Origin of the sequence: Streptomyces subrutilus, from assembly GCF_008704535.1 — a bacterium.
Lineage (GTDB): Bacteria > Actinomycetota > Actinomycetes > Streptomycetales > Streptomycetaceae > Streptomyces > Streptomyces subrutilus.
In genome coordinates, this window is sequence record NZ_CP023701.1 from 1,756,084 (window position 1) to 1,813,754 (window position 57,671).

The window sequence follows — 57,671 nt, forward strand, 5'->3', positions numbered from 1 at the left end:
GGGCCGAGCGCGCGGCCGACACCGCCGCGGACACCGCAGCCGGCGCCCCCGTCCCCGCGGGGGAGGCCGGCCGATGAGCGCCCCGGACCCGGCGGCCGCGGACCGCATCCCGGTGATGGTGCCGTGGCTGGGCGAGGCGGAGGCGCGGGCCGCCGCCGACGCGGTGCTGTCCGGCTGGGTCGCGCAGGGACCGCGCGTCGCCGCCTTCGAGCGGGCCTTCGCGGAGCGGGTCGGCGCCGAGCACGGCATCGCGGTCAGCTCGTGCACCACGGCCCTGCACCTGGCGCTGATCGCGCTGGACCTCGGTCCGGGCGACGAGGTCGTCGTGCCCTCCCTGTCGTTCATCGCCACGGCCAACGCGGTGCGCTACGTCGGCGCCCGGCCGGTCTTCGCGGACGTCGAGGAGGCCACCGGCAACCTGACCCCCGACACCGTGGACGCCGTCCGCACGCCCCGGACGAAGGCGGTGATCGCCGTCCACCAGGGCGGGGTGCCCGCGGACGTGCACGCGCTGCGGGCGGCCTGCGCCGACTGGGACGTCGCGCTCGTCGAGGACGCCGCCTGCGGCATCGGGGCCACGGTGGGCGGCAAGTCCGTGGGCCGGGGCGCGCTGCTGGCCGCCTGGTCCTTCCACCCGCGCAAGGTGATCACCACCGGCGAGGGCGGAATGCTCACCACGGACGACGCTCGGTGGGCGGAGCGGCTGCGGCGGCTGCGCGAGCACGGCATGAACGTGTCCGCCGCGCAGCGGCACGCGAGCTGCACACCGATCGTCGAGAGCTACCTGGAGGTCGGCTACAACTACCGGATGACCGACATCCAGGCCGCGGTCGGCCTGGTGCAGCTGGACCGGCTGGACGCCATCGTGGCCCGGCGGCGGCAGCTCGCCGCCCGGTACGCGGAGCTGCTGCGCACGGTGCCGGGCCTCTCACCGGTCCGGGACCCCGCCCACGGGCAGGGCAACTTCCAGTCGTACTGGGTGCTGCTGGCCGAGGACTTCCCGGTCGGTCGGGACGCGCTGCTCGCGCTGCTCGCCGAGGCCGGGATCTCGGCCCGGCGCGGCATCATGGCCTCGCACCTGGAGCCCGCGTACGCCGGGCACGGCGCGGCCGCGCTGCCGGTGACCGAGCGGATCAGCCGCGACTCGCTGATCCTGCCGCTCTTCCACACGATGACGGACGGGCAGCAGGACCGGGTGGTGGCGGCGCTGCGCGGGGCGGCCGGCGGATGAGCGGCCCGGGGGCCGAGGACCTGCTGATCGTCGGCGCGGGCGGCTTCGCCCGGGAGACCGCGCAGGCCGTGCGGGACGCGGCCGCCGTGGACCTGGCCGACGGGCGCGCCCCGCGGTGGCGGCTGGCCGGGCACCTCGACGACGACCCGGCCCTGCACGGCCGGGAGGTCGACGGGGTGCCGGTGCTGGGCGGCTGCGGCCTGGTGCGCGAGCGGCCGCGGGCCCGGGTGGTGGTGTGCGTGGGCAGTCCGCGCGACTACGCCGTACGGGCCCGCCTGGTGCGGCGGCTGGACCTGCCGGAGCAGCGGTACGCGACGGTGGTGCACCCCGCGGCGGCGGTGTCGGGGTCCTCGGTCCTCGGGGCGGGTTCGGTGCTGCTGGCGCACTGCGTGCTGACGGCGGCCGTGCGGGTCGGCGCCCACGTGGCGGTGATGCCGCAGGCGGTGCTGACCCACGACGACGTGGTGGAGGACTTCGCCACGCTCGCCTCCGGCGTCCGGCTGGGCGGCGGGGTGCGGGTGGAGCGGGGGGCGTACGTGGGCGCGGGCGCGCTGGTCCGCGAGCACACGACGGTCGGCGCCTGGTCGCTGACCGGGATGGGGAGCACGGTCCTGGGGGACGTGCCGGCCGGCGAGGTGTGGGCGGGGAGCCCGGCCCGCCGGCTGCGCGAGGCGGACGGTCCGGCGCTGGACGCGCTGCGGGCCGATGGCGAGAAGTCCGGCCGGGGGCCGGAGACACGGATGGGGAGCACAGTCAGATGAACCAGATACCGCTCGTGGACCTGAAGGCGGCGCACGCCGAGGTGGCCGACGCCCTGGGCGCCGGATTCGACCGGGTGCTGGCGAACACCGCCTTCATCGGCGGCGAGGAGGTCGCGGCGTTCGAGCGCGAGTACGCCGCGTTCGCAGGGGTCGCGCACTGCGTGGGCGTGGCCAACGGCACGGACGCCCTCGAACTGGCCCTGCGGGTGAGCGGGGTGGGCGTGGGCGACGAGGTGGTGCTGCCCGCCAACACCTTCATCGCCACCGCGGGCGCCGTCGCCCGGATCGGCGCCCGGCCGGTCCTGGTCGACTGCCTGCCCGACACCCTGCTGATGGACCCGCGGGCCGCGCTGGAGGCGGTCGGCCCGGCCACCCGCGCGGTGGTCCCGGTCCACCTGTACGGGCAGTGCGCCGACACCGCCGCGCTGGCGGCCGGGCTGCCGGCGCACGTCCGGGTGGTCGAGGACGCCGCGCAGAGCCAGGGCGCGACCCGCGACGGCCGCTCCCCCGGCTCCGGCGGCATCGCGTCGACCAGCTTCTATCCGGGCAAGAACCTGGGCGCGTACGGGGACGCGGGCGCGGTGGTGACCGACGACGCGCGGGCCGCCGACCTGGTGCGGGCGCTCGCCAACCACGGCGGCACCGCGAAGTACCGCCACGACGTGGCCGGGTTCAACAGCCGGCTGGACGGTCTGCAGGCCGTGGTGCTGCGCGCGAAGCTCGCCCTGCTGGCGGCCGGGAACGAGGCCCGCCGGGCCGCCGCCGCCCGGTACGACGCGCTGCTGGGCGGCCTGGCGGCCGCCGGGCGCGTCACCCTGCCGGTCACGGACGGGGGCAACGCGCACGTGTGGCACCTGTACGTGGTGCGGGTGGCCGGGGCGGACCGCGACGCCGTCGTCGGCAAGCTCAACGCGGAGGGCATCGGCGCGGGCGTGCACTATCCCGCCCCGGTGCACCTGACCCCCGCCTTCGCCCACCTCGGGCACGCCCGCGGCGACTTCCGGCACGCCGAGGAGGCCGCCGACCGGATGCTCTCCCTCCCGCTCTTCCCGCAGATCACCGCCGCCCAGCAGCAGCGGGTCGTGGACGCGCTCACCGACGCCCTGCGCTGACGCCCCGGGCCGACGCCAAAAAAGAGGTCCAGATGAACAAACGGACAAGGTTGCTCCGGTACGGTCTGTTCACCGTGGTCGCCGTACTGATGGCCACGGTCCTGCCGCCGGCCTCGGTGGCCGGCGCTGCGGCCGACCCGTGCGGTCCCGGCTCGAACCCGATCGTGTGCGAGAACTCCAAACCGGGCACGCCGATGTCCGACTGGTTCGCACCCAGTGCGTACGGCGACATCAAGGGCTTCAGTGCCCAGATGAGCGTGCAGGCCGGCGACACGGTGCAGTTCAAGGTCCAGTCGCCGACCCCCTACCGGGTGTCGGTCTACCGGCTGGGCCACTACGCGGGCGACGGCGCCCGCATGCTGTCGACCCCCGCCCAGGCGGCCCAGACGTACCCGGCGAACGTCGCGTCGGGCGGCAGTCCGCGCAGCTGCACCACCAAGCCGGCCACCGGCCTGGTCGACTGCGGCAACTGGCCGGTCACGGCCACGTGGAGCGTGCCCTCCGACGCCGTGTCCGGCCTGTACATCGCCAACTTCGACCAGGCGGACGGCAACGGGGTGATGCCCTACCCGTTCGTCGTCCGCAACGACTCCAGCCGCTCCGACATAATCGTCCAGACGAGCGACCAGACCTGGCAGGCGTACAACAACTACGGCGGCCAGGACCTCTACGACGGCGGCGGGCCCGCGCCGGACGGCCGCGCGTACGAGGTGAGCTACAACCGGCCGATGGACATCGGCGGGGAGAACGGGATCTACGGGTCCGAGTACCAGATGATCGCCTGGCTGGAGCGCAACGGCTACGACGTCAGCTACATGTCCGGCATCGACATGTCGACACGCGGCGCCCAACTGCTGGGCAACCACAAGGTGTTCATGTCCTCGGGCCACGACGAGTACTGGACCCAGGACCAGTTCACCAACGCGCTGGGCGCACGCCGCGCCGGGATGCACCAGACGTACTTCAGCGGCAACGAGGTCTTCTGGAAGACCCGGCTCGCCCCGAGCATCGACGGCGCCAACACCGCCAACCGGACCCTGGTCTGCTACAAGGAGACCAAGCTGTCCTTCCCGCAGCCCAACGGCGTGCCCGACCCGAGCGGCATCTGGACGGGCACGTTCATGGACCCGGCGAGCGCCACGAACGGGCGTCCGTTCCAGCCGCAGAACCAGCTGACCGGCTCGCTGTTCACGGTGAACGGCTACCGCAGCGACGCGATCACCGTGCCGGGCGCCTACGCCAAGATGCGCCTGTGGCGCGGTACCACGGTGGCGAACCTGACCCCCTCCCAGACCGCGACCTTCCCGGTGGGCACGCTCGGCTACGAATGGGACGCCGACGTGGAGGACGCCGGGCGGCCGCCGGGCCAGATCCGGATGTCGTCCACCACGGTCGACATCGACGACGGCAAGCTGCGGCTCGACTACGGCAACACGTACGGCAACGGCACCGCCACGCACAGCCTGGTCGCCTTCCGGGACCAGACCTCGCGCGCGCTGGTCTTCGGCGCCGGCACGGTGCAGTGGTCCTGGGGGCTGACCAACATGCCCACCAACAACCCGGACGACACCGTGGTCACCGCGGACAAGCGGATGCAGCAGGCCACGGTCAACGTCTTCGCGGACATGGGCGTGCAGCCCAGGACCCTCCAGTCCGACCTGGTCACGGCCGCCGCCTCCACCGACACCGTCGGCCCCGCCGTCACGGTGACGAGCCCGGCGGCGGGCGCCACCGTACCGGCGCTGCGTCCGGTGACCGTCACCGGCACCACGGCGGACACCGGCGGCGGGGTCGTCGCCCGCGTGGAGGTCTCCACCGACGGCGGGACCACCTGGAAGGCGACCACGGGCATCGGCTCGTGGAGCTACAAGTGGACCCCCACCGCCCCCGGCGCGGTGCAGATCAAGGTGCGCGCGGTGGACGACAGCGTCAACACGGGCGCCACCACCACCGTGCCGCTGACCGTCGGACCCCAGCAGTGCCCCTGCACCGTGTGGCCGGCCGCCGCCGTGCCGGGCACGGTCAACGCCGGTGACGGCAGCTCCGTCGAGCTCGGCGTCAAGATCCGTTCCTCGGCGCAGGGCTCCATCACCGGCGTCCGGTTCTACAAGTCGCCGGCCAACACCGGGACGCACACCGGCAGCCTGTGGAGCAGCAGCGGCCAGCGGCTGGCCACCGGTACTTTCACCAACGAGACGGCGTCCGGCTGGCAGCAGCTGAACTTCTCCTCGCCTGTCCCGGTCAAGGCCAACACCACCTACATCGCCTCCTACTTCGCACCCAACGGGGGCTACTCCCACGACACCACCTTCGCCTCGGCCGACGCCGGGCTGGCCCCGCTCACCGCGCTGCGCAGCGGCACCGACGGCGGCAACGGCGTCTACCGCTACGGCAGCGCCGGCGGCTTCCCGTCCACGGCCTCCTCGGGCAGCAACTACTGGGTGGACGCGGTCCTGGACACCTCGACCGCGAGCACCACGCCCCCCTCGGTGACCGCGACCACCCCGCAGTCGGCCGCGACCGGCACCTCGATCACCTCGACGGTGAAGGCCACCTTCAGCGAGGGCATCGACGCGGACACCCTGGTGTTCACGCTCAAGGACTCGGCCGGGGCCGCCGTCCCGGGTTCGAAGGTCCTCGGCGCCTCGAACAGCGCCACCTTCACCCCGGCCGGCGAGCTCGCCCTGAACGCGACCTACACGGCCTCGGTGCAGGCCGCCGACCTGTGGGGCAACACCATGGCGGCGCCCGTGACGTGGACCTTCACCACCAGCACCAGTCCCCCGGCCGTCACCTGCCCCTGCACCCTGTGGGGGGCGGGCACCGAGCCGAGCACCGCCAACGTGGGCGACGACACCAACTCCGTGGAGCTGGGCACGCGCTTCCAGTCGGCGGTGGGCGGCTACGTCACCGGCGTCACCTTCTACAAGGGCCCGGGCAACACCGGGGTGCACACCGGCAGCCTCTGGTCGGCCACCGGCACCCTGCTGGCCACCGGCACCTTCGGCAGCGAGACGCTCTCGGGCTGGCAGCAGCTCCACTTCGCCACCCCGGTGGCGGTCACCGCGGGCACCACGTACGTGGCCTCCTACCACGCGCCGAACGGCCGGTACTCGGTCGACGGCGGCTACTTCGGCGCCGCGCACCGCTCCTACCCGCTGGTCGCCCCGGCCGACGGCAGCGGAGGCGCGAACGGCCTCTACGCGTACGGGTCGGCGAGCGCGTTCCCGACGAACACCTTCGGCTCGGTGAACTACTGGGTCGGCCCGGTCTTCACGACCTCGCTGCCGGCCTCCAAGCAGTCGGACGACGCGGCGACGGAGGTGACCGGCCGGTGAGCACCGTCAGCGTGGTGATCCCCTGCTACAAGTACGGCCACTTCCTGGCCGACTGCGTCCGCAGCGTCCTCGACGAGCAGCCGGGCGTCGACGTCCGGGTCCTGATCATCGACGACGCCTCGCCCGACGACTCCGCGGACGTCGCGCGCGCCCTGGCCGCCGGCGACCCGCGCATCGAGGTGCGGGTCCACGAGCGCAACCGGGGCCACATCGCCACCTACAACGAGGGCCTGCTGGAGTGGGCCGACGGGGACTACGTCGCCCTCCTCTCGGCGGACGACCGGCTGGTCCCCGGGGCCCTGGCCCGCTCCGCCGCCGTGCTCGACGCCCACCCGGAGGCCGGTTTCTGCTACGGCCGGCCGCTGCGCTTCCGGCACGGCGGCCCGCTGCCCGCGGCCCGCACCCGGGCCACCGGGTCCGTGGTCTACCCCGGGCAGTGGTGGCTGGAGCGGCGCTTCCGCGAGGGCACCGGGTGCATCACCTCGCCGGAGGTGGTGGTGCGCACCGCCCTCCAGCGCAAGGTGGGGGGCTACGATCCGCAGCTGCCGCACGCGGGTGACATCGAGATGTGGATGCGGCTCGCGGCCCACGCCGACGTCGGCTATGTCCGGGGGGCCGACCAGGCCTTCTACCGGGTCCACGGGAACAACATGTCCACCACGGACTTCGGCGGGCAACTGGACGACCTGCGCCAGCGGCTGGTCGCCTTCGACTCGGTGCTCGACAAATGCGGGGACCTGCTCCCGCAGGCCGACGCGCTGTCGCTGGCGGCGCGCACCCGGCTCGCCCGGTACGCGCTGCGGCGCGCCTACCGGGCGTACGACCGGGGGCGCACGGACGTGGTGCCCGTGGACGAGCTCGTCGGGTTCGCCGCGCAGTGCCTGCCGGGCTACGCCGAGCTCGGCGAGTACCGGGCGCTGCTCCGGCGCCGGCGCGTCGGCGCGCGCGCCATGCCGTACCTCCAGCCGCTGGTGCTCTCGGCGGTCGCCGACCGCGGGCGCGAGTGGCTGTGGTGGAAGTCCTGGGAACGCCGAGGGATCTGATGAACGACCCGCACCACCGTCCTGTCCGTTCGGCCCGGCCGGCCCGGAGTCCCGCTGCGTCAGCGGGACGCCGCGCCGGCCGGTACCCGGTCCCCGGCGGCCGGGTGTCCGCCGCCGGCGCCGGCGCCCTCGCGCCGGCGCCGGCGGCGCGCCAGGAGCCGGTCGGTCCACAGGGCGCCGGCCACCGAGGCGACGGCCGCCAGCAGGGCCACCCCGGCCAGGGCGCGGCTCTTGGTCCCGGTCTGGGCGGCCGCCGCGGGCGGCACGAGGAGGTCCACGCTCATCCGCGCCCGGTCCGGGATGCCCTGCTGCGTCTGCAGGTCCGCCAGGTGCTTCGTGTAGACCTCGATGACCGTGCGGGCGGCCGCGTCGGCCGCGGCGGGGTCGGAGTGCTCGGCCTGCACCTGGAGGGAGGGGATCAGGTAGCGGGGGGTGACGCTGGTGCCGCTGTTGCGCGGGATCATCCGGTAGGTGCCGCCGACCCCGGCGGCCCTCAGTTCGGCCGCCCCCGCGGGCGACTCCAGCTGGCGCACGGCCGCGTAGGACACGGCCGCGAGCGGCGGCTGGAGGTTGGCGAGCTGGTTGGGCTGGCTGCCGGTCACCGGCGGTTTGAGCACGACGATCGCCGTGCTCACGTACGTCGGGTCGGGGCGCAGGACCTGGAGGGCTCCGGCGGCCGCCAGCAGCAGCGCCACGACCAGGACGTACCAGCGCCGGCGCAGCGCGCGGACCAACTCACCAGGCGTCAAGGGACTTCCTTCCGTCACCCCCGATCCTCCCAGCTCAATGGAGAGACCGCCATCAATTCCCTTACCTCGCGGGGGCGTTCGTGACCATCGGCGAGATAGGCGCGGTGCTGCGCCGCCGCTGGTACGTGATGGTGCCGCTGACGGTGCTCGGCCTCCTCGCGGGGCTGCACATGTACCGCTCGGTCCCGGTGTCCTACCAGTCGCAGAGCTCGGTGGCGCTGCTGGACTCCACGGCGGTGGCCGAGCTCGCCCCCGCCTTCGGCAACCCGATCTCCAACGCGGGCGGCGCACTGGTCGTGACGGCGGACGTGCTGATCCGGACCCTGTCGGGGACCGACGCGGCGCGGGACCTGCGGGGCCTGGGCGTCAGCGACCCCTACACGGTCGGCTTCGCCGCGAACACCTCGGGCCCGATGCTCACGCTGACCGTCACCGGGACCGACCGGGCGAAGGTGCTCAAGGAGACGAACACCCTGACCGTCTTCGCCGGGGAGCAGCTCGACGCGCTGCAGGCGGCGGCGGAGGTCCAGCCCGCGTACTTCGTGCAGACCGCGCCCGTGGTGCTGCCGCAGACGCCGGTGCCGCAGCTGAAGAGCCGCTACCAGCAGGTACTGGGCGTCGTCATCGTCGGCACAGCGTCCGGTTTCGCCCTGTCGTTCGTGACGGAGACCCTGGTGGTGGCCGTCCGGCGCCGGCGGGCCGCCGCGGCGGTCGTGGCGGCCGGCGCCGAGGGGCCCGCCGGCGTCCCGGACGGCTCGGCCGTCCCGGGCGCGGGTCCGGCGCCCCGGCGCCGCAGACGGCCGCGGGGCAGGCCGCTGGACGCGACCGCCGTGCTCACCGGCTATGTGGCGCTGGCCTTCTTCATCCCGTCGAACCTGACGCTGCCGGGTCTGGGCGGGGTGGGCACCCCGGCGAACGTGTTCGCGATCCTCGGCCTGCTCTGGTACCTGGCGACCTGGATCACGGGCCGCATCCGGCCGCCCGCGGGGACCCGGCTGCCCCGGGTGGTGCTCTGCCTGCTGGCCCTCGCGGTGCTGGGCTCGTACCTCGCCAACGCGACGCGCGGGGCCACGCACAAGGAGGTCCTGAGCGCGGACCGCGGGCTGATCGGGCTGCTGGTCTGGGTGTCCCTGGTGGTGCTCGTCTCCGCGGGCGTCCAGGACCGGGCCCGTCTCGACGCCCTGCTGCGCCGGGCCGTCGTGATGGGGGCGGTGGTCGCGGCCATCGGCTACTACGACTTCTTCACCGCGACGAACATCGCCGACCACATCTCCCTCCCCGGCCTGTCGTCGAGCGTCCCGCAGATCACCACCCTGGACCGCGGCTCGTTCACCCGGCCCCGGTCGACCACGGCTCAGCCGCTGGAGTTCGGCGGGATGCTGGCGCTGCTGCTGCCCTTCGCCGTGCAGCAGGCCTTCGATCCCGTCCGCCGGCACCTGAGCGGCTGGCGCCGCTGGGCGCCGGTCGCGCTGATGGGCGGCGCGCTGCCGCTGACGGTGTCGCGGACGTCCATCATCGGGGCGCTCATCGTGATCCTGGTGATGGTGCCGCGCTGGAAGCCGCAGCGGCGCTGGACGGCGATCGGGCTGCTGCTGGGTTCGGTGGCCTGCTTCAAGGTGGTCGTCCCGGGTCTGCTCGGCACGATCACCACGCTGTTCGCGTCCTTCCTGGCCAACTCCGACAGCAGCACGCAGGCGCGCACCGTGAAGTACAGCGCGATCCTCCCCTACCTGGGCGAACGCCCGCTGTTCGGACGGGGGTTCGGCACCTTCCTGCCCGAGCTCTACTTCTTCACCGACAACCAGTACATGCTGACCCTGGCCGAGATGGGCCTCGTGGGGATGCTGGCGCTCCTGCTGCTCTTCTTCACCGGCATCCACCAGGGCGGCGCCATCCGCAGGCTGGCGCGGACCGAGTCGGACCGGGAGCTGGGGCAGGCGTTCTTCGCTTCGGCCCTCGTCGCCCTGGTCAGCAGCGCCACCTTCGACGCCCTCAGCTTCCCGATGTTCGCCGGGATGTTCTTCCTGACGATCGCCGCCGGAGGCAGCTGCCTCGGCTTCGTCCGGCGCGCGGCGCCCAAGCCCCTCACCGTGGAGTCCCCATGCCCTCCCGCAAGTCCGCACCCGACCCCGCCCGCGGCGCCGTCCCCCACGCCGGGCCCGGCGCCCCTGCCGGTCCCCTAGCCGGCCGCCCGGACGGGCCCGTGGCCGTCCTCGTCGTCACCTGGAACAGCGCGGCGGTGCTGCCGGAGTTCCTGGCCTCCCTGCCCGGGGGCATGGCCGGGCTCGACTGGCACCTGGTCGTCGCCGACAACGCCTCCTCGGACGGCACCGAGGAGCTGGTCCGCTCCCTCGCACCGGAGGCCACCGTGGTGCAGACCGGCCGCAACGCCGGCTACGCGGCCGGCGTCAACGCCGCCCTGGCGGCCGCCTCCGCCCGGGAGGGCGGCCTGCGCACGGCCCTGGTCTGCAATCCGGACGTCCGGATGGGGCCCGGCTGCGCCAAGGTCCTCGTGGACGCCCTCGACGCACCGCTGCCGGGCGGCACCCGGGTCGGGATCAGCGTCCCGCTGCTGTACGAGGAGGGCGGGCGGACGCCGGTGCACTCGCTGCGCCGCGAGTCCCGGGTGACGCGGGCACTGGGCGAGGCCGTGCTCGGCAACCGGCGGGCCGGCCGGTTCCCGCGCTGGAGCGAGCTGGTCACCGACCCGGCCGCGTACGGGCGGGCGACGGTGGCGGACTGGGCGACGGGCGCCCTGATGGCCCTGTCCCGGGGGTGCCTGGACGCGTGCGGGCCCTGGGACGAGTCGTTCTTCCTGTACTCGGAGGAGACCGAGTACTGCCTCAGGGCCCGCGACCGCGGTTTCGCGACCCGCCTGGAGCCCGCCGCCTCGGCCACCCACCTGGGCGGGGACTCCCAGGTGTCCCCGCGCCTGTGGACACTGCTGACGCTCAACCGCGTACGGCTCTACGGGCGGCGGCACGGGCCGGTGGCGACCGGCGCCTTCCGGATGGCCGTCCTGCTGCGGGAGACCTCGCGGGCGGCGCTGGGCCGGCCCGCGAGCCGGGCCGCCGCGCGCGCCCTGGCCAGCCCCTCGGCGCTGCGGGCGGTCCCGGGGCCCTGACCGGGGCGGGCACGGGGTCACCCGGGGGGCGGCGGGCCGTCCCAGGCGGTGTAGAAGCTCTCCGGGTTGACCAGGTAGCGGACGGTGGGGCGGGGCAGGTGGCGCACCGCGTGGCGGCGGGCGTAGCGGCGGACGAGCTCCCAGTCCTCGCGGGGCAGCACCTCGGGGGTGCGCCGCAGCCGGCTGAAGTGGAGGGCCGGGGTGCGGCGGGCCACGAAGGCGTTGGTGTCGAGGAAGGCCTCGTGGGCGGCGCGGCGGCGGTCGAAGGGGACCGACAGGACGTCGTGTTCCCGGCCGTCGGGCAGCACCCGGCGCAGCGCCGTGTAGACGGCGTCGGGTCCGCCGGCCGGTTCGAGGACCGCCAGCGCCTGGGCGAGGTGGTCGGGCTCCCAGAGGTTGTCGTCGTCCAGGAAGGCCACGTACCGGGACCGGGTGAGCCGGATGCCCACGTTGCGCACGACGCCGGCGGTGGCCGTGTTGCGGGCCAGGGACACCGCGAACAGGCGGGGATCGGCGGCCAGTTCCGGCAGGCCCGCGCCGTCGTCGACGACGATCACCACGTGGTCGGCCACCGTCTGCGCCAGCGCCGAGCGGACGGCCTCGCGCAGCGCGTCGGGGCGCCGGTGGGTGGCGATCACGGTGGCGACGAGTGCGGCCGGCGGCCGGCCCAGGACCGCCGCGAGCCGTGCGGTCTCGGCGGCCTCGAAGCGGCGCAGCCGCACGGCGGACGGGGCCAGCAGCAGTTTGTTGCGGGCCTCGAAGAGCACCAGCCAGCCGAAGGTGCGCTTGAGCACCTCCCAGGGGGCGCGCGCGATGCGGCGCATCATGGACTCTCCGTCCTCGGTCGGGTTCCGCCGGTCGGGGCCGGCGGTCGGGGCGCCGGGCAACGGCGCGGGTCAGGGGGCGGGTTCGGGGATGACGGGCCGCCCGTCGGACATGCGGTTGCCGCGCCACACGTTCCCCGCGCCGCCCGCGTTCCAGGCGGCCACGGGACCGTAGGCCCCGCTGCCCGGGTGGTACTGGGTGGAGAAGACGTTGTCGGTGACCTGGATGCCGGTGGCGCCCGGGCCGCCGCCGTACAGGGCGTACGCGCCCCCGGCCAGCCAGTTGCCGTCGACGACGACGGAGGAGACGACGCCGGTGTCGGCGAACAGGCCGACGGCGGCGGTGGCCCCGCGGTCCACCGGGACGGGGTTGAGCAGCGTGTTGCGGCGGATGGTCAGCCGGCCCTTGTTGCCGCCGCCGCTGATCACGGCGTCGGTGTGCTGCCATTCGCCGCCCTGGTTGCGGAAGGCCACGATGTCGTGCACGTAGTTGTCGTGCAGGTCGCCCTGGCCCATGGACAGGGCGTTGCCGAAGACGGAGATGTCGCACCAGCCGACCTCGATGGAACTGCCGCCCATGTTCGACACCGCGTAGTTCACGCCGCCGTTGTCGGGGCCCTTGCCGGGCAGGGCGGTGATGGTGGTGTGCAGGACCCGCAGGCCGCTGAAGCCGGGACGCAGGTTGATCCCCCACCAGTTGGTGGAGGTGATCCTGCTGTCGATGACGGTGACGTCGTTGGCGTAGACGTCCAGGGAGCCGCGGATGTCCCAGCCCCTGATGACGGTGCCGTCGGTCTTGACGGACAGGTTGCCGGTGTCGTGCTTCTCCAGCGCGATCCGCGGGCCGGTGCTGCGCGCGTCCGGGAATCCGCAGGCACCGGGCGAATCGGTGCACACCGCGGCGGACGGAGCCGGCCCGGCGCTGCCGGCGGGGGCCGCCGGGGTGGCCGGGTCCGGGGCGGCCGGGCTCGCGGAGGCCGACGCGCTCGCGGAGGGCGGCGGGGCGGACGAGGGTACGGGCGCGGCCGGGCCGGGGCCGGGGACGCCGGGGCACCGCGGGGCGCTGTCCGGGCAGGGGGCCGCCCGGTGCTCGCCGACGCCGGTGTGGTCGGCCCGGTAGAGGACCAGGACGAAGGCCAGCAGGGCTCCGGCGAGCAGCCAGGCCACCAGCCGCCTGCGGTCGGGGATCACGGCGGCCTACCCGGCTGCCGGTTCGGCGGCGGCCTTGGGCCCGCTCCCGCGCAGGAAGGCGCGGCTGGGCAGGACGCACAGGGCGTAGCACAGGAGCCCGGCGGCGCCGGTGGCCAGCAGCGCCAGCACCCCGTCGCCCAGCAGCCGTTCCAGGCCGAGGACGACCAGGGTCATGGCCGCGCCGCCGAGCAGCGGCCAGGCGCAGGCCCGCCCGACGGTGCCCAGGCGGATGCCGGCGCGGTGCAGGGCGGTGAGGAACACCGGCACCACGATGCCGCAGGCCACCACCACGTGCCCTTGGGCCACGCCGACGATGCCGCCGCTGCGGGCGCCGATCAGCAGGGCGGGGACGAGGAGGACGAGCCAGAGCCCCTGGACGCCGATGAGCGAGCGGCGCCGGCCGACGGCCACCAGGCAGTCGTAGGCGAGTTCGCAGCCGATCCGGACCAGGCCGAGCGCCATCAGCCACGGCAGCGCCGCGGCCGCGGGCCCCCAGCGGTCTCCGTAGACGAGGTCCACGATCGGCCCGGCGAGGACGGCCAGCAGGACGCAGAGCGGGACGGTGCCGGTGACCACGACGCCCAGGGCCCGGCCGAAGCCGGAGGCCAGCGCGGCGGGCGAGGCGGCCAGCCGGGAGAAGCCGGCGAAGGAGACCCGGCGGGCGGCTTCGGAGATGATCCGGACGGGCCAGCCGGAGATGTTGAAGGCCAGCACGTAGAAGCCGAGGGCCAGTTGGTCGAGGCTGGCGCCCACCACCATGGTGTCGACGTTGACGACGCCCAGGGCGAGCATGCTGGCGCCGGCCAGCGGCAGCCCGAACCGGAGCAGTGCGCGGGCCTGTTCCCGGTCCCAGCCGAACTTCAGGGTGCCGGGCGCGGCGAGGCAGCAGCCGGCGAGGGCGGCGACGTTGCCGACGACGGATCCGACGGCGAAGCTCATCGCGCCCCAGCCCTCGACGGCCAGCAGCAGGGTCACCGCGGTGCTGAGGACGAAGTTGAGGCCGTCGATCGCCATCCGCCGGCCCTGCGCGAACTCCCGGGTGAGGAAGCCGGCGGGCACCTGGGAGAGGCCGTCGAGGACCACGCACAGGCACATCACGCGCAGCACGCCGGAGGCCTCGGGCGAACCGAGCACCTCGGCGACGGCGGGCGCGGACGCGAACAGCGCCGCGTACAGCAGGCCGCTGGAGACCGCGCTCAGGGTCAGGACGGTGGGGGCGAAGCGGCGCGGGTCGCCCTCCCAGCGCACGATCGCGAGGGAGACGCCGAGTTCGTTGGCGGAGAGGAGCACCAGCAGCACCGTCTGGGCGATCCCGTACACGCCCCAGGCTTCGGGGCCGAGGAAGAAGCGGGCCAGGACGATGCCGGTGGCGAAGTTGCCGAGCCGCATGACGACGGTGTTGACCAGGCTCCACCGCGCCGCCGAGCCGACCTTCCGGCCCAGCGACGGTTCGGGCGGCGGGGCGGGGGGCTCGGCCGCCGTGTCCGCCTCCCCCAGCGGGCCGGCCGTCGGGCCGGTCACCGCGCGCCCGCGATGCCGGCCGGGGCCGGCGACCCGTCCGCGGCCGGTGCGGCTCCCTCGGGGGCGGGCCGGTGGCGGCCGGGCCGACGCCGGCGGGCCTCCACGAAGAAGGTCGCCACCAGGCTGAGCACGAAGCCCAGGGCGCCCGCCATGATCAGGTACTGGAGCCGGGTCTTGGTCTGCGCCTCCGGCTTCTGCGGGGGCACGATCGTCGCCATGCGGATCATGGCCTCCGGGGTCACCGACTGCTTGGTCTGGAACTCCTGCAGCCGCTTCTCGGCGTAGGCGGTGAAGATCTCGTCCGACTTCAGCACGGCGGCCGGGTCGGTCCCGGTGACGCTCAGCCACATGAACGGGCCCTGCGCGTTGTCGGCGATCTTCGCTTCGTGCTGTCCGGTGACGCCCAGGGACTTCAGGTCGGCGACGGCGTCGTCGGAGTTGAGGTTGCGGGCCAGGCCGTCGGCCATGCCGGTGAGCGAGGCCTGGGTGCTGAGGAAGGGGTTGCCGTCGAAGGCCACCGTGGCCTTCTTCGAGTTGAGCAGCGTCACCGTGCTCTGCGACCGGTACTCCACCGGGACCAGCAGGTACAGGCCGGCCGTCAGCGCCGCCGTGAGCGCCAGGCCGGGCAGCAGCACGTACCAGCGCCGGCGCATGACCCGCCAGATCTCCGCGAGGTCCATGGTCGTCTTCCCCCTCGCGGCCGCGTCCTCGTCCTGCACGCGGCCGCACGTTCGTTCATTGCGGTGGTTGCGGTGGTGCGGTGGTTGCGGTGGTCCGCAGGGCTACGGGTGCCGCGGCCCGGTGTCCGCCACGTCCGGGACGAGGTCGGTGGGCCGGGGCCGGGTCCGCGCGGTGCCGCCGTCGAGCAGGACCTGCGCGATGCGCTCGCTCGCGCGGCCGTCCCAGAGTGCGGGGCAGCGGGGCGCGGGCGGGTCGTCGAGCACCCGGTGCACGGTGGCGACGATGCGGTCGGGATCGGTGCCGGCCAGCACGTTGGTGCCCTCCGTCACGGTGACGGGCCGCTCGGTGTTCTCCCGCAGCGTCACGCAGGGCACGCCCAGCGCGGTGGTCTCCTCCTGGACGCCCCCGGAGTCGGTGAGCACCAGGCGGGCGGAGTCCTGGAGGGCGATGAAGTCGAGGTAGCCGGCGGCCGGCACCACCCGGACGCCGCCCGGTACGCCCAGTTCACCGATCCGCTCCGCGGCCCGCGGGTGCACGGGCAGCAGCAGCGGACAGCGCCCCGCGACCTCGCCCAGGGCCTTGAGCAGGCCGCGCAGCGCCCCGGGGTCGTCCACGTTGGCCGGCCGGTGCAGGGTGACCAGGCCGTACCCGCCGCGGGTGAGCCCGTACCGGGCCAGGACGTCGGAGCGCCGGGCCCGGTCGAGGTTGGCGAGGAGGGTGTCGATCATGACGTTGCCGACGACGTGGATCTGGTCCTCGCGGTAGCCCTCGCTCCGCAGGTTCGCGGCGGCGTCGGCCGAGGGGGCCAGCAGGTAGTCGCTGACCCGGTCGGTGGCGACCCGGTTGACCTCCTCCGGCATGGTCCAGTCGCGGCTGCGCAGCCCGGCCTCCACGTGGGCGAGGAGCGGGCCGGCCTTCGCGGTGACCAGGGCGCAGGCCAGGGTGGAGTTGATGTCGCCGACCACCACCACCGCGTCCGGTGCCACCTCGTCGAGGAGCGGCTCGAAGGCGGCCATCACCCGCCCGGTCTGCTGGGCGTGGCTGCCGGAGCCGGCCCCCAGGTGGCGGTCGGGGCTGCGGATGCCGAGGTCCCGGAAGAACACGTCGTTCATGGACGCGTCGTAGTGCTGGCCGGTGTGGACGAGCAGCACCTCGGCGCCGCGGCGCTCCAGGGCGTCCATCACCGGTTTGATCTTCATGTAGTTGGGTCGCGCTCCGGCGACGCAGACGATCCTGGGCATGGCTTCAGAGCACCTCCACGTTGGGTCCGGCGACCCGGTTGCGGCAGTCCAGGACGAAGGAGGCGTGCTCGGTGACCATCGCGTAGTCGAAGGAGTCGTGGTCGGTGAGCAGGACGACCACGTCGGCGGCGGCGATCTCCTTGCGGGTGGGCTCGACGCGCACGAGGCGGGCGTCGACCTTGATGGACTCCACCACGTGGGGGTCGGCGGCGCGCACCTTGGCCCCCATGTCCAGGAGGAGCTGGGAGATGCGGACGGCGGGCGACTCGCGGGCGTCGCCGGTGTTCTTCTTGTACGCGAGTCCCAGCAGCAGGACGCGCGAGCCGTTGACGGAGCGGCGCTTGGAGTTGAGCGCGTCGATGACCCGGCGGGTCACGTACTCGGGCATGTGGCTGTTGATGTCGTTGGCGAGCTCGACGAAGCGGAAGCTCTGGCCGAGTTCCCGCTGGACCCGCCAGGACAGGTAGGACGGGTCGATGGGCAGGCAGTGCCCGCCGACGCCGGGGCCGGGGGTGAACTTCATGAAGCCGAAGGGCTTGCTGGACGCGGCTTCGATGGCCTGCCACACGTCGATGTCGAGGTGCCGGGCGAACATGGCGATCTCGTTGACCAAGGCGATGTTCACGTGCCGGAAGGTGTTCTCCAGCAGTTTGGCCAGCTCGGCCTCCTTGGGCGAGCTCACCGGCACGGTGGTGTCGACGAGGTCCCCGTAGAAGGCCTCGACGGCCTTGAGGGAGCGGGCGTCGACGCCGGAGACGACCTTGGGGGTCTGCTGGAAGCCCCAGACGGTGTTGCCGGGGTCGATGCGCTCGGGGCTGTAGCCGAGGTGGAAGTCGGCTCCCGCGGTGAGGCCCGACCCGTCCTCCAGGAGCGGTGCGAACAGTTCCTCGGTGGTGCCCGGGTAGGTGGTGGACTCCAGGATGACGGTCGCACCGGGCCGCAGGTAGCGGGCGAGCGTACGGGCCGACTCCTCGATGTAGCGGAGGTCGGGGGCCCCCTCCTGTAACGGGGTGGGCACGGTGACGACGGCGACGTCGAAGCCGCCGCAGTCCCGGGCGTGCTCGCTGGGCCGGTAGCTGCCGCGCTCCAGTGCGCGCACCAGCCGTTCGGAGGCGACGTCCTCCACGTACGACTCCCCGGCGGCGAGGCTCTTGACCCGCCGGGTGTCCACGTCGTAGCCGATCACCTGGTGTCCGACCTCGGCGGCCCGGACGGCCAGCGGCAGTCCGACGTATCCCTGTCCCACGACGACGACGCGCATCAGTGACTCCTGTTCGCGGAACCGGCAGACGGTGTGCGGTGGATGAGTTCCCTGGCCGTCATCAGCAGGAAGGCGGCGTTGGTGGTGAGGTAGCGCTTGCCGAGGCGGCGCGGTTCCTGGAGGGTCCGGTAGAACCATTCGAGTCCCATCCGCTGCCAGACCAGGGGGGCTCGTCTGGTGATGCCGGCGAGGATGTCGAAGGAGCCGCCGACCCCGTGCACCACGTGGGCGCCGGTGCGCTTGCCGTAGCCGGCGGTGAAGATCTCCTTCTTGGGGGAGGTCATGCCGAGGAACAGCAGCTTCGCGCCGCTGTCGGCGACGGCGTCGGCGATCGGCCCCTGGTCGGAGTCGTCGAAGTACCCGTCGCGGCTGCCGGCCACCCGCAGCGCGGGGAAGCGCTCGGCGATCCGGGCGAGCATCAGGTCGAGGACGCTCTGCCGGGCGCCGAGCAGGTAGACGGGGATGTCCGCGGCCTCGGCGGCGGCGAGCAGCCGCATGAAGAGGTCGATGCCCGCGACGCGTTCGGGGAGGCGTACGCCCAGGACGCGGCCGGCCCAGACCACGGCCTGGCCGTCGGCCAGGACGAGGTCGCAGCCGGCGACGGCCGCGGCGAGGCGCGGGTCGCGCCGCATGTTGACCAGCTTGGCCGCGTTGACCATGCCGATCTCGATCTGCTCGCCGCGCCGGACGGCCTCCAGGCAGCGCTGGACGGTCTCCTCCATGGTCAGCGCGTCGAGCCGGACGCCGAAGAGGGAGTGTCTCTGGCTCATCCCCGCGGCCCCCCGAGCCAGGCGAACAGCATCCAGCCGAACTCGTAGGGCCGGCATTCGCGGTCCACGGAGAGCGGGCGGAAGAGCCGGTCGAGCGGGGCGAGCCGGGCCTGCGGGACCACCTTGGTGGTGAGGCCGCGGGCGGCCCGCACGGCCTTCTTCGGGTCGCCGCGGTAGACCTTGCGCCAGGTGACGCCCAGGTCGTCGAGGACCATCGGCTCGCGCGGGGTGCCGGCGGGTCCGGCGATCTCGGGCACCCGCGCCATCCAGCCCAGGCCCCGGCGGATCTCGGCGCCGAAGTCGGTGCCGCCCGCGTCGGCGAGGTCGAACAGCGCGGTGGGCGCCATCGCGTGCTGGTGCACGCTGTAGACCGGGTAGCCCTCGATCACGGTGCCCCGGCGGGCGTCGTAGTGCCACCACCACTGGCCGCCGTCCCCCTGGAGGGCGCAGATCCGGGCGGCGCAGGCGTCGGCGGCCGCGAGGGCCCGCGGGTCGGCGCCGCTCGCGTGCAGCCGGGCCAGCGCCTGGAGCGGATAGGTCTGGTCGGCGAAGCAGGCCACGTGGGAGCGGTAGCCGGGAACCAGCCCGGGCGCGGTGGCGTGCCCGAAGAGCGGTCCGTCGCCCTCCCGGGCCGCCAGCAGCCGGTCGCGGGCGGCCGGGATGCGGTCCTCCACGTCGGCCGAGGTGCGGGCGGCGGCGAGGGCGGAGAGCACCCAGGCCGCCTCGACGGTGTACTGCGGGCGCCCGGGTACGTCCAGTACGGCCACCCGGGCGAGGGCGTCGGACAGCTTGGGGTGCCCGGTCTCGGCGGCGGCCCAGGCGATGAGCGCCGCGTCCCCGAGGTTCTCCACGGCGGGCAGCCGCTCGACGAGCAGCCCCGTGAACTCCTCGGCGGTGCGCCCGCCGAACAGGGCGCGCTGGCGGTCCTCGGGCAGGAACCGGGCTCCGAGCGCGGTGATGGCCGCGTAGCGGGTACTGGTCCCGCGCTGCTCCAGGCTGCGGACGCCCTCCGGTGAGATCCGCCCGACGCGGGTGAACACGAAGGTCTCGTCGCCGGGCAGGTACATCGCGGGAAGCCCCGCCTCGGCCAGTCCGAGCAGCCGTCCGGCGAGGGCGTGCAGCGACGGGTCCGCCGCGGCGAGTGCTGCTAATCGTGTCGTGGTCACCGGATTCCCACCCCGGCCCCCCGGGTGCTGCGCGCACCCCGTATGTCCGAGCTGTACGGCTCCAACACACCTACCCCCTCTGAAATCGCTCCTCGGACGGACCTGGCGGTCGTCCCTCCGCGGAGGGGATTGCGCGCGACGGCGCCCGCGCCGCGCGGTGTCCTCCCACCGACGGCACGAGCCGTCCGGTGTCCGCGTGGATCCCCCCAGCGGCGCCCCGGACCGGAGCACGCGCGTCCCACCACCGGCCCCGGGCGCGCGTGGGCGCCGGTGACCGCTGGGTCCGCTGTGCTCTCGTCGTGTACAACCCCCCACTGAGCCACGCCCGTTGGCTGCTCAGATCCCGTGTACAGGGACAAGGTATGCCCCTGGATGTTCGTTGATTGTGGTTTTGAGGAAATGCCGATGCCCTGATTTGCCGACGTCCCGTCAGCTGCGCTCGACGAGCGTTCCGTCCTTCTCCTCGTGCAGGGCGCCGGTCCGCGGGCACTCCCACACGCCCGGCTCCCCCGCCCGCTCGGCCAACCGGACCCCGGCCCTCCCCACCCAGCCGATCCGCCGGGCCGGCACCCCGGCCACGAGGGCGAAGTCGGGCACGTCCCGGGAGACCACCGCGCCGGCCGCGACCAGCGCCCACCGGCCGATCCGCACCCCGGCCACGCACACCGAGCGGGCCCCGAGCGAGGCGCCCTCGGCGACGACCACCCCGGACGCCTCCCAGTCGCCGCCGCGCTTCTGCCGGCCGTCGGGATCGACCGCGCGCGGGTAGAAGTCGTTGGTGAGCACCACGGCCGGGCCGATGAACACCCCGTCGCCGAGGACGGCCGGCTCGTAGACGAGGGCGTAGTTCTGCAGCTTCACGTTGTCCCCGATGCGCACACCGGGCCCCACGTAGGCCCCGCGCCCCACGATGCACCCGCGCCCGAGGCGGGCCTCCTCGCGTATCTGGGCCAGTTCCCAGACCGTGGTCCCCTCCCCGAGCTCGGCCGTCTCGTCGACCTGGGAGGTGGGCTGAATGCGGACACTCACGGGGCGTTCCCCTTCACCGCTCGCGGGGCGTGCGGACGAACGGGCCCACAGACCCCCGGTCCCGCACGAGTACGAACGGAGCATATGCGCCCCGACCCGCCCGCACGGGCCCATCAACCGACTGTTCACGCAACGGACTTGGCGGGGCGGGGCGGGCGGGGTGTGTGGCGGGCGGGGGGCCCGTCGGGCGCACCGGCGACGACCCACCGATGGGCCTCCACCACGACGTCGCCTTCAGCTGCCTGCTGCGGGACGGCACGCCCGACCGGTCATGGACGCTCCGCGCCGGCGCCTCGGGCTGACCCGAGCGGTCGGCCGGGCTCGCCGAGGAGGAGCCGAGACCACCGGTCCGGACGCCAATGCCGATCACCTCTTTGCGGACCGGCGATCCGCCGGCATTGCCGTCGGCCACTGCCGTCGAGCACGTAGAAGCCCCCGACACGGTCTACGCCCATGCGAGACTCCGCCTGCTGCACTTCTGCGGCGTACTCACCCTCGCACTGAACACCGCCGAACCGCTGCTCACCGGCCACTACGACCGGGCATGCCTGGACACCATCGCTCCCCTCCTGCTGCTCGGCTGGGGCCGCGTCGGCCCGGCCTTCCTCGCCCAGTTCCACACCGCCACCGACCCCACCCCGCATCTGGAGGCCACCACCACGTCCATCCCCGCCCCTTCCCCCGTCACCGAGTCGGAGCCCGACCCTGCACCCGCTCCCGAACCCGCCACTCCGGCCCCCGAGCCGCTCACCGTCGCCACGCCCGTGTCCGCCCCGGCCGTCGTGCCCTCCGTGATCGAGGCGCCCGCGCCCGCCCGGCCTCTGCCCCCAAGACGGCCGCAACCGGCTCCCGTCCGTCCGTCCCTGCCTGCCTGCCTGCCTGCCTGCCTGCCGCACTGCTGGACCCCACGACCTACGACTACGCGGGCGCGGTCCTGTTCAACGCTCACGCCTCAGCACCGTGGGCCCGCTTCACGATCTACCTGCGCCGCGAGATCACCGCCCGGCTCGGCCTCACCCAGAAGGCCGCCCGCGCCGTCCTACGGGTCTCCTTCGCCAAGGTCGCCGAGTACCAGAAGCGCGGCCTGGTCCACTTCCACTCCGTCATCCGGCTCGACGGACCGGACGGCAGCACCCAGCCCCCACCGCCGTCCGCCACGGTCACCCTGCTCGCCGATGCCATCCGGGCTGCTGCCACCCGCGTCCGTGTAACCGTCGTGTCGGACGCGATTGGGGAACGCGAACTCGCCTGGGGAGAAAAGCTCGACGTACGCGAGATCGCCGCCTTCGGCACCGACGACGAACTGACCGACCAGGCCGTCGCCGCCTACGTCGCCAAGTACGCCACCAAGTCCGCAGACGCCGCCGGCACCCTCGACCGCGCCTTGTACTGCCGCCCCTGCCACGGCCGCGGCGCCACCCTCATGTCCCGTGGAACCCCGCTCCCGTGCACCGCTTGCAAGGGCACCGGACAGGCCCGGCCCCTGCTCCGGCTCGCGGTCGCCCGCCACGTACGGCAGATGATCCGCACCTGCTGGGAGCTGGGCAAGCTGCCGGAGTTCGCTGGCCTCAAGCTCTGGAAGTGGGCGCACATGCTCGGCTTCCGGGGCCACTTCTCCACCAAGTCCCGCTGCTACTCCGTCACCCTCGGCGCACTGCGCGACGCCCGCCGCGCCTGGCGCACCGACCAGGCCCGCACCCAAGCCGGCCTGCCCGAGCCCGACCCGACGACAACCCTCGTCATCGGCCACTGGGCCTACCACGGTTCGGGTTACAACCCCGGCGCCGGACTCCTCGCCGCTGGCGTATGGCACCGCAGAGAGCTGGAACGGCAGTTCGCAGTGGAAGGGGGCTGCTACCAGCGCAAGGACGGACGCTGGGAAGCCGCCGGCTACGTCCTCGCCCCGGGTAACACCCGCAAGCGCATCCGCGTCTACGGCACCACGCGCACGGAAGCCCTGGCCAAGCTCACCGAGAAGATCGCAACCAGCAACCGCGGCGTCCCCGTGCCGTCCGCGCAGGGAAGCGTTAGCGCATACCTGACGTACTGGCTGGAAGCCGTCGCCGTCCACCAGCTCCGCGAGAACACCCACACCCGCTACACCACCTGCGTCAACCAGCACCTCATTCCCGGCCTGGGCAAGAAACGGCTCGCCAAGCTCACCGCCAAAGACGTCCGCACCTGGCTCAACCAGGTACGCACCACCTGCCAGTGCTGCGCCCGCGGCATCGACGCCTGCCGCGATCAGCCCCATTGCTGCGCCGCCGGAACGTGCTGCTCCAAGCAGCTCTCCCCGCTCACGCTGGCGTACATCCACTCCGTACTCAAGTCCGCCTTGGAGCACGCCGTCCGCGAGGAGGAGATCCCACGCAATGTCGCCCGCAACGTCCGAACTGGTACACCACGCCCCCGCCGCTTCGAACCACTCACGGCCGACGAAGCCCGCCAGTTCCTCGCTGCCGCCCGTAACGAACGTCTGTTCGTGCTGTACGAACTCGCCCTCCGCACCGGACTCCGCAAGGGCGAACTCCTCGGACTCCAGTGGGAAGACCTCGACCTCGACAAGGGCACTGCCAGCATCCGCCGCACACTCCAGCGCACCCAGACCGGTGGGCTCACCGCCCTACCCACCAAGACCCGGGCATCCGAACGCCGTATCGCTCTCCCCGGCGAGTGCATCCACTCGCTGAAGGAACACCGTGAAGCACAGGAACGAGAACATGAGGCGGCAGCGGAGGGGTGGAAGGACAACGGCCTCGTCTTCAGCACGCCGACAGGAGGGCCGATCGATCCTGCGAACCTCAATCGCAGCTTCCGTAGCCTCCTTACTCAGGCAGGGCTCCGACGTATCCGCTTCCACGACCTACGACACTCCACCGCCACCCTGCTCCTGGAGCAAGGCGTCGAACTCGTCGTGATCAAAGAACTCCTCGGCCACGCCCACATCGGCGTCACCGCCACCGTCTACGCCCACGTCCGACTCCGCCTCCAGCGCGACGCCATCGACCTCCTCAGCCACACACTCCACAACCCCGCCGTGCACCAACCGGCCCGATGACCGTGACGACCCGGCGCCTTTCGCAACGCCTGTCCGCTGACGTTGCCGTCAACTACTGCCGTCAAACACGCAGGAGCCCCGCCGAGAATGCACCTCGGCGGGGCTCCTGAATTACCGTCCAGCTGAGTGGATGAATCGACTCTGAATGGCCAGCAGGCGCTCGCGACTAACGATTCGGTCGCCCTGCCTCAGTTGCTGGAGCAAGTCAGATCTCAAAGCATCCAAAGGGGGCGCGGAAGTTGCGCGCTGCTGAAATTCTGCCTCCTGGGCGAAGAAAGCAGCACCTGAAAGGTTCTGGTCCAATTGCCCCATCGCCGTCAGGCATGAATGTGCACACTTGAGCGCATCTTCAACGTCGCCGCTGGATCGATAGAGGGCCGCGTACCGCATCGCCAGCACCGAGTAGAAGGAATAGATACCTGCTACGTCGATGATCTCCTCGTCAGACGGTTCGAGCTCTCGGAAACCCTCCAGAGACTCCACCGAAGCGCGGAACGAATCTGCCGGGATTTCAGGATCCCAAAGATTCTCCAGAAGCTGGACAACGACATCGGAGTCACTATTCCGCGCGGGATCGACTCCGCACAGCCCCGTAAACACCTGCGCCATCCGCTCCGCGCAGCCAGCCACGAAGGTTGCAACCTGAGTCTGCGACTGCCCCCGAAGGGTCGCCGCAACAGCCTCATCGACTACCACTCAAAGCTCCTCTGGCGAGTTGTAGTTTTACCACTTCCCGGGAACACCTCACCCATCATCTTACCGCCAGTGCCCCGGATGAGCGGCGCACACCTACCCAGGCAGACATTGCGGGAAGTCCCTCCCGAAATGGGAGTCCATCCCATGTCATTAATGAAGAGCAGGGCATTCTGTTCTGCGTGAGTGCCTGGGATGTTGTCGGCGACGATCTCACCCTTACCGATGGCAGACATCTGTGCGGGGGTCAAGCCATCACCAGATCCGGCAACGACATTGATCGGACCATGCGGGGTGTCCGCCCTAATTACAGCCACCGTGCTCACGTTCTTGCGAACGAATTCGTCCGGCTCGGCGGCATGAATTTCACTCGCCCGTGCCGAGAGACCGCAATTGTGGACGAGGACCGGTGTGGCGCCTGCCAGCACATAGTACGTGTGGACGTCGGCCACGGTCAGGTTGTGCGTCGTGACGGCGTGCGGGTAGTTGCGGACGGCCTGGACGGCGAGGGGTGTGCCGTCCGGCTGGCGGAGTTGTTCGCCCGGGGTGAGGGTGCCGGCGTCGGTCCACTGACGGCGGGTGTCACTCCAGTAGGGGTGGTGGTATGTCGATGTGAGGGTGACGGCCGGCCCGTCGGGGTTCGCCCCATTGGTGAGGGTGAGGTCGGTGAAGTCCTTGTCGTCCGGCGTGGTGATGGTGTCGGTGACCTTCTTCGGGCTGGTTTCGCCCGTCTGCGGGTCGGTTGCCAACACGGTGTCGCCGACCTGGATGTCTTCGATGGCCTTGGTCGTCCCGTCGGCCATCTGGACGCGCGTTCCTGCGGGGAAGCTGTTCGTCTCGCAGGATTCGGGCTTCGACCTGGCATCGGAGCCGCTGCCTGAGGATTCGGCGTCGGCTTCGCCCTTGCTCGCCTTGTTATTGGTTCCAGCGCTGTCGCTGGCTGACTCCTTCGAGGCCTTTATGTCGCCTGATTTCGCCGCCTTGGCCGCGGCAACGGCTGCCTCGTTCTCGGCCTTCTTGGCCTTGGTAAAGGCCTCCATGGCGCGAGAGGCCCTGCGTTCGGCGGCATTGATGGCGTCGTAGGTCTTGTTGATCTCCTTGTAGATCTTGACGGCCTTGATGCCCACCTTGATCGCCTTGAATAGCTTGCCCCAGGGGACGGCATTCAAGGCGGTGTTGACGCAGGCCATGACGTCGCCCTTGGTGAAGCAGTCGCGGGCGTCGTTGTAGCCGATCAGGTCACCGATCAGGTCGATGACAGCGGACTTCAGTTCCTCGCGCCGGTGCTTCGATTTGACAACCTCGGCATTGGCGCTGGCCAGTTCCTTCGATGCTTGGCTGGTCTGGCCGTCACCGTCGTCACCGTCGCCGCCGCCGCCTGAAGAGGGCGGCGTAGGCGCCCCGCCCGTAGGCGTGTTGTTGCTACACCCCAGTTCACCCCGCTCGCACTTCCAGGCCAGTCCACTGGGGTCGGACTTGTTGATCGGGTCGTTGTTGGAGTAGGCGTAGGCGTTCCACTGCTGGGGGTCGCTCGCGTCGATGAGGGGGTCGGGGCTGATGAAACGGCCTGTGGTGGCGTCGTATTCACGGGCGCCGAGGAGGGTGAACCCGGTGGATTTCTCCTTGGTGCCGCCTACGAAGCCCTTGTCCCCGGCCCACGTGCCGGGTGCGGGCTGGGTACCGCGTTCGTTGCCGAAGGGATCGGCGGGGCGGCGGACCTGGGCGAGGTCCGTGGCGTTGAACTGGACACCGTTGGTGCCGTGGTGATCCGAGGACTGATAGGCGAGCGTGGAGGTGCCGGCGGTGGTGGTACGGGTGATGGACAGGCCGCCGGGGGCACTGTAGGTACGGACGTTCGAGACCTTGCCGGTGGCGGTGTCCAGGGCGATCTGGTCGGTGCCCAGATTGAGGGTGGTCTTGCCCGGCTCACGGCGGATCAGCTGGTTGCCGCCCGTGTCGTAGAGGTAGCTGGTGCCGGCGCTCTCGCCGGTTCCGATGATCTTGTCGATCTTGCCCTGGTCGTTCCAGGTCAGGGTCTTGGTGCCGGGCGTGCTGGTGACGGCTGCGGTGTTGCCGGCGGCGTCGTAGGTGTACGAGGTGACCTTGGTGCCGGCGGGGCCGGTCTCGGTGGAGGTCATCAGCGCGTGCGGCCCGCCGGTGCCGCCGCCGGTCTTGGGATCGGTGGACGGCGTATTCGGCTGGGCACCGAAGGTCTGGGTGACCGTGGTGTCCTTGGTGGCGTTGCCGGTGACGTCCTTCTTCACCAGCTTGGTCCGGTTGCCGATCTTGTCGTACTCGTACTGCTGCCAGTACGGAGCGGGACCGCCGACGCTGGGCTTGCCGCCGACGTCGGACTTGGGTCCGGTGGCGTTGGCGCAGTTGCCGATGCCTCGGACGCTGGGCTGCGGTGCGGTGCTGGTGGTACCGGTGTCGGTCCAGGCCTGGGTGAGGCGGCCGAGGTAGTCGGTGGCGAAGCACTGCAGGTCGCGGGTGGCACCGTCCTGGGTGTTGCTGAGAGAGGTCAGCTGGCCGACCCGGTTGTAGGTGAAGTCGACGACGTCGACGCTTGCGGTGGTCGCGGTCTGCTTGTCCAGGGTGGAGCGGACCGGCCGGCCGGTCGCCAGGTCGAAATCGGTGGTGGAGACGACCTGGCGGCCGGAGACACCGACGGTGGTGCGGATGGCGCGGCCGTAGGGGTCGCGGCGCAGGTCGACGACGTACGGGGTCCGGATCTCCAGCGGTCCGGTGGTGCCGTCCATCGCGGTCAGGTTTCCGGCGATGTCGGTGCCGAAGTGCAGCGTTTCGACGTCGAGCCCCGCACCGCTGATGGCTGGCAGTTCCGTCGTCTTGAGCTGACCGTACTTGTCGTAGGTGTTCGTGCTCTCGTAGGTGCCGGCCAACTGCTTCTCGGTGGCGGGAATGGTGGTCTTGGTGCCCAGCGGGCGGTATCCGCCGTCGTAGCCGGTGACTTCGGTGGTGTAGGCGCTGCCCGCGGAGCCGCCGACGAAGCGGGTCGTGGTCGAGGGCTTGCCGAGCTTCTTGGTGTCGTAGGTGACCGACCCGACCTGCTTGGCCGGATCGACCGCCTTGCCCGAGTACGTGGCGAGGGGACGGCCCAGGATGTCGCTGACGGTGGTAGCGCTCTTCTTGCGGGCGTCGGTGACGGTGACGAGGTTCTTGCTGTCGTCGTAGACCGTGGTCGCGGTGCCCGCGTCCGGGTCGGTGGTCTTGACCGTACGACCCAGGAGGTCGTAGGTGAAGGTCCACTCGTTGCCGGCGGAGTCCTTGCGGCGCAGCTCCTGGCCCTGCGTGTTGGACTCGTACGTGGTCTCGTCGTAGGCGCCCGTCGGCGTGTTGGACTTGTACTGGCGCAGGAGCGAGGTGGTGCCGTTGGTGATGCTCGCCGTGGCGAACCCACCGGTGGGCGGAATGCTGCGGACCTCATCGGCGCCGGCGTACTCGGTCTTGGAGCGCCACTGCTCGACACCGAAGGACTGGAAGACGGAGGCCGTGGGACGGCCGAGGCCGTCGAACACGGAGACGGACTGAGAGGGGATCTTGCTGTCGGGGTTGACTCCGCCGTTGGGGAGGAACAGGGCGCCGCCGGGAGCCTTCTCGTCGTTGAAGTACGGGGCGCTCGTCTTCACCTGCCAGCCGTGCGAGTCGAAGAGGGCATCGGTGACCATGCGGCCTGCGACACCGGAGGGTGTGTGCGCCTGGGTCTGGCGGACGCGGCCGAGGCCGTCGTAGAGGGTGTAGCTGGAGATGTAGGAGTCGTCGTTCATGAGCGTCTGGCTCAGAACGGTCGTCGGCGCCTTGGTGCCGTTCATCGCGTAGGAGAACTTGCGGACCGGCGGGTCGTCCTTGCGGACCTGGCCGGGCTGCCATACGGCTACGACGCGGCCGAGGGCGTCGTAGTCGCGTTCGGCCACATGGTTGTTCTCGTCCGTGCTCTTCAGCGGGAGCGCGCGGCCGACATCGAGGGTCGTCACCGTCTTCCAACCCAGGGGGTTGGTGTGGGTGACCGAGGTCGGCAGGGCGCCGGTGGCGGGCTGGTACTCGGTCCGGCTGACCGCACCATCGGGGTGGGCGGCGTCCTTGCGGACCTTGTTGGTGCTCGTGGTGATGCGGCCGTAGGCGTCGTAGGCGGAGACGATGTTGAGCCGGTAGACGGGGCTGCCCGCCGCGTCGTACTTCTCGAGGACCTCGGTGCCGGTCTGCTCGCCGGTCGCGTCGACCTGTCCCAGCGGCAGACCGTCGAAGTAGGCGCGGGTGTCGCCGACGGTGTTGACCGCGGTCGGGGTCTGACCGCAGGCACCGGAGAGGACCAGGGTGCGGGATGCGAGCTGGGTCAGGGCCGCGCCCGTACCCTGCGCGTACTCGAAGGTGGTGCACAGGCGCTGGTCGGGGCGTGAGATGTCGCTCCAGTCGTCGACGTTGACCGGGCGCGCGAAGAGGGTGTCGTCGTAGGTGGAACTGCGCTCACTGGTGCGCCAGGTGCCGTTGGCGAGTTTGGCGCGGGTGGTGACCTTGCCGGTGTTCAGGATGCGGGCGGTGACGGGGGGCATGTTCCCGGACTGGGCGCGGGTCGCCGTGACCTTCTCGCGGAGCCAGGGGGTGGTGACCTCGTCGGCGACGACCGTGCCGCCGTCACGGTCGAAGGTCTCCGTCTGGCGGACGAAGCCGGACAGGGCCTCCTCGTCCTTGATGGTGCCGCCCTGCACGTCCGCGACGGTGACGTTGCGCTTGCTTCCGTTGGCAAGGACGTCGCCGTCCATGCCCCGCAGGAAGGTGGAGACGGACTTGGTACGCGGGGCTTCCGCACTGTTGCCGCTACCGGTTCTGGTGGTGACGGTGGCATAGCCCCGGAACTGGTCATAGGTGCGGGTCTTGGGGTCGGCGAACTCGGAGTCGTTGCGGTGCCAGGCGACGCCGCCGCCGTACTCGTAGTCGGTCACGGTCGTGACCTGGCCGGCCACCATGTCCTGCTGCGTGACGGACTGCACGACGATCTTGTTGAACCAGTCGTTGACCGGATCGGGGAAGGACTGCTGGGGCAGGTACCACTTGACCGGCATGCAGGCCATGGTGTTGCCGTCCTCGGAGGACGGCATGGTGCCCTTGACCCGTGAGCACTCGGGAGCCTTGTAGACGACGTTGATCTGGCCGCCGGTCTCGGTGGTGATCGTCTGGATCCGCGGCCGGTTGAACCGGAGGGTGGTGGCTTCGGTGCCGTCGGGACGTTTGACGATGCCGTCGACGCGGTTGGGGATCTGCAGCGGCTGGAAGGAGACGGGCGGCACGGGGAGCGTGGCCTTGCCGTTCGTACCGCTGCGCTGGACGGACTCGAGCCACAGGGTGGGCGAGCTGCCGTCGCCCGACGGCTCGAAGCGCTGCTTGAGGGCGTACGAGTCCACGCTGCGGTAGGCCGTGCCGGCGAGGACCTCGGTGTCGATCTTCGTCAGGCGCTTGGTGGAGAAGTACGTGGGCGACAGGTTCAGGCACTGTCCGGTGGAAGCGCATTCCTGGTCGACGGGAGTGTCGGGCCAGAACGCGGCGTTCGCCTTGGTGCGTTGCGCCGGGGCGCAGGTGATGGCGCCGCTGGTGAAGCAGCGCTCCTCGGTGCGCAGCCAGACCTGGGCGGCGGGCTTGGCCGCCCCCTTGGCGGCGATCTGGTCGGGGAGGCGCTGGCCGTAGCCGATCCAGGTGGGGTAAGAGCCGCGCTGGTAGGCGGTGGCGGTGCCGTTGCCGTTGTTCTGGCCGCCGCCGCGCCCGTAGTGGTTGCCCTCCTGCTCGTAGCGGTAGGAGATGAGGTTCTGGTGCGGGTCGACGACGTAGTCGAGGTTCCACTGCCAGCCCAGCTGCGCGAAGGTGCCGTTCGCCGGGGTGAGGCCCTTCAGGCACTTGTCCTGGCCGCTGTTGAAGTAGACCGGGACGGTGGAGACTGACTTCGCCTCGGGGTCGGTGCCGTCACCGCCGGGCAGGCGGTTGGCGCCGAAGTAGTACTGGGTGCCGTCCGTGGTGGTGACCCGGTAGGCCTCGCCCTTCCAGGCGGGGTTCTTCTGCCCGGTCAGTCGCTCGATCCTGGTGCCGTCATCGCCCTGGAGGCGGTACACACAAGTGGCGTCGTCACGGACGATCTGCCCCGAGTGGCCCGCGAGGTTCAGGGAGAGGATGTCCCCCGCCCAGCACTCGTCACCGGAATCCTTGATACCGGCGTCCTTGCAGGTCCGGTAGGAGCGGGAGATGGAGCCGGGGCTCCAGTCCCAGCCTTCGCCGATCGGTCCGGACTGGGCGTTGGTGGACGCGGTGCGGCCGTCGATCGAGGAGGAGTCGTAACCGAGCACGACGCTCGGGGCCGGGCCGGCTATGGCGGCGGGGAGCTCGGCCGTGTAGCCGTAGGTGAAGTTCGCGGCGTTCGTACCGGCCTGCCAGGAGGCCGAGGGCAGAAGCGGTGTGGCGGAATAGTCGCCGCCCGCGCCGGAAGGGCCGGCCTCGACGGCCAGGGCGACGCCTTCGGCGGCGAGCACCTGTGGAGCGGCCGCCGGGGCGGATTGCGCGTTCGGTCGGGTCTTCAGTACAGACGCCGGGGACGCAGGCACACGGGGGGCCGCGATCTCGGCGACCAGGCGTCCGGTGGCGTCCCGGTGGGCGGCGACAGGGGTCCGGCTGGTGCAACCGGCCGCGCCCGGAGTGGTGAGGGCACAGGCGGGCAGTTGGACCACGCGTGCGCGGTCGGCCCAGTTGGCGCCGGCCGCGTCGGCCCAGGCGGTCACGTCGAGGCTGACCTGGACCTTGGCCGCCGGAGCGGTACCGGCCGGCTCGGTCAGGGCGACGAGTGCGCCGTTGACGCCGGCGGCCCGGGTCGCCGCGGCGTCCTTCACCTCGACCCTGAGGGTTCCCTTGTCGATGGTGTCGGGTGAGCCGGCACCACCGACCGAGGAGAGAGACGCCTTCGCGTCGTTTACAGCTGCGATCCAGACAGGCAGCGTGTCGGCCTTGACGGACCGCGCGCCGGCCGTGGGGACGGGAAGCGGCTCGGGCGTGAGGGCAACGGTCGCGGAGCCGGCCGGGACGGCCGCCTTCAGCGACGGCTTCCACTTCTGAACCGGGGCCTCGACCGGCACCTCGGGCTTGGCGTCGACTCCCTTGACCGGCTCCACGTCGGGCAGCGGAGTCTGCGGCGGTACCCACACCTTCGGTGGTGTCTCGGCAGCCTCGACCACGGGAAGGCCCAGGCCAGACACGAGAACAGTGAGTGCGGCAGCTACCGCGACCCTTGCTCGACCACGTTTCGAGCGCACGGCGAACACACGCCGACCAGACAAGTGGATCCCCCCACTGACAACCGGAACACGAGTATGTCCGGACCGATCAGGTCCAGATCAAGCGCACTCTATGGAGCATGCGTTCGACATGTAAGTGATTTATGAAAATCTCCTTAAGTGGCTACCGTCACGTGATGGACAACCCGGCACTTCACGCCCCAATGAGGCATCTCGCCTTGAAATTTTGTTGACAAGTTTGCAGACCGGAAGGGACGGTGCGCCTGACGTCTGCTCAATATCCGCACACAGCGAGGACTTCCGGCATGAGACCGTCACGTCGTTCACGCAGTACGAGTCCGGGGGGGCTCCGTCTACGCCGGACCTCCCGTTCCCTGACCCTTCCCCTGGCCGGGGCCGCCGCCCTCGCCCTCGGCGCCGGCCTCCTCGTGGGGCCGCCCGCCGCTGCCGACGACGCCCGGGGCCACGGCCCCGCCAACAGCGCCTGGCCCACTCCCGCACCACTGCCGCCCAGCCCGGAATCCCGCGCCATCGACGCGGCGAAGACCGAGGCCGGGAACAGCGGCAAGTCCGTCGTCATCGACCATCTGACGACGGCGAGTTCGCAGACCTTCGCCAACCCCGGTGGCACCCTCACCACGGACACCACACCCGTTCCGCAGCGCGTCAAGGCTCCCTCCGGGACGTGGCAGACCCTCGACGCCACCCTGCGGACCAACCCCGACGGCAGCGTGACGCCCACGGCCGTCGCCTCCCCGCTGAGCTTCTCGGGTGGCGGCACGGGCCCCATGGCCACCATGACCACGGGCGACGGCAAGAGGTTGGCCCTCAAGGCGCCCTTCCCCCTGCCCAAGCCCGCTCTCCACGGCGACAGCGCCCTGTACACCACGGTACTGCCCGACGTCGACCTGGAGTTGACCGCGACACCTGTCGGCGGCTGGCGCCAAGTCCTGATCGTCCGCTCCCCCGAGGCCGCGGCGAGCCCCGCCGTCAGGAGCCTCCGTCTCGGCATCGAAGCCGATGGACTGTCGGTCACCGCAGACGGCGCCGGTAACCTCACCGCCACCGACGACCGGGGCAGGACCCGCTTCTCCGCTCCCACCCCCCTGATGTGGGATTCCGCTGCGCCCCCGGCCACCGCGGCAGCCGTCCCGTCCCGGCAGGCGCGCTCCCTGGCCACCCAGTCCGCCCCGGCCGACGGCGAAGAGCCCGTGCGTTCCAGCACCGACGGTCCCGGCCAAGGCGCGGTGGTGAAGCAGATCCGCACGACCGTCGACGCCCAGGCCATCCACCTCGTGCCCGATGCGGCCCTCCTGGGGCAGGGCACCGGGCCCTGGTACATCGACCCGGGCATCAACCCGACCATCGACAACGCCAACCAGGCCTGGGCCCAGGTTCAAGAGGCCTACCCCGACACCAACGAGTTCAACGGCACCCAGTACGGGCAGGACAAGCCCGCCACCGGCTACTGCGGCTACAACGTCGGCAACCCGCCGTGCGAGGGCATCGGCCGGACCCGTGCCTACTTCCAGATCGGGGTCGACTCCAGGCTGTACTACAGCGAGATCATCAACGCGACCTTCCACGCGACCGTGATCTCCTCGTCCAGCCCGAGCACACCCACCCCGATGGGCTTGTACTCCACGACCGCGATCGGCAATCCGACCAAGTGGAACCAGCAGCCGTGTGACAAGAATTCACGGATGGGCGGCTGCACCAAGATCGGCCACGCGAACATCTCCGGGACCGGCGGCATAGCCTTCGACGTGAAGGACCTGTTCAAGACCGCCGTCCGGTACCAGTGGCCCACCCTCACCGTCGGCCTCGCACCCGATGACGAAAACAACAAGTACTACCGCCAGCGGTTCAACAACACCCCGCACATCGTGGTGGAGTACGGCATCACCCCCACCGTCTGGTGGCCGCGTGCCAGCCCGACCCCCGGCTTCGCCGGCACCGGCGCCTACGCCGACTGCCGCACCCCCGGCACCGCGAACCCCTGGGACAACCCAGGCTGGATCGGAGCCAACAACAACATCACCCTGAGCACGAACACCTACTCGGCCACCGGGCTCCAGCTCTGGACGGCCTTCCAGTACTGGGACGACGACAACGGCGGCCAGAGCGCTTACGCCGAGACCGGGTGGAACAGCAGCCACGGCACCGTCAGCGTCGACATCGGGCCGCTGACAGACGGACACCAGTACGGCTGGATGGCCCGCAACACCGACGGCACGCTCACCAGCGCCAACACCGACATGTGTTTCTTCCGGGTCGACCGCACTCCACCGACCGCCGTCGTCACGTCCACCGACTTCCCCGCCTCCGACACCATCGGCGCCCGCCCCAAGCTCGCCGGCCAGGAGGGCACCTTCACTCTCAGCGGCACCGACCCCACCCCCCTCGGTGGCGGCCGCACCTCGGGCCTGGCCTGCGCACGGTGGACCACCGACCCCGTCAAGGCGGCGGCCACGGGCTGGAAGTGCACCGACACCGAGCCCGGCATCACCCGTCTGACCGACGGCAAGGGCACCGTCAAGATCACTCCCCGGACCTGGGGCACCAACTTCGTCTACCTGCAGACCCAGGACAATGCGGGCAACATGTCCCAGCCCGCCGTCTACAGCTATTACGCGCCCTCCAACCCGGATGCCGGCAAGCCCGTCTTCGGTGACGTGGACGGCGACCACACGCCCGACATCCTGCTCCCCGACAGCGCCGGCAACCTCCGCAAGATCTCGGCCGGCTCGGATCCTTACGCCGCGCCCGCGGCCAAGGCCCAGGCCGCACCCGGTTACAGCGCCGACTGGAACGCCGTCCAGACCACGCACCGGGGCAGCCCGGGCGACAAGCTCGTCGACGACCTCTACGCACACCAGGCGGACCACCCGAAGCTCTACCTGTACGCCAACGACAACCGAGGCGCGTTCGACACGAAGGCCCCCGAGCCGATCACCAAGCCGGGAACCTGCCTCAACGCGACCTTCGCCGTGATCAACTGCACCGATCACGGCTACACGACCGATTGGTCCAAGGTCACCCGGATCGCCGCCTACGGTTCGGTCACGGGGGACGGCAACGGACCCAACGCGGACGCGCTGCCCAGAACCTCCCTGCTGTTCGTCGAGAACGGCCGCCTGTGGCTCAGCCTCGCCGGCACCGCCGGCCAGCTGTCGAAGAACGCGATTCTGCTCTCGGGCAACGACACCGCGTGGGGCGGCTACGAGCTGATCACGCCCGGACGCGCCCAGGGCACCGACTTCCCCACCCTGCTGGCCCGGTCCAAGACCGACGGCTCGGTGCGCGCCTTCTCCGTCCAGGGCGCCGCGCAGGCACCGGTCCTCACCGGATTCGCCAACCCCGCGTCCGGACCGGTCATCGGCACGGTGGACCCCAAGGTCTACCCCCTCGCCGGTTCGGACGGCGACCTCGACGGCGACCGCATCCCCGATCTGTGGGCACTGGACACCAAGCAGCAGCTCGTCGCCTTCAACGGAACCGGTGTCGCCCCCAAGGACAATGTCCTCTACCCCACCCTCAGCGGCATCGGCACGACTCCCCTCACCCTGGGCAATCTGAACACTCCCAAGGCCCAATGGATCCTCGCCGGTCAAAGCGGTGGAAAGACACCGGACGCCGTAGGCGCCGGCGCTGCCAAGCCGTTGGGCACCACTCCGGGCACCGTCACCGGCGTCACGTTCCCCGAGGAGGTCATCGGCGGCCGACCTGCCCGCCACGCCGCCTTCACCCGGGGATCCGCGATCGCCATGCCCGCTCCGGTGATCGACACCCGCAAGAGCTTCACCATCAGCACCATGGCCAAGGCCACCAAGGCGGGCGGAGTCGTTCTCAGCCAGGACCTGAGCCGCAACAGTTCTCTGCTCCTGTACCCCGACCACAACAGGAACACCTGGCACTTCGCCCTGGCCAACGGTGACACGGGCTCGTGGCCGTACGACGACACCAACGAGTCGAACAGCACCGCGAACCTCGCCCTTGGCACCTGGACCCAGCTCACCGCCGTCTACGACCACACCACCGGCCTGATGCGCCTGTACGTCAACGGCGTCCTCGCTTCCACCGGACACCACGACGCGGCCACCAGCCCGGCCCCCGTCGGACCCTTCGCTCTGGGCCGCTTCAAATCGGACGGCGCCTACGCCGACTCGCCCTTCGAGGGCGGGATCAGCAACCTGGCGGTGTACCCCTACGCCGCCTCTGTCGCGGCCCCCGGCGCCACCGGGCCCCTCGCTCTGACCGCCGCGGCCACCCACTGCGTCGACAACGACTACGGGCGCTCCGACGACGGCAACAAGATCCAGATCACCGGTTGCAACGGCAGTGCGGCCCAGCAGTTCCAGATCCGCAACGACGGCACCGTCCAGATCCAGGGCAAGTGCATCGGCGCAGCGGGGGCCGGTACCGCGAACGGCACGCTGATAGAACTCCGGACCTGCGCCGACGTCCCCAGCCAGAAGTTCCTGCCGCGCGCCAACGGCGCGCTCTTCAACCCCGTCTCGGGCCGCTGTCTCGACCTCGGTGGCTTCAACACCACGCCCGGCACTCAGCTCGGACTCTACGACTGCAACCCGAGCAACGCCCAGCGCTGGACCATCCCCACACTCGGGACGGCCCGGCTCCCCCTCCCCAGCCCCGTCCCCATCATCTGACCCCACCGCATCACCGCACGCGGGCCGCTTCCCGGTATCGGGAGGCGGCCCGTCGCGTTGCGGGGCGCGCCCGCCGGGGCCGGCCGCTCCGGCCTGTCCGGCGGCCGGGGGGCCGGCCCGGATATCCTGCCTCGTCCCGAACAGGCCAGGGAGGCCCCGCAGCATGAGCAGCAGCACGACGTCCTTTCCCGACCGGATCGAGCTCGCCGGGGAGGGACTCGTCCTGCGCGACTGGACGGAGGCGGACCTCGGCGCGATGCCGGAGCTGTTCGACCACCCGGACATCGCGTACTGGACGCCGATCGCCTCGCCCTTCGACGCGGCGGCCGCCCGTGCCCGGCTGGAGCGGGCCCGGCGGTTGCGGGCGGAGGGGACGGCCGTCCTGCTGGCCATCACCGTCGACGGCGGAGCCCCGCTGGGCGAGGTGATGCTGCGCCGCGCCCCCGAGGGCACCGAGCTCGGCTACGCGGTGGGACCGGCCCACCGCGGGCAGGGGCTGGCGGCCCGCGCGGTGCGGGTGATGGCCGCGTACGCCCGCGACCGGCTCGGCGCGGAGCGGGTGATCCTGGAGCTGGAGGCGGAGAACGCGTCCAGCGTCGCGGTGGCGGTCGCGGCGGGCTTCGCCCTGCTCGACGTGCCCTTGATCACCGGCGAGGAGAAGGGGCGGGCCTACGCCCTGCAGACCTGGGGCCGCGAGCTGTCCTGACCCCGCCGCTCCCCTGTCCCGCGGTTCCCCGGCCCCGCGCCCCCGTCGCCCCCGTCACCCCGTCGCCTCCGTACCCCGTCGCCCCGGCCCGCCCCGCGCGCCGGGGCGTGCGCGTGCGCGGCCGGGCGCGTGCGCGTGCGCGGGCCCGGGGTGAAACCGGATCGGCCGTGCTGCGTTAGAAGGTCGGACCGCGCGCCCTCCGGGCGCCGACCAGCGGTGTCGACGAGTACGAGGAGCGAGATGGCACATCCGATGCCGGCCGGGCACGGCCGGGCGAAGCTGGCGGCCCGTTGCCGGGCGGCCGCGGAGGCGCCGGCCTTCGGCATGGCCGTCTTCTGCGTGATCCTGCTGAACGCGGTGCTGATGGGGGCGGAGACCTACAGCGGGCTCGCCGAAGAGTACCGGCAGGTGCTGCAGGCGGCGGAGGACGGCTGCCTCGTCCTGTTCACGCTGGAGATGCTGGTGCGCCTGGGCGCCTGCGCGGACCAGCCGAAAGCATTCTTCCGCGACCCGTGGAACGTCTTCGACCTCGTCGTCGTCGCCTCCGCCTTCGTCCCGCTGGTGCGCGAGAACACCACCCTGCTGCGGCTGCTGCGGCTGGCCCGCGTCCTGCGCACCGCGCGCTTCCTGCCCCATCTGCGCATCCTGCTGGTAGCGGTGGGCCGCAGCCTGCCCGGTACCGCCAGCTTCCTGTTCGTCGGGGCGCTCGTGCTGTACGTGTACGCCATGGTCGGCTGGGTGTGCTTCGCCGACGCCGACCCGCAGCACTACGGGTCGGTGGGCCGCGCCGCACTCACCCTGTTCCTGCTGACCACCCTGGACGGGCTGACCGATGCCGTCCGCGCGGGGCTGCAGATCTCCCGCCTCAGCATCATCTACTACGCCTCGTACGCGCTGCTCGCCTCGTTCGTCCTGGTCAACGTCCTCATCGGGGTGGTGCTCAACTCCCTCGACGAGGCCCGCGAGATGGAGAAGGAGGCCTCCCGGGCGCAGCCGGACCCGGGGCGGGACGGGCCGGACGCGGCCGACGGCGATCTGCGCGACCGGATCGCCACGGCCCGGCGCGCGCTGGACGAGATCGAGGCGGGTCTCGGCGCCGCGCCGCAGGCGGCCCGTCCCCCGGCCCGGCAGCTGGAGGCCTCGCACACCGGCGGCTGAGCCGGCGGCCGACCCGGGAGGCCGAGCCCGGGGCCGGCCCGGGGCGGGCGGTCAGCCGGCCCGGGCCGCGACCGGGGTGAGCGCGGCGTACTCCAGGGGGGCGGAGGGGTCGATGGTCATCTCGGGCGGGCCCGGTTCGGCGCCCGCGCGCACCAGCAGGTCCCCGACGGCGGCGATCATCGCGCCGTTGTCGGTGCACAGGGTCATCGGGGGCACCCGCAGTTCGATGCCGGCAGAGGCGCAGCGGCGCTCGGCGAGGGCCCGTACCCGGGAGTTGGCCGCGACGCCGCCGACGACCACCAGGGTCCGCACCCCGTGCGCCGTGCAGGCCGCGACCGCCTTGCGGGTCAGCACGTCGGCCACCGCCTCCTGGAGGGAGGCCGCGCCGTCGGCGACCGGCGGCTCCCCGCCGCGCAGCCGGTGCCCCTCGGCCCAGCGGGCGGCCGCGGTCTTGAGCCCGGAGAAGGAGAAGGAGTACGCGTACGGGTCGTCCGCGCGCGGTCCGCCGGTGAGCGGGCGGGGGAAGGCGACGGCCTCGGGGTTGCCGCCCCGCGCGGCGCGGTCGATGGCCGGACCGCCCGGGTAGGGCAGGCCCAGGACGCGGGCCACCTTGTCGAAGCACTCCCCGGCCGCGTCGTCCAGGGTGTCCCCGAGGTGCAGGATCGGCTCGCGCACGAGGTCGCGGACGAGCAGCAGCGAGGTGTGTCCGCCGGAGACGACGAGCACCATGCAGGGCTCGGGTAGCGGGCCGTGCTCCAGGGTGTCGGCGGCGACGTGGCCGGCCAGGTGGTGGACTCCGTAGAGCGGCAGGCCGAGGGCGTAGGCGAGGGTCTTGGCTCCGGCCAGTCCGACCTGGAGCGCGCCGGAGAGGCCGGGGCCGGTAGTGACGGCGACGGCGTCGAGTTGGGAGGCCTTCAGCCCGGCCTGGTCGAGCGCCTGGCGGACGACCGGGTTGAAGGCGTGCAGGTGGGCGCGGGCGGCGATCTCCGGGACGACCCCGCCGAAGCGGGCGTGCTCGTCCATGCTGGAGGCGACGACGTGCGCGAGGAGCTTCCCGTCGCGGACGATGCCCGCGCCGGTCTCGTCGCAGGACGACTCGATCCCGAGCACCACCGGAGATCCCGACACGACTACCCCGACTCTTGTTGCGAATGGTTCGCAACAAGGCTACTCGCCGCGGGGCACCACCGTTCCCAGCACCTGGGGCAGCGGGTACCGGTCGGCCGAGACGATGGTGGCGTGGCGCCGGGCGAGCAGGGCCGGGCGCTCGCGCGCCCTGCGCCTCGGTCGGCCGGACGGCGTCGATGGCGGGGGCCACGTTGTGGGCGTCGGTGGCGATCAGCAGGTAGTGGTTGCGGTCGTACCAGCCGGTGTCGATCGAGCCGCCCGCGTACGCGCTCGCGTCCCCGTCGAAGACGACGAACCAGGGGCGCAGGGAGGCGTCGGCGTACCGGGCGCGCGGGTCGCCGGCCTCGGCGCGGTGCACGGCGGGGAAGGCGGCGGCCAGGTCGAGCCGGCGTAGGCGAGTCGGGTGACGCGGGGAAGGACGGCGGAGTGACGCGGGGAAGGACGGCGGGTGACCGGCCGGAGGCTGTGAGAACGGACACGTGCCGCGCACGGAACCGGGGCGACCGCTCCCCCATCGAACGGAAAGTCGGACAGAGTGTCGGACACGATGTCGGACGACACGTCGGACCCCCTGCCGAGCGGGCGGTCCGCGGGGCGGGCGGGAGTGCACATGTCGAAGAAGGTCCCGGGGAGGGTCGTGGGAGCCACCCTGCTCACCGCCACCCTCGGCGCGCTGGTCCTCACCGGGGGCTGGTACGCCTGGGAGCTGCGCGGCATCGCCGCCCACCGCGCGGACGGGGACCCGGCGCTGGGCACCTACCGGCAGGACCCGGAGCGCGCCGACCGGACGGCCTTCGCCGTCCTGGACGACGTCACCCAGGGCGCCCCGGACCCGTCGCAGGACCGCGGCTCCGCCACGGGCACGGGCGCGGGTGCGGGCTCGGGCTCGGGAGCGGCCCCGGACTCCGGCGCGGGCGCGGCGGTCGGCGCCACCGCCCTCCGCGACACGGCCGGCCGGCCCTCCGACCCCCTGGTGGCCCGGCCCGCGCCCGCCGAGCCGTCCGTCGGCGCCCTCTTCTCCCCCGGCGACGACGGCGATCCCGACCACCACTGCTCGGCGGTGGTGGTCCACTCCCCCGGCGGCGACCTGATCGCCACGGCCGCGCACTGCGTGTACGGCGGAGGCTTCCGGACGAACCTCGCCTTCGCCCCCGGCTACCGCGACGGCGTGGCGCCGTACGGGGTGTGGGTGCCCACCCGGATCGACGTCGACCCCCGCTGGGCCGAGGACCAGGACCCGGCCCACGACGTCGCCTTCGTCCGGCTGCGCCGGCCCGGCTACCCGGGGCAGCGGCTGGAGGACCTCACGGGCGCCACGACCATCGGCTTCCGGCCCCGGCTGCCCGCCCCGGCGCGGCTCGTGGGCTACCCCAACACCTCCGAACAGCCCCTGGAGTGCAGCAACACCGCCGTCGCGGCCGGCCCGACGCAGCTGCGCCTGGACTGCGCGGACGTACCGAACGGCACCAGCGGCGGCCCGGTGCTGACCGGCGGGGACACCCTGATCGGGGTGATCGGGGGCCGCGACGGGGGCGGCGACGAACGGACCTCGTACAGCAGCTACTTCGGCGACGGAGTCGAGGCGCTGTACGAACGGGCCGTCACCCCGTAGCCCCGACCCGGCAGGATCCGTTCACCCCGGGGCGGCCCGACGGGCGAGGTCCGACGGACACCGGCCGGTCGGACCCGGGAGCCGGTCGCGCCGCGGTCGCGCAGATCACCCGGCGCGGCCTAGGCCGTCTCTTTCGGATCTTGCCGGGCCCCCGGCGGCGCGTGGTGGGACGGGTACGGGGTGGTGTGCGGGGAGGCCGGCCGGCGCCAGCGGGACAGGACGCGGAGCATCGTGGCCGGGCCCAGCAGGGTGTCCGGCGTCGCGGACAGGGACAGCACCCCGAAGAAGCGGGCGGCCACGGCCGGGTCGGCGTTGGCGCCGACGATCACGCGGGACATGTAGCGCTGCATGATCCGGGTGGTGCGGTCCGGTGGCGGGCCGTCTGTCTGCGGGTAGCGCAGGTCCTCGCTCGTGGCGATCTGCCAGGCCGTCTCGGCCGCGGCCGCGGTGCTGCGCTGGATCCGCCGCACCGCCCCCGGGACCTCCCGCGGGGACAGGGTGCGCAGTTCCTCGCGCAGGGCGTCCGCGGCCAGGGCGGCCACGGTCATCCCGTGCCCGTACACGGGGTTGAAGCGGCAGGCCGCGTCGCCGAGGACCAGGAAGCCGTCGGGTGCGTGCTCCAGGCGCTCGTAGTGGCGGCGTTCGTTCGCGGTGTTGCGGAAGCCGACCGGCGAGGACAGGGGCTGCGCGTCGCGGAGGGCGTCGTGCAGGGCGGGGCTGCGCAGGCTGCGGGCGAAGCCGAGGAACTCCTCCTCCGCGGTGGGCGGGGCGTGGTCGCCGTTGCCGATGAGCGTCGCCAGCCACCGGTCGCCCTCCAGCGGGACCAGCACGCCGCCGCGCGGGCTGTCGGGACGGCCCTGCACGTACATCCCCCGCCAGCGGCGCGCGGGGTCGGGCGGGACGGCGTAGGAGCGGCTGGAGTAGCCGAGCCGGGAGTCGTAGCGGGTGGTCGCGGGGACGGGGTGGCCGAGGGCGGCGAGCCAGTCGGGGGCCCTGGAGGTGCGTCCGGTCGCGTCGACCACGAGCCGGGCCGGCAGCCGTTCGCCGCTCCGCAGTTCCACGCCGGCCACCGAGCGGCCGTCCGCAGCGGCCACCAGCCCGGTGGCCGTGCACCGCGCCCGTACGCGGATCCGGGCGTCGCGCAGCACCTGGCCGCGCAGGGTCCGGTCGAGCAGTTCCCGGCTGCCGAGCAGGGCCCGGGCGCCGTGCACCGGGAGGAACCAGTCGGCGGGGCTGAGCCACAGGAAGTCGCGGGGCAGGTCCAGCAGGACCGCCCCGCCCGCGAGCAGGCGCGCCGTGGTGCCGGGCAGCAGGTCCTCGATCAGGTCCACGCCCTTGGACCACAGCACGTGCGCGTGCCGCGACTGCGGGACACCGGGCCGGAAGGCCGGTCCGGAGTCGGGGAGTTCGTCCCGTTCGACCACGGTGACGCGGTCGAAACGCTCGGCCAGGACCCGCGCCGCCAGCAGCCCGGCCACGCCCGCTCCGAGGACCACGGCGCCGTCGCGGGGTTCCGGGTGGTCGTCCATGTCGTCGTCCATGCGGCCGAGTCTCCGGCGCGGCGGGGCGCTGCGGTCAGGTCCCGGCCGGGGCGCACGGACTCACACCGGGGCGCCCGGGGAAGCCCTGCCGGGGCGGCCGGGTCCGCGGGGCCGGGGCGTCAGCGCGGCAGGGAGGCGTACGAGACGCCCGTGAGCCGCTCGGAGGCGGCCCAGAGGCGCTCGCCGGAGGCGTCGTCCAGGGTCCACTTCGCCCGCCGGGAGCGCGCGGGCGCGCCGCGCCAGCCGAACCGCGGCCCGATGAACTCGTCCGGGCGGACCCCGGGCGCGGTGGCGGCGTAGAGCGTGGGCAGGGCGCCCGAGGCGGCGGGCTGGGCGAGGAGCGCGTTGCCGGCCGCCGTCATCCGCGAGGTGAGGGTGGGACCCTCCAGCCGCGCGGCGCCGGCGTGCAGGTTGCTGGAGGCGTAGCCGGGGTGGGCGGCGGCCGGGACGATCGTCTCGCGGGCTTCGGTGAAGCGGCGGGCCAGCTCGTGGGTGAACAGCAGGTTGGCGGTCTTGGATCGGCCGTAGGCGGTCCAGCGGCGGTAGTCGCGCTCACTGCCGAGGTCGTCGTGATCGATGTCGCCGAGGGCGTGGAAGGCGCTGGAGACGTTGACGATCCGGGCGCCGGGGGCGGCGGCGCGCAGCCGCGGCAGCAGCAGTCCGGTCAGGGCGAAGTGTCCGAGGTGGTTGACGCCGAACTGGGTCTCGAAGCCGTCGGCGGTGCGGCCGTAGGGCAGTGCCATCACCCCGGCGTTGTTCACCAGCAGGTCCAGGGAGGCGTGGCGGCGGCCGTACCCCTGCGCGAACTCCCGTACGGACGAGAGGTCGGCGAGGTCCAGCTCGGTGAACTCCACCTCGGCGGCCGGGACTTCGGTACGCAGCCGGATCACGGCGGCGCGGCCCCGGGCGGCGCTGCGGCAGGCCAGCACCACGACCGCGCCGCGCCGGGCGAGCTCGCGGGCGGTGACGTAGCCGATCCCGCTGTTGGCGCCGGTCACGACCGCGGTGCGGCCGCTCTGGTCCGGGATGTGCGTGGCGTTCCAGCCGGGCATGGCGTCTCCCTCTCGCGACACGGATGGTTACCTGGGGTAATTGACCCCGCCCACCCTACTCGGGCCCCCCGGAGCCCCCGCGCGGCCCCACAGCCCCTCCAGGCCGTCGCGTCGGCCCGGTCGGCCCGGTCGGCGCGGTCGTGGCCGCCACCGGCACGCCCCCGGCCGGGAGCCGGCCGTGGAGCACGGTACGGCCCGTGCGCCGCCGCAGGATCAGCCGGGCCCCGAGCGGCACCTTCAGCTGTCGGCCACCGCACCCGGGCCGAGCCCGGTGAGCGCGGCCGGCTGCGGCGTGGCCTCCGTCCGGCCTCCGTCCGGTACGCGGCCGGGCTGCTGGTGCGGGAGCGCCCGGGGGTCCTGCACGCGGACGGCACCCAGGGCCGGGCGCTCGGGCTCCGCTCGGCCGGGATGCCGGCCGCGCGGGGCGGGTGCGCGGCCCCCGCCGGAACGGTCCCCCGGTACACCTCCCCGTCGACCGCGATCACCGCCCCGGCCTCGGCTTCGGTCCTGGTCACCCTGGTCCTCGAACCGCGGCCGCGCCCCAGTAGGCTGCGGGTCCGCCCCCCGCGTCCCCGCGTCCCCCTACTCCCGTTCCCCTACTCCCGTTCCCCGAGGTACCGCGCCGTGAGCTCCGCACCGCCCCCCTTGCCCGTGACGGTCGTCGGCCTCGGCGCCGACGGCTGGGCCGGGCTCGCCGCCACCGCGCGCTCGGCGCTCGGCTCCGCCGAGGTGCTGATCGGCGGGCCGCGGCAGCTGGCCCTGCTGCCCGCCGCCGAGTGCGCCGGGGAGCGGGTGGCATGGCCGAGCCCGCTGCGCCCGGCCGTGCCCCGGCTGATGGCGGAGCACGCGGGCCGCCGGATCGCGGTACTGGCCAGCGGCGACCCGCTCTTCTACGGGATCGGCCGCGCCCTCGCGCAGGAGCTCGGCCCGGACGCGCTGCGGATCCTGCCGCACCCCTCGTCGGTGTCGTACGCCTGCGCCCGCCTGGGCTGGCCGGTGGAGGAGACCGAGGTCGTCACGGTGGTCGGCCGTCCCGTGGCCAGGGTCGCGGCGGCCCTGCACGACGGGCGGCGCGTCCTGGTGCTCAGCGCGGGTGCCGGTTCCCCGGGGGAGATCGCCGCGCTGCTGCGCGAGCGCGGCTTCGGCCCGAGCCGGATGCGGGTGCTGGAGCGGCTCGGCGCCCCGGAGGAGGACGCGTACGAGGGGCGCGCGGACGCCTGGGAGCACCCGCCGGGCGACCCGCTGAACGTGGTGGCCGTGGAGTGCCGCCGGGACCCGGCCCATGCGGGGCCGCGGATCGGTGCGACCCCCGGACTGCCGGACGGCGCGTACGAGCACGACGGGCAGCTCACGAAGCGGCACGTCCGGGCGGCGACCCTGTGTGCGCTCGCCCCGGCCCCCGGCGAGCTGCTGTGGGACATCGGCGGCGGCTCCGGTTCCATCGGCATCGAGTGGATGCGCACCCACCCGTCGTGCCGGGCGGTGACCGTGGAGCGGGTGCCGGAGCGGGCCGAGCGGATCGCCCGCAACGCGGCGTCGCTCGGCGTGCCCGGCCTGCGCGTGGTCGTCGGCGCCGCCCCCGAGGCGCTCTCCGCGCTCCCGGCCCCCGACGCGGTGTTCATCGGCGGCGGCCTGACCGCGCCGGGCCTGCTCGACACGGTCTGGTCGGCGCTGGCGCCCGGCGGGCGGCTGGTGGTCAACACGGTGACGCTGGAGTCGGAGGCCGTGCTGGCCGAGCGGTACCGGCGCCACGGCGGCGAGTTGGTGAAGCTGGCGGTCGCGCACGCGGTGCCGGTCGGCGGGTTCACGGGCTGGCGGCAGGCGATGGCGGTCACCCAGTGGTCGGTCACCAAGCCCGCGCCGTCCCCCGCGGACGCCGGGGACCACCACCACGGCCGACACGACGAACACCACCACCACGACAACCACGGCAAGCACGGCAACCACGACGACAAGGCCCACGAGGCCGACGAGGCGAAGGAGAACGAGCGCTCATGACCGTGTACTTCATCGGTGCGGGCCCCGGCGCCGCCGACCTGATCACGGTGCGCGGTGCCCGGACCCTGGCCGCCGCCCCCGTCTGCCTGTACGCGGGCAGCCTCGTCCCGCGCGAACTGCTCGCCGAGTGCCCGCCGGACGCCCGGCTGGTCGACACCTCGCAGCTCGATCTGGACGCGATCGTCGGCGAGTTCACCGCGGCCCACGCGGCCGGCCTGGACGTGGCGCGGCTGCACTCCGGGGACCCGTCGGTCTTCAGCGCGGTCGCGGAGCAGATGCGCAGGCTCGACGCGGCCGGCATCCCGTACGAGGTGGTCCCGGGCGTACCGGCCTTCGCCGCGGCCGCGGCCGCCCTGAAGCGGGAGCTGACCGTCCCGACCGTCGGCCAGACCGTGATCCTGACCCGGGTCGCGCAGCAGGCGACCCCCATGCCCCCGGGCGAGGACCTGGCGACGCTGGGCCGCAGCGGCGCGCTGCTGGTGCTGCACCTGGCGACCCGTTACGCGGACCGGGTCGTCGAGGAACTCCTGCCGCACTACGGGGCCGAGTGCCCCGCGGCGGTCGTCGCGATGGCCAGCCGGCCCGACGAACTGGTGCTGCGCGGCACCCTCGCCGACATCGCGGACCAGGTGAAGGCGGCGGGCCTGGTGCGCACCGCGGTCATCCTGGTCGGCCGCACCCTCGGGGCGGAGCAGTTCCGCGACAGCCACCTGTACTCCCCCGAGCGCGACCGGCATGCCTGCTGAACCGGGCCGTCCCGCGTCCCGCCACGTCCTGATCCTGGGCGGTACGACCGAGGCCCGCGGCCTGGCGGAGGCACTGGCCGGCGCGGCGGCGGCCCCGGCGCGGGAGCCGGCCGGTGCGCCGCGGCCGGTCCGCGTCACGACCTCCCTCGCCGGGCGGGTCGCCGCACCGGTGCTGCCGCCGGGGGGCACCCGCGTGGGCGGGTTCGGCGGCGCCGCGGGGCTCGCGGCCTGGACCGCCGCCCACGGCGTCACGCACCTCGTCGACGCCACGCACCCCTTCGCGGAGCGGATGAGCTTCCACGCGGCCGCGGCCCACGCCCTGACGGGCGTCCCGCTGCTCGCGCTGCGGCGACCCGGCTGGAGCCCGGGGCCGGACGACGACTGGACCTTCACCGGGTCGCTCGGCGGGGCCGCGGACCTGCTGGCCTCCCGGGGCCGCGCCCGGGTGTTCCTGACCACCGGCCGGATGGGGCTGCACCACTTCGCGCACCTCACCGACCCCTGGTTCCTGGTGCGTTCGGTGGATCCGCCGGCCGCTCCCGCGCCCCCGCGCCTGGAGGTGCTGCTGGACCGCGGCCCGTTCACCCTCGCCGGGGAACGGGAGCTGCTGGACCGCCACCGCGTCGACGTGCTCGTCACCAAGGACAGCGGCGGCTCGGCCACCGCGCCGAAGCTCGTCGCGGCCCGCGAGGCCGGCCTGCCGGTCCTCGTCGTCCGCCGCCCGGCCGCCCCGCAGGGCGTACCGGAGGCGGATTCGGTGGCCGCGGCCCTGCGCTGGCTCGCCCGGACCCCGTAGGGCCGGGCCGCCGGGCCCGTGGCGCGCCCGGGGCCGGGAGCGGTCGTCCGCCCCCGCCCCGGGTGGTCACGGTGCGCGGCGGGTCATCCGTAGCGGCGCGGAGTCCACGTGATCCGGGAGCCGTCGGCCCGCTCGGTGACCCGGGTCTGCGAGGAGCCGATCAGCAGGATGGTGCGCATGTCCACCTCGGAAGGCTCCAGTTCGCCCAGCGTGACGATCCGTACGGACTGCTCCGGCCCGCCCACGTCGCGCGCGACCACCACCGGGGTCTCGGGCGCGCGCAGCTCCAGCAGCAGTGCGCGGGCCTGGGCCACCTGCCAGGTGCGGCTGCGCGAGCCGGGGTTGTACAGGGCGAGCACCAGGTCGGCCGCGGCGGCGGCGCGCAGCCGCTGCGCGATGACCTCCCACGGCTTGAGCCGGTCGGAGAGGGAGACGGTCGCGTAGTCGTGGCCGAGCGGGGCCCCGGCCGCGGCGGCCGCCGCGTTGGCCGCGGTCACGCCGGGCAGGACGCGTACGGGCACGTCCTTGTACTCCGGCTGCCCGGCGGCCTCCAGGACGGCGGTGGCCATGGCGAAGACGCCCGGGTCGCCGCCGGAGACCACGGCCACCCGCTTGCCGCGCCGGGCCAGGTCCAGGGCGAACTCGGCCCGCTCGGACTCCACCTTGTTGTCGGAGCCGTGGCGCAGCTGGCCGGGCCGGGCCGGGACCCGGTCCAGGTAGGTGGTGTAGCCGACCAGCACCTCGGCGTCGGCCAGCGCCCGCCGCGTCTGCGGGGTGAGCCACAGGGGGCCGGCCGGACCGGTGCCGACGACCACGACCTCGCCGGGCCCGGACGGCACGCTGCCCGGGTTGCCGATCCGGCTGGGGACGACGGCGACGGCGAAGTACGGGACGGAGCCGGGGTCGACGTCGGCGAGGAGCCCGGTGCGCTCCCCGGCCATGGTGGCGCGCTCCACGTAGTGCGCCTCGGCGAGCCGGCCGCCGGCCTCCATCGCCGCGCGTACGGCGGGGAAGGTACGGCCGAGCTTCATCACGACCGCCGAGTCGGTGGCGGCGAGACGGGCGGTGAGCTCCTCCTCGGGCAGTGTGCCGGGGAGGATGGTCAGCACCTCCTCGCCCTCGACGAGCGGGGTGCCGAGCCGGGCGGCGGCGGCGCTCACCGAGGTGACGCCGGGGACGACCTCGGTGGGATAGCGGTGCGCGAGCCGCTTGTGCATGTGCATGTACGAGCTGTAGAAGAGCGGGTCGCCCTCGGCGAGCACGGCGACGGTCCGGCCCGCGTCGAGGTGGACGGCGAGGCGGGCGGCGGCGGACTCGTAGAACTCCTCCATGGCGCCCTGGTAGCCGCCGGGGTGGTCGGTGGTCTCGGTGGTGACCGGGTAGACCAGCGGCTCCTCGACGTGGTCCTCGCGCAGGTGCTTCGCGGCGATGGACCGGGCGATGGAGCGGCCGTGCCGGGCGCTGTGGTAGGCGACCACGTCGGCTTCGGCGATCACCTCGACGGCGCGCAGGGTCATCAGCGAGGGGTCTCCGGGGCCGAGTCCGACCCCGTAGAGCCGCCCCTGCGCCGGGGCGGCGCCGGTGCTCCCGGTGGTGTCCGCAGTGGGGATCGCCGCGGCGCCCGCTCCCGTGCCCGCGTCGGTTCCGGTGCTCATTCGGCCACGCTCGCGAGGGCGTTGACGGCGGCGGCGGCGATGGCGCTGCCGCCCCGGCGGCCGCGCACGATCAGGTGGTCGAGTCCCGAGGGGTGGGCGGCGAGCGCGTCCTTGGACTCGGCGGCGCCGATGAAGCCGACGGGGACGCCGATGACGGCCGCCGGGCGCGGGGCGCCCTCCTCGATCATCTCCAGCAGCCGGAACAGGGCGGTCGGGGCGTTGCCGACGGCGATGACCGAACCTTCCAACAGGCCGCGGTCGCGCCAGACTTCGAGGGCCGCGGCGCTGCGCGTGGTGCCCATCCTGGCGGCGAGCTCCGGGACCGAGGGGTCGGAGAGGGTGCAGATCACGTCGTTGCCGGCGGGCAGCCGCTTGCGGGTGACGCCGCTCGCGACCATCTGTACGTCGCACAGCACCGGGGCGCCCGCCTCCAGCGCGGCCCGGGCCCGCAGCACCACGTCGGGCGTGTACCCGAGGTCCCGCGGGAGGTCGGTCATCCCGCAGGCGTGAATCATGCGCACCGCGACCTGGGCGACCGAGGCGGGCAGCCCGGAGAGGTCCGCCTCGGCGCGGATCGTGGCAAAGGACTGGCGGTAGATCGCGGCGCCGTCCTTCTCGTACTCGAACACTGTGTACTCGCTCATTTCTTCACTGCGTCTGCGGATACGGCGACTGCGGGTGCGGGTGCTGCGGGTGCGGCCGGTGTTGCGGGGTCGGCCGGTGCTGCGGGATCGGCCGGTGCGGGCGGGTCGGGGGGCGTGCTGCGGGCGGCCGCGAGGGCCTCGGCGAGGCCGGCGCGGGGCGGCAGGGGCCGGCCGTCCAGGGAGAGCGCGTAGGTGCCGTGCCCGGTGGCGAGCGCGTCGACCCAGGCGGAACCGCGCGGGTGGCCGCACCGGCGTTCGCAACCGGACCAGTGCACGGGCAGCGGGCCGCGCGCCGCGTGGACGACGGCCCGCGCGTCGGTGCGCACGTCGGCCAGGGCCTTGGCACAACCGGGCCGCCCCGTGCAGGCGGTGACGGACCGCCAGGGGTCGTCGGGGGCGGTGACGAGCCCGGCGCCGGCGAGTCCGGCGAGCGCGGCCCCGGCCTCGTGCGCGGGTACGCCGACGACGACGATCCCGCGCCAGGGCGTCAGGCGGATCCGTCCGGTGAGGCCGGCCAGGTGGCGCCACTGGGCGGTGGTCAGCCGCCCGAGCGGCGCGAGCACGCTGAGCGCGACGGGGGCGCCGGGGCCGGCGTCGGGGCCGGCCACGGTGCCGGGCTCGGGCGGGAGCCCGGTACCGGCGGGGGGCGCGGCGACCACCTCCGCGCGGATGCCGGCGGCGGCGAGCCGGGAGCCCGACTCGGCGGCGCTCAGGGCGTGTTCGGCGGGCAGCTCGCTCACCCGCCAGGCCCGGGTGCCGGCGTCCCGTACGGCGTCGAGGAAGTGGGCGGCGGCCGCGAGCGCGGCCCGGGGGGCGTCGGCGGCCGCCACCAGCAGTGCCTCACGGGCGCCACCGGTCCACAGCAGGGCCCGGCCCGCGTCCAGGGCGGCCAGGTTCACGTCGGCGTCGAGCCGGGTCACGTCACCGCGGCCGTCGTCGAGGGCGAAGAGGAACCGCCCGGAGAGCCCGGCAGCCGCCGCGCTGGCGCACAGCAGCCGGTCCAGCTCCGGCACCCAGGGGGCGACGTCGGGCAGGCCGCGCCGGTCCAGCCCGGTCAGGGGCGAGGCGACGATGTTGCGGACCCGCTCGTGGGTGGGTGCGGGCAGCAGGCCGGCGCGCTCCAGGACGGCGGCCAGCTCGCCCCCGCAGCCCGCGCCGAGACCGCGCAGCTGTACGTTGCCGCGCGAGGTGAGGTCGAGGTGCCCGTCGCCGAGCCGGTCCGCGGCCCCGGCCAGCAGCAGCGCCGCCGGGCCGTCGAGCAGCCCGCCCGGTATCCGCACCCGGGCCAGGTACCCGTCGTCGGCCGCGTGCAGCCGCAGCGCGCCGGGGCAGGCGTCACCGCGCTCCCGTATGACGGGTTCGTCCCGCGATGCGGCGGAGGGGAGCTGGGGCATGGCGGCGAGCATACCCACGATTCCCCTCCCCCGAGCTGTGTCCGTCACCACCCCCGCCCCGCCCCACCCCCACTCCCGGCCAGCGGAAAGGCCACCTAGGATGACCACCGGCGGACCACACGGCCCGCCATCGCCGAGGACGGCGACAAGGGAGGAAGCCCGGTGAGATTCCGGCGCGGTCCCGCCACTGTGAACCCCGCGGAGCGATCGGCGGGGTGAGCCAGGAACTCCCGCCGTCCTCACTGCCCGGGGCGCGGAAACCCCGAGGAAGGCCTGCCGCCGCATGATCCTGCTGCTGTCGACGTCCGACACCGATCTGCTCAGCGCCCGCGCCGCCGCGGACGGCCCCGTGCCGTACCGGTTCGCGAACCCCTCCCGCCTTCCCCTCGACGACCTCCCCGGCCTCCTCGACGGCGTCGACCTCGTCGTCGTCCGCCTCCTCGGCGGCCTGCGGGCCTGGCAGGAGGGGCTGGACCTGCTGCTGGCGCCCGGTCAGACCCGTCCGGTCGTGGTCCTGACCGGCGAACAGGCCCCGGACGCGCAGCTGATGGAGGCCTCCACGGTCCCGATCGGCACAGCCGCCGAGGCCCACGGCTACCTCGCCCACGGCGGCCCCGCCAACCTCGCGCAGCTGGCCTGCTTCCTCTCCGACACCGTCCTGCTGACCGGCCACGGCTTCGAGCCGCCCGCCGCCGCCCCCACCTGGGGCCCGCTGGAGCGCACCGCCGGCACCGCGAGCGGCCCCCGGATCGCCGTCCTGTACTACCGCGCCCACCAGATGAGCGGGAACACGGCCTTCGTCCACGCCCTGTGCGAGGCCGTCGAGGCCCACGGGGCGCAGGCGCTCCCGCTGTACGTGTCCTCGCTGCGCACCCCGGAGCCGGAGCTGCTGGCCGCGCTGGAGGGCGTCGACGCCGTCGTCACCACCGTGCTCGCGGCCGGCGGCACCAAGCCCGCCACCGCCTCGGCGGGCGGCGACGACGAGTCGTGGGACGCGGGCGCGCTGGCCTCCCTCGGCGTGCCGATCCTCCAGGCCCTGTGCCTGACCGGGTCGCGCGCCGCCTGGGAGGAGAGCGACGAGGGCCTGTCCCCCCTCGACTCCGCCACCCAGGTCGCCGTGCCCGAGTTCGACGGCCGTCTGATCACCGTCCCGTTCTCCTTCAAGGAGTTCGACGAGGACGGCCTGCCCGCCTACGTGGCCGACCCCGAGCGCGCGGCCCGCGTCGCCGGGATCGCCGTGCGCCACGCCCGGCTGCGGCACATCGACCGCCGGGACAAGAAGGTCGCGCTGGTCCTCTCCGCGTACCCCACCAAGCACTCCCGCATCGGCAACGCGGTCGGCCTCGACACCCCGGCCAGCGCCGTCGAGCTGTTGCGCACGCTGATCGCGGGCGGCTACGACTTCGGTCCCGTCGAGGAGATACCGGGTCTGGTCTCCGGTGACGGCGACGAGCTGATCCGCGCCCTGATCGAGGCCGGCGGCCACGACCAGGACTGGCTGACCGAGGAGCAGCTGGCCCGCAACCCGGTCCGCATCCCGGCCGCCGACTACCGCCGGTGGTACGAGCAGCTCCCGGCCGAGCTGCGCGAGGGCGTCGAGCGGCACTGGGGCGAGGCCCCGGGCACCATGTTCGTGGACCGCTCGGCCAATCCCGAGGGCGACATCGTGCTGGCGGCGCTGCGCCGCGGGAACCTGCTGGTCCTGATCCAGCCGCCGCGCGGCTTCGGCGAGAACCCGATCGCCATCTACCACGACCCCGACCTGCCGCCCTCGCACCACTACCTGGCCGCGTACCGCTGGATCCAGGCGAGCGCGCAGGACGGCGGCTTCGGCGCCGACGCGATGATCCACCTGGGCAAGCACGGCAACCTGGAGTGGCTGCCGGGCAAGAACGCGGGCCTGTCGGCGGCCTGCGCGCCCGACGCCGCACTGGGCGACCTGCCCCTGATCTACCCGTTCCTGGTCAACGACCCCGGCGAGGGCACGCAGGCCAAGCGGCGCGTGCACGCCACCCTGATCGACCACCTGGTGCCGCCGATGGCCCGCGCGGAGTCGTACGGGGACATCGCGCGCCTGGAGCAGCACCTGGACGAGTACGCGCAGATCTCGGCGATGGACCCGGCCAAGCTGCCGGCCATCCGCGCGCAGATCTGGACGCTGATCCAGGCGGCCAGGCTCGACCACGACCTCGGGCTGCAGGAGCGTCCGGACGACGAGGGCTTCGACGACTTCCTGCTGCACGTCGACGGCTGGCTGTGCGAGGTGAAGGACGCCCAGATCCGCGACGGCCTGCACGTCCTGGGCGGCGCCCCGACCGGCGCGGCCCGGGTCAACCTGGTCCTGGCCATCCTGCGGGCCCGGCAGATCTGGGGCGGTACGACGGCCCTGCCGGGGCTGCGCGAGGCGCTGGGCCTGGACGAGTCCGCGGCCACCCGCACCGCGGCCGACGCCGTCGAGGAGCGGGCGCGCGCGCTGGTCCAGGCGATGGAGGACGCGCACTGGTCCCCGGACGCGGTCGCGGACGTCGCCCGCGAGCACTCGGCGGACGTCGCCGCGGTCCTCGACTTCGCGGCGCGCGAGGTGGTCCCGCGCCTCGCGGGGACGGTCGACGAGATCGCCCACGTGGTCAGCGCCCTGGACGGCCGGTTCGTCCCGGCCGGCCCCTCGGGCTCGCCGCTGCGCGGGCTGGTCAACGTCCTGCCGACGGGCCGCAACTTCTACTCGGTCGACCCCAAGGCCGTCCCCTCCCGCCTCGCGTGGGAAACCGGTCAGGCCCTGGCCGAGTCGCTGCTGACCCGCTACCGCACGGACAACGGCGAGTGGCCCGCGTCCGTGGGCCTGTCCCTGTGGGGCACGAGCGCGATGCGCACCTCCGGCGACGACGTGGCCGAGGCCCTGTCGCTGCTCGGCGTGCGCCCGGTGTGGGACGAGGCCTCGCGCCGGGTCACGGGCATCGAGCCGATCCCGCTCGCGGAGCTCGGCCGCCCCCGCATCGACGTCACCCTGCGCATCTCGGGCTTCTTCCGCGACGCGTTCCCGCACGTCATCGGCCTGCTGGACGACGCGGTACGGCTGGCGGCCTCGCTGGACGAGCCGGCCGCGGAGAACTTCGTACGGGCCCACGCCCAGGCGGACCTGGCCGAGCACGGTGACGAGCGGCGCGCGACGACGCGCATCTTCGGCTCGCGTCCCGGTACGTACGGGGCCGGCATCCTGCAGCTGATCGACTCCCGCGACTGGCGCACGGACGCCGACCTCGCGGAGGTGTACACGGTGTGGGGCGGGTACGCGTACGGGCGCGGACTGGAGGGCCGTCCGGCGCGCACGGAGATGGAGACGGCCTACAAGCGGATCACCGTCGCGGCGAAGAACACGGACACCCGCGAGCACGACATCGCCGACTCGGACGACTACTTCCAGTACCACGGCGGCATGGTGGCCACGGTCCGCGCCCTGCGCGGCACGGCCCCGGAGGCGTACATCGGCGACTCCACCCGCCCGGAGACGGTCAGGACGCGCACGCTCGTCGAAGAGACCAGCCGCGTCTTCCGGGCCCGCGTGGTCAACCCGAAGTGGATCGAGGCGATGCGCCGCCACGGCTACAAGGGCGCCTTCGAGCTGGCCGCGACCGTCGACTACCTCTTCGGCTACGACGCGACGACGGGCGTGGTGGCGGACTGGATGTACGACAAGCTGACGGAGACGTACGTCCTGGACCCGGAGAACCGCGCCTTCCTGGAGCAGGCCAACCCCTGGGCCCTGCACGGCATCGCGGAGCGCCTGCTGGAAGCGGAGTCGCGCGGCATGTGGGAGAAGCCGGACCCGCAGGTGCTGGAGTCCCTGCGCCAGGTCTACCTGGACACGGAGGGCGACCTGGAGGGCGGGGCGGAGTAGCGGCCGTCCGCCGCGCACGACGAGGCCGTCCTCCCCGGTGCACCAGCCGGGGAGGACGGCCTCGCCTATACCCCCGCTCCGGCCCGCGCGCCAGGGAACACGGCTCGCTTCACCTGATGCGGTGAACTACCCCTTGGGCCACCCGTACCAGGGGTAGGGCACTGCTGATCTCGTGCGGGGGCCGGGCCCAACCGGTTCCCGTACCCATGGACGAAGGGCCGACCCCGCCGTGACGCAGCCGTTTCAACTGCCGGATTTCTATGTGCCTTATCCGGCGCGACTGAACCCCCACCTGGAGGACGCGAGGGTCCACACCAAGCGGTGGGCGCGCGACCTGCAGATGCTGGAGGGCTCGGGCGTCTGGGAGGAGCACGATCTCGACTCGCACGACTACGCGCTGCTCTGCGCCTACACCCACCCCGACTGCGACGCCGAGGCGCTGTCCCTGGTCACCGACTGGTACGTGTGGGTGTTCTTCTTCGACGACCACTTCCTGGAGATGTTCAAGCGGTCCCAGGACCGCGACGGCGCCAAGGCCTACCTGGACCGGCTGGCCGCCTTCATGCCCATGGACCTGGCGGAAGGTTTCCCCGAGGCGACCAATCCGGTCGAGGCCGGGCTCGCCGACCTGTGGGCCCGGACCGTGCCGGCCATGTCCCTGGACTGGCGGGAGCGGTTCTCCCTCTCCACGCGGAACCTGCTCAACGAGTCGATGTGGGAGCTCGCCAACATCAACATCGGGCGCGTGGCCAACCCGCTCGAATACATCGAGATGCGCCGCAAGGTGGGCGGCGCGCCCTGGTCGGCCGGCCTGATCGAGTACGTCTCCGCCGAGGTCCCCGCGCGCGTCGCGCACGCCCGCCCGCTCCAGGTGCTGCGCGACGCCTTCTCCGATGCCGTGCACATCAGGAACGACATCTTCTCCTACGAGCGGGAGGTCGCCGACGAGGGCGAACTGTCCAACGCCATCCTGGTGTTGGAGACCTTCCTCGGGTGCACCACCCAGGAGGCCGCCGAGGCCTCCAACGACCTGCTGACCTCCCGCCTCCAGCAGTTCGAGCAGACCGCCCTCGCCGAGCTGCCCCAGCTGTTCGCCGACCGGGCGATGGACCCGGCCGAGATCGCCGCGGTCCTCGCGTACGCCAAGGGGCTCCAGGACTGGCAGTCCGGCGGCCACGAGTGGCACATGGTCTCCAGCCGCTACATGAACAAGGAGGCCAAGGCCACCGCGCCGCTGACCCTCCCCTTCCTGCCCTCCGGCCTCGGCACCACCGCCCTCGACCTCGGTTCGGTCTTCGCGCGGCGCTCGGTGGAGCTGCGCCGGCGCTCCTTCACGCACGTCCCGTTCCAGCGCACCGGGCCGTCGGTCATCCCCGACGTGTACATGCCCCACCCCTTGGCCCTGAGCCCGCACCTGGCGCACGCCCGCGAGGAGTCGGTGGCCTGGTGCAGGCGGATGGGCATGCTGGACCCCCAGCCGGGCGACCCCGGTTCGGCGATCTGGAACGAGCAGAAGCTGCGCGGCTTCGACTTCGCGGTCTGCTCGGCGGGCATCGACCCGGACGCCACCGCCGACGCGCTGTTCCTGAACGCCTGCTGGCTGAGCTGGGGCACCTACGGAGACGACTACTACCCGGTGGTCTTCGGCCAGGCCGGGGACCTCGCGGCCGCGAAGGCCACCACCGCCCGCCTGATCGCCATGATCCCCGTCGACCACGCGGAGCAGGCGGTACCGGTGACCGCGATGGAACGCGGCCTGGCCGACCTGTGGGTGCGCACGAGCGCGGGGATGTCCGCGCAGGCGCGCACCGAGTTCCGGGCGACGCTCGTGACCATGCTGGAGAGCTGGCTGTGGGAGGTGGACAACCAGGTCCACCACCGCATCCCGGACCCGGTGGACTACGCCGAGATGCGGCGCAACACCTTCGGCAGCCACCTCACGATGTACCTGTGCCGGCTCGGCCACCAGGGCCGCGGCATTCCGGAGGACATCTACGCCTCGGGCACCATCCGGTCGCTGGAGAACGCCGTCGCGGACGCCGCCTGCATGATCAACGACATCTTCTCCTACCAGAAGGAGGTGGAGGTCGAGGGCGAGGTGCACAACTACGTCCTGGTCACGCAGAACTTCTTCGACATCGGCTATCCGGAGGCGCTGCACATCTGCCACGCGCTGATGACGCAGCGCACCGAGGAGTTCGAGCACATCGTGGCGACCCAGCTGCCCGTGCTCTACGACGACTGGAAGCTCGGCGCGGAGGCCCGCGCGGCCCTCGACGCGTACGTCGGCGAACTCCAGGACTGGCACGCGGGGATCCTCAACTGGCATCGGAAGATCGCCCGTTACCGGCCGCAGGACCTGAACGGGCTGCCGGACGGCCTGTCCACCCGGGTCTGGGGCGCGGACTTCGGCATGGCCGCCGCCCGGATCGCACTGCCCTCCTGACCCGTCGGCGGGGGCGGTCCGCTCGCCCGCCCCCGCCGCCGCTCCCGTTCCCTCCCCGGGGCCCCCGGGCCCCGGCCGCCCCGGTTCAGAACTCGTCCGCGGTGTGCGGCAGCAGACCCGTGCGCAGCGCCGCGTCCAGCGCCGCCGCCGC

General features: G+C 73.1%; 38 protein-coding genes, 2 pseudogenes and 1 riboswitch (2 of these 41 only partly in view). Of the genes and pseudogenes, 19 read left to right on the forward strand and 21 right to left on the reverse strand.

The window, feature by feature from the left end:
- The 6 genes in view from CP968_RS07610 to CP968_RS07635 are tightly spaced (at most 32 nt apart) and all read left to right on the forward strand, a layout consistent with a single transcriptional unit that may run on beyond the window.
- Nucleotides 1-77: the final stretch of an NAD-dependent epimerase/dehydratase family protein gene (locus CP968_RS07610; RefSeq protein ID WP_150517270.1), read on the forward strand. Its footprint begins 949 nt before the window's first position; 77 of the gene's 1,026 nt are visible here — the last part of the coding sequence; its start codon lies beyond the left edge, outside the window; its stop codon occupies nucleotides 75-77.
- On the forward strand, nucleotides 74-1,231 hold the full coding sequence (locus tag CP968_RS07615; RefSeq protein ID WP_208835982.1) for a DegT/DnrJ/EryC1/StrS family aminotransferase: 1,158 nt from the start codon (nucleotides 74-76) through the stop codon (nucleotides 1,229-1,231). The genes CP968_RS07610 and CP968_RS07615 overlap by 4 nt, the downstream gene beginning before the upstream one ends.
- Nucleotides 1,228-1,992 carry an acetyltransferase gene (locus tag CP968_RS07620; protein ID WP_150517271.1) on the forward strand — a complete coding sequence of 255 codons (765 nt, stop codon included), beginning with the start codon at nucleotides 1,228-1,230 and terminating at the stop codon, nucleotides 1,990-1,992. Before CP968_RS07615 ends, CP968_RS07620 begins: the two co-directional genes overlap by 4 nt.
- Nucleotides 1,989-3,104, forward strand: a complete 1,116-nt coding sequence (locus CP968_RS07625) for a DegT/DnrJ/EryC1/StrS family aminotransferase (RefSeq protein WP_150517272.1) — start codon at nucleotides 1,989-1,991, stop codon at nucleotides 3,102-3,104. Before CP968_RS07620 ends, CP968_RS07625 begins: the two co-directional genes overlap by 4 nt.
- 32 nt (nucleotides 3,105-3,136) lie before the next feature.
- Entirely contained in the window at nucleotides 3,137-6,442 is a 3,306-nt protein-coding gene (locus CP968_RS07630) for a DUF4082 domain-containing protein (RefSeq protein ID WP_150517273.1), read from the forward strand.
- Nucleotides 6,439-7,485 (forward strand): glycosyltransferase family 2 protein, encoded by a 1,047-nt coding sequence (locus CP968_RS07635; RefSeq protein WP_150517274.1) that lies wholly within the window; start codon nucleotides 6,439-6,441, stop codon nucleotides 7,483-7,485. The genes CP968_RS07630 and CP968_RS07635 overlap by 4 nt, the downstream gene beginning before the upstream one ends.
- Nucleotides 7,486-7,544: 59 nt before the next feature.
- On the opposite strand, the gene CP968_RS07640 is transcribed toward CP968_RS07635, so the two are convergent.
- Nucleotides 7,545-8,234, reverse strand: a complete 690-nt coding sequence (locus CP968_RS07640; protein ID WP_189828849.1) for a hypothetical protein — start codon at nucleotides 8,232-8,234, stop codon at nucleotides 7,545-7,547.
- A gap of 80 nt (nucleotides 8,235-8,314) precedes the next feature.
- On the opposite strand from CP968_RS07640, the gene CP968_RS07645 reads away from it, so the two are divergent.
- Both CP968_RS07645 and CP968_RS07650 read left to right on the forward strand, forming a co-directional pair.
- Entirely contained in the window at nucleotides 8,315-10,417 is a 2,103-nt protein-coding gene (locus CP968_RS07645) for an O-antigen ligase family protein (protein ID WP_150517275.1), read from the forward strand.
- 20 nt (nucleotides 10,418-10,437) lie between these two features.
- Entirely contained in the window at nucleotides 10,438-11,358 is a 921-nt protein-coding gene (locus CP968_RS07650; RefSeq protein WP_244330571.1) for a glycosyltransferase, read from the forward strand.
- Between the two features lie 17 nt (nucleotides 11,359-11,375).
- Here the strand turns inward: CP968_RS07650 and CP968_RS07655 are convergent, their stop codons facing one another.
- The 9 genes from CP968_RS07655 to CP968_RS07695 form a co-directional block, all read right to left on the reverse strand.
- The gene (locus CP968_RS07655; RefSeq protein ID WP_229886061.1) at nucleotides 11,376-12,185 is read right to left on the reverse strand and encodes a glycosyltransferase family 2 protein; all 810 of its coding nucleotides are present in this window, start codon (nucleotides 12,183-12,185) and stop codon (nucleotides 11,376-11,378) included.
- Nucleotides 12,186-12,254: 69 nt separating this feature from the next.
- Nucleotides 12,255-13,373, reverse strand: a complete 1,119-nt coding sequence (locus CP968_RS07660) for a hypothetical protein (protein ID WP_229886059.1) — start codon at nucleotides 13,371-13,373, stop codon at nucleotides 12,255-12,257.
- A gap of 6 nt (nucleotides 13,374-13,379) precedes the next feature.
- Complete coding sequence (locus CP968_RS07665; RefSeq protein WP_229886058.1) at nucleotides 13,380-14,894, reverse strand: oligosaccharide flippase family protein; 1,515 nt, start codon at nucleotides 14,892-14,894, stop codon at nucleotides 13,380-13,382.
- Entirely contained in the window at nucleotides 14,891-15,613 is a 723-nt protein-coding gene (locus CP968_RS07670; RefSeq protein WP_229886057.1) for a YveK family protein, read from the reverse strand. Before CP968_RS07670 ends, CP968_RS07665 begins: the two co-directional genes overlap by 4 nt.
- 63 nt (nucleotides 15,614-15,676) lie before the next feature.
- Complete coding sequence (gene wecB, locus CP968_RS07675; RefSeq protein ID WP_150517277.1) at nucleotides 15,677-16,816, reverse strand: non-hydrolyzing UDP-N-acetylglucosamine 2-epimerase; 1,140 nt, start codon at nucleotides 16,814-16,816, stop codon at nucleotides 15,677-15,679.
- 4 nt (nucleotides 16,817-16,820) lie between these two features.
- Nucleotides 16,821-18,077 carry a nucleotide sugar dehydrogenase gene (locus tag CP968_RS07680; protein WP_150517278.1) on the reverse strand — a complete coding sequence of 419 codons (1,257 nt, stop codon included), beginning with the start codon at nucleotides 18,075-18,077 and terminating at the stop codon, nucleotides 16,821-16,823.
- Nucleotides 18,077-18,847, reverse strand: a complete 771-nt coding sequence (locus tag CP968_RS07685) for a WecB/TagA/CpsF family glycosyltransferase (RefSeq protein ID WP_150517279.1) — start codon at nucleotides 18,845-18,847, stop codon at nucleotides 18,077-18,079. Before CP968_RS07685 ends, CP968_RS07680 begins: the two co-directional genes overlap by 1 nt.
- Nucleotides 18,844-20,013: a hypothetical protein gene (locus CP968_RS07690; RefSeq protein WP_150517280.1), complete on the reverse strand. Its 1,170-nt coding sequence runs from the start codon at nucleotides 20,011-20,013 to the stop codon at nucleotides 18,844-18,846. The genes CP968_RS07685 and CP968_RS07690 overlap by 4 nt, the downstream gene beginning before the upstream one ends.
- Before the next feature lie 429 nt (nucleotides 20,014-20,442).
- The gene (locus CP968_RS07695) at nucleotides 20,443-21,042 is read right to left on the reverse strand and encodes an acyltransferase (RefSeq protein ID WP_150517281.1); all 600 of its coding nucleotides are present in this window, start codon (nucleotides 21,040-21,042) and stop codon (nucleotides 20,443-20,445) included.
- Nucleotides 21,043-21,586: 544 nt separating this feature from the next.
- Between CP968_RS07695 and CP968_RS34710 the strand changes: the two are divergent.
- Together CP968_RS34710 and CP968_RS07700 are read left to right on the forward strand one after the other, a co-directional pair.
- A pseudogene (locus tag CP968_RS34710) lies at nucleotides 21,587-22,897 on the forward strand (replication initiator); the annotation flags it as partial.
- A complete protein-coding gene (locus CP968_RS07700; protein ID WP_229886095.1) occupies nucleotides 22,883-24,100 on the forward strand; it encodes a tyrosine-type recombinase/integrase in 1,218 nt (405 codons plus the stop codon). The pseudogene CP968_RS34710 and the gene CP968_RS07700, both read left to right, overlap by 15 nt.
- Nucleotides 24,101-24,211: 111 nt before the next feature.
- Here the strand turns inward: CP968_RS07700 and CP968_RS07705 are convergent, their stop codons facing one another.
- Nucleotides 24,212-24,796 carry a hypothetical protein gene (locus tag CP968_RS07705; protein ID WP_150517282.1) on the reverse strand — a complete coding sequence of 195 codons (585 nt, stop codon included), beginning with the start codon at nucleotides 24,794-24,796 and terminating at the stop codon, nucleotides 24,212-24,214.
- Nucleotides 24,790-32,040, reverse strand: coding sequence for a polymorphic toxin-type HINT domain-containing protein (locus tag CP968_RS07710; protein WP_150517283.1), 7,251 nt, complete (start codon nucleotides 32,038-32,040; stop codon nucleotides 24,790-24,792). Before CP968_RS07710 ends, CP968_RS07705 begins: the two co-directional genes overlap by 7 nt.
- A gap of 344 nt (nucleotides 32,041-32,384) precedes the next feature.
- On the opposite strand from CP968_RS07710, the gene CP968_RS07715 reads away from it, so the two are divergent.
- The 3 genes from CP968_RS07715 (at nucleotide 32,385) to CP968_RS07725 (ending at nucleotide 38,613) form a co-directional block, all read left to right on the forward strand.
- Nucleotides 32,385-36,749, forward strand: coding sequence for a ricin-type beta-trefoil lectin domain protein (locus tag CP968_RS07715; RefSeq protein ID WP_150517284.1), 4,365 nt, complete (start codon nucleotides 32,385-32,387; stop codon nucleotides 36,747-36,749).
- A 163-nt stretch (nucleotides 36,750-36,912) separates the two neighbouring features.
- Nucleotides 36,913-37,455, forward strand: coding sequence for a GNAT family N-acetyltransferase (locus CP968_RS07720; RefSeq protein ID WP_150517285.1), 543 nt, complete (start codon nucleotides 36,913-36,915; stop codon nucleotides 37,453-37,455).
- A gap of 240 nt (nucleotides 37,456-37,695) precedes the next feature.
- Complete coding sequence (locus CP968_RS07725; protein WP_229886056.1) at nucleotides 37,696-38,613, forward strand: ion transporter; 918 nt, start codon at nucleotides 37,696-37,698, stop codon at nucleotides 38,611-38,613.
- Nucleotides 38,614-38,664: 51 nt separating this feature from the next.
- On the opposite strand, the gene tsaD is transcribed toward CP968_RS07725, so the two are convergent.
- Both tsaD and CP968_RS34715 read right to left on the reverse strand, forming a co-directional pair.
- Nucleotides 38,665-39,726 carry a tRNA (adenosine(37)-N6)-threonylcarbamoyltransferase complex transferase subunit TsaD gene (gene tsaD, locus CP968_RS07730; protein ID WP_150521796.1) on the reverse strand — a complete coding sequence of 354 codons (1,062 nt, stop codon included), beginning with the start codon at nucleotides 39,724-39,726 and terminating at the stop codon, nucleotides 38,665-38,667.
- 54 nt (nucleotides 39,727-39,780) lie between these two features.
- Nucleotides 39,781-40,129, reverse strand: a pseudogene (locus CP968_RS34715) (hypothetical protein); the annotation flags it as partial.
- Between the two features lie 222 nt (nucleotides 40,130-40,351).
- Here CP968_RS34715 and CP968_RS35330 point away from each other — a divergent pair.
- Nucleotides 40,352-41,353: a trypsin-like serine peptidase gene (locus CP968_RS35330; RefSeq protein ID WP_150517286.1), complete on the forward strand. Its 1,002-nt coding sequence runs from the start codon at nucleotides 40,352-40,354 to the stop codon at nucleotides 41,351-41,353.
- 119 nt (nucleotides 41,354-41,472) lie between these two features.
- Here the strand turns inward: CP968_RS35330 and CP968_RS07745 are convergent, their stop codons facing one another.
- The 3 genes from CP968_RS07745 to CP968_RS35335 form a co-directional block, all read right to left on the reverse strand.
- Nucleotides 41,473-42,894 carry an NAD(P)/FAD-dependent oxidoreductase gene (locus tag CP968_RS07745; protein WP_189828848.1) on the reverse strand — a complete coding sequence of 474 codons (1,422 nt, stop codon included), beginning with the start codon at nucleotides 42,892-42,894 and terminating at the stop codon, nucleotides 41,473-41,475.
- A 119-nt stretch (nucleotides 42,895-43,013) separates the two neighbouring features.
- A complete protein-coding gene (locus CP968_RS07750) occupies nucleotides 43,014-43,946 on the reverse strand; it encodes an oxidoreductase (RefSeq protein ID WP_150517287.1) in 933 nt (310 codons plus the stop codon).
- A gap of 237 nt (nucleotides 43,947-44,183) precedes the next feature.
- The gene (locus tag CP968_RS35335) at nucleotides 44,184-44,309 is read right to left on the reverse strand and encodes a hypothetical protein (RefSeq protein ID WP_268253253.1); all 126 of its coding nucleotides are present in this window, start codon (nucleotides 44,307-44,309) and stop codon (nucleotides 44,184-44,186) included.
- A gap of 261 nt (nucleotides 44,310-44,570) precedes the next feature.
- Here CP968_RS35335 and cbiE point away from each other — a divergent pair, with 261 nt between their 5' ends.
- Genes cbiE through CP968_RS07765 form a run of 3 tightly spaced genes read left to right on the forward strand, consistent with a single transcriptional unit; the run spans nucleotide 44,571 to nucleotide 47,486 of the window.
- The gene (gene cbiE / locus CP968_RS07755; protein ID WP_150517288.1) at nucleotides 44,571-45,944 is read left to right on the forward strand and encodes a precorrin-6y C5,15-methyltransferase (decarboxylating) subunit CbiE; all 1,374 of its coding nucleotides are present in this window, start codon (nucleotides 44,571-44,573) and stop codon (nucleotides 45,942-45,944) included.
- Nucleotides 45,941-46,690, forward strand: coding sequence for a precorrin-4 C(11)-methyltransferase (cobM, locus tag CP968_RS07760; RefSeq protein WP_150517289.1), 750 nt, complete (start codon nucleotides 45,941-45,943; stop codon nucleotides 46,688-46,690). The genes cbiE and cobM overlap by 4 nt, the downstream gene beginning before the upstream one ends.
- Nucleotides 46,680-47,486 carry a cobalt-precorrin-6A reductase gene (locus CP968_RS07765; RefSeq protein WP_150517290.1) on the forward strand — a complete coding sequence of 269 codons (807 nt, stop codon included), beginning with the start codon at nucleotides 46,680-46,682 and terminating at the stop codon, nucleotides 47,484-47,486. The genes cobM and CP968_RS07765 overlap by 11 nt, the downstream gene beginning before the upstream one ends.
- An 83-nt stretch (nucleotides 47,487-47,569) precedes the next feature.
- On the opposite strand, the gene cobJ is transcribed toward CP968_RS07765, so the two are convergent.
- From cobJ to cobG, 3 genes are all read right to left on the reverse strand, one after another.
- Entirely contained in the window at nucleotides 47,570-49,003 is a 1,434-nt protein-coding gene (cobJ, locus tag CP968_RS07770; RefSeq protein ID WP_229886091.1) for a precorrin-3B C(17)-methyltransferase, read from the reverse strand.
- A gap of 134 nt (nucleotides 49,004-49,137) precedes the next feature.
- Nucleotides 49,138-49,785: a precorrin-8X methylmutase gene (locus tag CP968_RS07775; RefSeq protein WP_189828847.1), complete on the reverse strand. Its 648-nt coding sequence runs from the start codon at nucleotides 49,783-49,785 to the stop codon at nucleotides 49,138-49,140.
- Entirely contained in the window at nucleotides 49,782-51,179 is a 1,398-nt protein-coding gene (cobG, locus tag CP968_RS07780; protein WP_229886055.1) for a precorrin-3B synthase, read from the reverse strand. The genes CP968_RS07775 and cobG overlap by 4 nt, the downstream gene beginning before the upstream one ends.
- 130 nt (nucleotides 51,180-51,309) lie before the next feature.
- A riboswitch (cobalamin riboswitch) is annotated at nucleotides 51,310-51,409 on the forward strand.
- A gap of 53 nt (nucleotides 51,410-51,462) precedes the next feature.
- Between cobG and cobN the strand changes: the two genes are divergently transcribed.
- Both cobN and CP968_RS07790 read left to right on the forward strand, forming a co-directional pair.
- Nucleotides 51,463-55,074 (forward strand): cobaltochelatase subunit CobN, encoded by a 3,612-nt coding sequence (cobN, locus tag CP968_RS07785; protein WP_150517291.1) that lies wholly within the window; start codon nucleotides 51,463-51,465, stop codon nucleotides 55,072-55,074.
- Between the two features lie 229 nt (nucleotides 55,075-55,303).
- Nucleotides 55,304-57,520 (forward strand): terpene synthase family protein, encoded by a 2,217-nt coding sequence (locus CP968_RS07790; RefSeq protein WP_150517292.1) that lies wholly within the window; start codon nucleotides 55,304-55,306, stop codon nucleotides 57,518-57,520.
- Between the two features lie 85 nt (nucleotides 57,521-57,605).
- On the opposite strand, the gene CP968_RS07795 is transcribed toward CP968_RS07790, so the two are convergent.
- Nucleotides 57,606-57,671, reverse strand: partial view of a GNAT family N-acetyltransferase gene (locus tag CP968_RS07795; protein ID WP_150517293.1) — the 3' portion only. Its footprint extends 1,167 nt past the window's final position; 66 of the gene's 1,233 nt are visible here — the last part of the coding sequence; the start codon falls outside the window, past its right edge; it ends in the stop codon at nucleotides 57,606-57,608.

What these genes read in the sequence shown, in the direction of transcription:
- CP968_RS07615 (WP_208835982.1), top strand. Translation starts at nt 74, where the DNA reads ATGAGCGCCCCGGACCCGGCGGCCGCGGACCGCATCCCGGTGATGGTG.
- CP968_RS07620 (WP_150517271.1), top strand. Translation starts at nt 1,228, where the DNA reads ATGAGCGGCCCGGGGGCCGAGGACCTGCTGATCGTCGGCGCGGGCGGC.
- CP968_RS07625 (WP_150517272.1), top strand. Translation starts at nt 1,989, where the DNA reads ATGAACCAGATACCGCTCGTGGACCTGAAGGCGGCGCACGCCGAGGTG.
- CP968_RS07630 (WP_150517273.1), top strand. Translation starts at nt 3,137, where the DNA reads ATGAACAAACGGACAAGGTTGCTCCGGTACGGTCTGTTCACCGTGGTC.
- CP968_RS07655 (WP_229886061.1), bottom strand. Translation starts at nt 12,185, where the DNA reads ATGATGCGCCGCATCGCGCGCGCCCCCTGGGAGGTGCTCAAGCGCACC.
- wecB (WP_150517277.1), bottom strand. Translation starts at nt 16,816, where the DNA reads ATGCCCAGGATCGTCTGCGTCGCCGGAGCGCGACCCAACTACATGAAG.
- CP968_RS07680 (WP_150517278.1), bottom strand. Translation starts at nt 18,077, where the DNA reads ATGCGCGTCGTCGTCGTGGGACAGGGATACGTCGGACTGCCGCTGGCC.
- CP968_RS07685 (WP_150517279.1), bottom strand. Translation starts at nt 18,847, where the DNA reads ATGAGCCAGAGACACTCCCTCTTCGGCGTCCGGCTCGACGCGCTGACC.
- CP968_RS07715 (WP_150517284.1), top strand. Translation starts at nt 32,385, where the DNA reads ATGAGACCGTCACGTCGTTCACGCAGTACGAGTCCGGGGGGGCTCCGT.
- CP968_RS07720 (WP_150517285.1), top strand. Translation starts at nt 36,913, where the DNA reads ATGAGCAGCAGCACGACGTCCTTTCCCGACCGGATCGAGCTCGCCGGG.
- CP968_RS07725 (WP_229886056.1), top strand. Translation starts at nt 37,696, where the DNA reads ATGGCACATCCGATGCCGGCCGGGCACGGCCGGGCGAAGCTGGCGGCC.
- CP968_RS35330 (WP_150517286.1), top strand. Translation starts at nt 40,352, where the DNA reads ATGTCGAAGAAGGTCCCGGGGAGGGTCGTGGGAGCCACCCTGCTCACC.
- CP968_RS07745 (WP_189828848.1), bottom strand. Translation starts at nt 42,894, where the DNA reads ATGGACGACGACATGGACGACCACCCGGAACCCCGCGACGGCGCCGTG.
- CP968_RS07750 (WP_150517287.1), bottom strand. Translation starts at nt 43,946, where the DNA reads ATGCCCGGCTGGAACGCCACGCACATCCCGGACCAGAGCGGCCGCACC.
- cobM (WP_150517289.1), top strand. Translation starts at nt 45,941, where the DNA reads ATGACCGTGTACTTCATCGGTGCGGGCCCCGGCGCCGCCGACCTGATC.
- CP968_RS07765 (WP_150517290.1), top strand. Translation starts at nt 46,680, where the DNA reads ATGCCTGCTGAACCGGGCCGTCCCGCGTCCCGCCACGTCCTGATCCTG.
- cobJ (WP_229886091.1), bottom strand. Translation starts at nt 49,003, where the DNA reads ATGACCCTGCGCGCCGTCGAGGTGATCGCCGAAGCCGACGTGGTCGCC.
- CP968_RS07775 (WP_189828847.1), bottom strand. Translation starts at nt 49,785, where the DNA reads ATGAGCGAGTACACAGTGTTCGAGTACGAGAAGGACGGCGCCGCGATC.
- cobG (WP_229886055.1), bottom strand. Translation starts at nt 51,179, where the DNA reads ATGCCCCAGCTCCCCTCCGCCGCATCGCGGGACGAACCCGTCATACGG.
- cobN (WP_150517291.1), top strand. Translation starts at nt 51,463, where the DNA reads ATGATCCTGCTGCTGTCGACGTCCGACACCGATCTGCTCAGCGCCCGC.